The 57,671-nt window shown below is 64.0% G+C and carries 47 protein-coding genes, 4 tRNA genes and 1 pseudogene (1 of these 52 running past the window's edge); 23 read left to right on the top strand and 29 right to left on the bottom strand.

Annotation, left to right across the window (positions count from 1 at the left end; genetic code table 11):
- The 3 genes and pseudogenes from PCS43_RS16140 to PCS43_RS16150 all read left to right on the top strand — a co-directional run.
- A pseudogene (locus tag PCS43_RS16140) lies at positions 1–153 on the top strand (acetyl-CoA C-acyltransferase); the annotation flags it as partial.
- Positions 154–253: 100 nt separating this feature from the next.
- Positions 254–616: a DUF3817 domain-containing protein gene (locus PCS43_RS16145; protein ID WP_003945330.1), complete on the top strand. Its 363-nt coding sequence runs from the start codon at positions 254–256 to the stop codon at positions 614–616.
- A gap of 105 nt (positions 617–721) precedes the next feature.
- Positions 722–1,618 (top strand): tetratricopeptide repeat protein, encoded by an 897-nt coding sequence (locus PCS43_RS16150; RefSeq protein ID WP_209911636.1) that lies wholly within the window; start codon positions 722–724, stop codon positions 1,616–1,618.
- 18 nt (positions 1,619–1,636) lie between these two features.
- On the opposite strand, the gene PCS43_RS16155 is transcribed toward PCS43_RS16150, so the two are convergent.
- Genes PCS43_RS16155 through PCS43_RS16165 form a run of 3 tightly spaced genes read right to left on the bottom strand, consistent with a single transcriptional unit; the run spans position 1,637 to position 7,310 of the window.
- Complete coding sequence (locus PCS43_RS16155) at positions 1,637–3,085, bottom strand: neutral zinc metallopeptidase (protein WP_209911633.1); 1,449 nt, start codon at positions 3,083–3,085, stop codon at positions 1,637–1,639.
- Positions 3,085–5,286 (bottom strand): 1,4-alpha-glucan branching protein GlgB, encoded by a 2,202-nt coding sequence (gene glgB / locus PCS43_RS16160; protein ID WP_209909185.1) that lies wholly within the window; start codon positions 5,284–5,286, stop codon positions 3,085–3,087. The genes PCS43_RS16155 and glgB overlap by 1 nt, the downstream gene beginning before the upstream one ends.
- Entirely contained in the window at positions 5,286–7,310 is a 2,025-nt protein-coding gene (locus PCS43_RS16165) for an alpha-1,4-glucan--maltose-1-phosphate maltosyltransferase (protein ID WP_030537901.1), read from the bottom strand. Before PCS43_RS16165 ends, glgB begins: the two co-directional genes overlap by 1 nt.
- Before the next feature lie 178 nt (positions 7,311–7,488).
- On the opposite strand from PCS43_RS16165, the gene glgP reads away from it, so the two are divergent.
- Positions 7,489–10,089 carry an alpha-glucan family phosphorylase gene (gene glgP, locus PCS43_RS16170; protein WP_042446167.1) on the top strand — a complete coding sequence of 867 codons (2,601 nt, stop codon included), beginning with the start codon at positions 7,489–7,491 and terminating at the stop codon, positions 10,087–10,089.
- A gap of 68 nt (positions 10,090–10,157) precedes the next feature.
- Here the strand turns inward: glgP and PCS43_RS16175 are convergent, their stop codons facing one another.
- Genes PCS43_RS16175 through PCS43_RS16185 form a run of 3 tightly spaced genes read right to left on the bottom strand, consistent with a single transcriptional unit; the run spans position 10,158 to position 14,200 of the window.
- Positions 10,158–12,206 carry an ATP-dependent DNA helicase gene (locus tag PCS43_RS16175; RefSeq protein ID WP_209909182.1) on the bottom strand — a complete coding sequence of 683 codons (2,049 nt, stop codon included), beginning with the start codon at positions 12,204–12,206 and terminating at the stop codon, positions 10,158–10,160.
- 9 nt (positions 12,207–12,215) lie between these two features.
- Complete coding sequence (locus PCS43_RS16180; protein WP_209909179.1) at positions 12,216–12,863, bottom strand: nicotinamidase; 648 nt, start codon at positions 12,861–12,863, stop codon at positions 12,216–12,218.
- Complete coding sequence (locus tag PCS43_RS16185; protein WP_030537905.1) at positions 12,860–14,200, bottom strand: nicotinate phosphoribosyltransferase; 1,341 nt, start codon at positions 14,198–14,200, stop codon at positions 12,860–12,862. The genes PCS43_RS16180 and PCS43_RS16185 overlap by 4 nt, the downstream gene beginning before the upstream one ends.
- 121 nt (positions 14,201–14,321) lie before the next feature.
- On the opposite strand from PCS43_RS16185, the gene clpS reads away from it, so the two are divergent.
- From clpS to rdgB, 7 genes are all read left to right on the top strand, one after another.
- Positions 14,322–14,633: an ATP-dependent Clp protease adapter ClpS gene (gene clpS / locus PCS43_RS16190; protein ID WP_037132099.1), complete on the top strand. Its 312-nt coding sequence runs from the start codon at positions 14,322–14,324 to the stop codon at positions 14,631–14,633.
- A 56-nt stretch (positions 14,634–14,689) separates the two neighbouring features.
- Entirely contained in the window at positions 14,690–15,280 is a 591-nt protein-coding gene (aosR, locus tag PCS43_RS16195) for an oxidative stress transcriptional regulator AosR (protein ID WP_003945318.1), read from the top strand.
- Positions 15,277–16,344: a P1 family peptidase gene (locus PCS43_RS16200; RefSeq protein ID WP_162113781.1), complete on the top strand. Its 1,068-nt coding sequence runs from the start codon at positions 15,277–15,279 to the stop codon at positions 16,342–16,344. The genes aosR and PCS43_RS16200 overlap by 4 nt, the downstream gene beginning before the upstream one ends.
- A gap of 92 nt (positions 16,345–16,436) precedes the next feature.
- Complete coding sequence (locus tag PCS43_RS16205; protein WP_209909176.1) at positions 16,437–17,096, top strand: rhomboid family intramembrane serine protease; 660 nt, start codon at positions 16,437–16,439, stop codon at positions 17,094–17,096.
- Between the two features lie 97 nt (positions 17,097–17,193).
- Positions 17,194–17,952, top strand: coding sequence for a cyclic nucleotide-degrading phosphodiesterase (locus tag PCS43_RS16210; protein ID WP_007733274.1), 759 nt, complete (start codon positions 17,194–17,196; stop codon positions 17,950–17,952).
- A 52-nt stretch (positions 17,953–18,004) separates the two neighbouring features.
- A complete protein-coding gene (gene rph / locus PCS43_RS16215) occupies positions 18,005–18,790 on the top strand; it encodes a ribonuclease PH (protein ID WP_003945332.1) in 786 nt (261 codons plus the stop codon).
- Between the two features lie 3 nt (positions 18,791–18,793).
- Positions 18,794–19,402 (top strand): RdgB/HAM1 family non-canonical purine NTP pyrophosphatase, encoded by a 609-nt coding sequence (gene rdgB / locus PCS43_RS16220; RefSeq protein WP_063316259.1) that lies wholly within the window; start codon positions 18,794–18,796, stop codon positions 19,400–19,402.
- Positions 19,403–19,464: 62 nt separating this feature from the next.
- Here the strand turns inward: rdgB and PCS43_RS16225 are convergent, their stop codons facing one another.
- Together PCS43_RS16225 and PCS43_RS16230 are read right to left on the bottom strand one after the other, a co-directional pair.
- On the bottom strand, positions 19,465–19,845 hold the full coding sequence (locus PCS43_RS16225; protein ID WP_003945334.1) for a DUF3817 domain-containing protein: 381 nt from the start codon (positions 19,843–19,845) through the stop codon (positions 19,465–19,467).
- Positions 19,842–20,249: a hypothetical protein gene (locus tag PCS43_RS16230; protein ID WP_021333455.1), complete on the bottom strand. Its 408-nt coding sequence runs from the start codon at positions 20,247–20,249 to the stop codon at positions 19,842–19,844. Before PCS43_RS16230 ends, PCS43_RS16225 begins: the two co-directional genes overlap by 4 nt.
- A gap of 209 nt (positions 20,250–20,458) precedes the next feature.
- Between PCS43_RS16230 and PCS43_RS16235 the strand changes: the two genes are divergently transcribed.
- On the top strand, positions 20,459–21,178 hold the full coding sequence (locus PCS43_RS16235; protein ID WP_209909171.1) for an aspartate/glutamate racemase family protein: 720 nt from the start codon (positions 20,459–20,461) through the stop codon (positions 21,176–21,178).
- 59 nt (positions 21,179–21,237) lie between these two features.
- Here PCS43_RS16235 and PCS43_RS16240 read toward each other — a convergent pair.
- Positions 21,238–21,319 (bottom strand) — tRNA-Leu (locus PCS43_RS16240).
- A gap of 73 nt (positions 21,320–21,392) precedes the next feature.
- Positions 21,393–22,109 carry a hypothetical protein gene (locus PCS43_RS16245; protein ID WP_073513298.1) on the bottom strand — a complete coding sequence of 239 codons (717 nt, stop codon included), beginning with the start codon at positions 22,107–22,109 and terminating at the stop codon, positions 21,393–21,395.
- A gap of 419 nt (positions 22,110–22,528) precedes the next feature.
- Here PCS43_RS16245 and PCS43_RS16250 point away from each other — a divergent pair, with 419 nt between their 5' ends.
- Positions 22,529–31,840 (top strand): type I polyketide synthase, encoded by a 9,312-nt coding sequence (locus PCS43_RS16250; protein WP_209909168.1) that lies wholly within the window; start codon positions 22,529–22,531, stop codon positions 31,838–31,840.
- Between the two features lie 10 nt (positions 31,841–31,850).
- Positions 31,851–32,249 (top strand): holo-ACP synthase AcpS, encoded by a 399-nt coding sequence (acpS, locus tag PCS43_RS16255; RefSeq protein ID WP_003945362.1) that lies wholly within the window; start codon positions 31,851–31,853, stop codon positions 32,247–32,249.
- A gap of 58 nt (positions 32,250–32,307) precedes the next feature.
- Here acpS and PCS43_RS16260 read toward each other — a convergent pair whose 3' ends face one another.
- Complete coding sequence (locus tag PCS43_RS16260) at positions 32,308–33,009, bottom strand: TetR family transcriptional regulator (protein ID WP_003945379.1); 702 nt, start codon at positions 33,007–33,009, stop codon at positions 32,308–32,310.
- A gap of 290 nt (positions 33,010–33,299) precedes the next feature.
- Between PCS43_RS16260 and PCS43_RS16265 the strand changes: the two genes are divergently transcribed.
- The gene (locus tag PCS43_RS16265) at positions 33,300–34,649 is read left to right on the top strand and encodes a dipeptidase (protein WP_073513296.1); all 1,350 of its coding nucleotides are present in this window, start codon (positions 33,300–33,302) and stop codon (positions 34,647–34,649) included.
- Here PCS43_RS16265 and bcp read toward each other — a convergent pair.
- Positions 34,646–35,119, bottom strand: coding sequence for a thioredoxin-dependent thiol peroxidase (bcp, locus tag PCS43_RS16270; protein ID WP_007733290.1), 474 nt, complete (start codon positions 35,117–35,119; stop codon positions 34,646–34,648). The two genes, PCS43_RS16265 and bcp, sit on opposite strands and share 4 nt — an antisense overlap.
- A 145-nt stretch (positions 35,120–35,264) precedes the next feature.
- Here bcp and PCS43_RS16275 point away from each other — a divergent pair, with 145 nt between their 5' ends.
- A complete protein-coding gene (locus PCS43_RS16275; RefSeq protein WP_007733292.1) occupies positions 35,265–35,486 on the top strand; it encodes a DUF3618 domain-containing protein in 222 nt (73 codons plus the stop codon).
- Between the two features lie 66 nt (positions 35,487–35,552).
- On the opposite strand, the gene PCS43_RS16280 is transcribed toward PCS43_RS16275, so the two are convergent.
- The 3 genes from PCS43_RS16280 to PCS43_RS16290 form a co-directional block, all read right to left on the bottom strand.
- Positions 35,553–35,625 (bottom strand) — tRNA-Lys (locus tag PCS43_RS16280).
- 93 nt (positions 35,626–35,718) lie between these two features.
- Entirely contained in the window at positions 35,719–37,149 is a 1,431-nt protein-coding gene (locus PCS43_RS16285; protein WP_204855887.1) for an amidase, read from the bottom strand.
- Between the two features lie 111 nt (positions 37,150–37,260).
- Positions 37,261–37,333, bottom strand: a tRNA-Lys gene (locus PCS43_RS16290).
- A 368-nt stretch (positions 37,334–37,701) separates the two neighbouring features.
- Here PCS43_RS16290 and PCS43_RS16295 point away from each other — a divergent pair.
- Positions 37,702–38,871 (top strand): L,D-transpeptidase, encoded by a 1,170-nt coding sequence (locus PCS43_RS16295; protein WP_125052658.1) that lies wholly within the window; start codon positions 37,702–37,704, stop codon positions 38,869–38,871.
- Between the two features lie 132 nt (positions 38,872–39,003).
- Here the strand turns inward: PCS43_RS16295 and PCS43_RS16300 are convergent, their stop codons facing one another.
- Positions 39,004–39,966 (bottom strand): oxidoreductase, encoded by a 963-nt coding sequence (locus PCS43_RS16300; RefSeq protein WP_073513295.1) that lies wholly within the window; start codon positions 39,964–39,966, stop codon positions 39,004–39,006.
- 55 nt (positions 39,967–40,021) lie between these two features.
- Between PCS43_RS16300 and PCS43_RS16305 the strand changes: the two genes are divergently transcribed.
- Positions 40,022–40,432 (top strand): MerR family transcriptional regulator, encoded by a 411-nt coding sequence (locus PCS43_RS16305; RefSeq protein ID WP_064074826.1) that lies wholly within the window; start codon positions 40,022–40,024, stop codon positions 40,430–40,432.
- A 289-nt stretch (positions 40,433–40,721) separates the two neighbouring features.
- On the opposite strand, the gene PCS43_RS16310 is transcribed toward PCS43_RS16305, so the two are convergent.
- A tRNA-His gene (locus PCS43_RS16310) sits at positions 40,722–40,794 on the bottom strand.
- 84 nt (positions 40,795–40,878) lie between these two features.
- Positions 40,879–41,478, bottom strand: a complete 600-nt coding sequence (gene orn, locus PCS43_RS16315; protein ID WP_024487359.1) for an oligoribonuclease — start codon at positions 41,476–41,478, stop codon at positions 40,879–40,881.
- A 120-nt stretch (positions 41,479–41,598) separates the two neighbouring features.
- Between orn and PCS43_RS16320 the strand changes: the two genes are divergently transcribed.
- Positions 41,599–43,338, top strand: a complete 1,740-nt coding sequence (locus PCS43_RS16320) for a helicase HerA-like domain-containing protein (protein WP_209909166.1) — start codon at positions 41,599–41,601, stop codon at positions 43,336–43,338.
- A gap of 19 nt (positions 43,339–43,357) precedes the next feature.
- On the opposite strand, the gene lysA is transcribed toward PCS43_RS16320, so the two are convergent.
- The 5 genes from lysA to PCS43_RS16345 all read right to left on the bottom strand — a co-directional run bounded on the left by lysA (position 43,358) and on the right by PCS43_RS16345 (position 48,911).
- Complete coding sequence (gene lysA / locus PCS43_RS16325; RefSeq protein WP_047270266.1) at positions 43,358–44,701, bottom strand: diaminopimelate decarboxylase; 1,344 nt, start codon at positions 44,699–44,701, stop codon at positions 43,358–43,360.
- Positions 44,702–44,836: 135 nt separating this feature from the next.
- A complete protein-coding gene (locus PCS43_RS16330) occupies positions 44,837–45,274 on the bottom strand; it encodes a hypothetical protein (protein WP_063316250.1) in 438 nt (145 codons plus the stop codon).
- Between the two features lie 172 nt (positions 45,275–45,446).
- Positions 45,447–46,250, bottom strand: coding sequence for a mycolate reductase (gene cmrA / locus PCS43_RS16335; RefSeq protein ID WP_019749133.1), 804 nt, complete (start codon positions 46,248–46,250; stop codon positions 45,447–45,449).
- Positions 46,251–46,269: 19 nt separating this feature from the next.
- Positions 46,270–48,300, bottom strand: coding sequence for an NADPH-dependent 2,4-dienoyl-CoA reductase (locus PCS43_RS16340; RefSeq protein ID WP_209909163.1), 2,031 nt, complete (start codon positions 48,298–48,300; stop codon positions 46,270–46,272).
- Positions 48,297–48,911, bottom strand: coding sequence for a PadR family transcriptional regulator (locus tag PCS43_RS16345; RefSeq protein WP_042923881.1), 615 nt, complete (start codon positions 48,909–48,911; stop codon positions 48,297–48,299). Before PCS43_RS16345 ends, PCS43_RS16340 begins: the two co-directional genes overlap by 4 nt.
- Positions 48,912–49,039: 128 nt before the next feature.
- Here PCS43_RS16345 and PCS43_RS16350 point away from each other — a divergent pair, with 128 nt between their 5' ends.
- Positions 49,040–50,401 (top strand): MFS transporter, encoded by a 1,362-nt coding sequence (locus tag PCS43_RS16350; RefSeq protein ID WP_209909160.1) that lies wholly within the window; start codon positions 49,040–49,042, stop codon positions 50,399–50,401.
- On the opposite strand, the gene PCS43_RS16355 is transcribed toward PCS43_RS16350, so the two are convergent.
- From PCS43_RS16355 to PCS43_RS16365, 3 genes are all read right to left on the bottom strand, one after another.
- Positions 50,391–51,212 carry an acyl-CoA thioesterase gene (locus PCS43_RS16355; RefSeq protein WP_007733332.1) on the bottom strand — a complete coding sequence of 274 codons (822 nt, stop codon included), beginning with the start codon at positions 51,210–51,212 and terminating at the stop codon, positions 50,391–50,393. The genes PCS43_RS16350 and PCS43_RS16355 overlap by 11 nt on opposite strands.
- Before the next feature lie 75 nt (positions 51,213–51,287).
- Positions 51,288–52,127 carry an alpha/beta fold hydrolase gene (locus PCS43_RS16360; protein ID WP_003945355.1) on the bottom strand — a complete coding sequence of 280 codons (840 nt, stop codon included), beginning with the start codon at positions 52,125–52,127 and terminating at the stop codon, positions 51,288–51,290.
- Positions 52,128–52,162: 35 nt separating this feature from the next.
- Positions 52,163–52,858: a TetR family transcriptional regulator gene (locus PCS43_RS16365; RefSeq protein WP_003945327.1), complete on the bottom strand. Its 696-nt coding sequence runs from the start codon at positions 52,856–52,858 to the stop codon at positions 52,163–52,165.
- Between the two features lie 168 nt (positions 52,859–53,026).
- Between PCS43_RS16365 and PCS43_RS16370 the strand changes: the two genes are divergently transcribed.
- The 3 genes from PCS43_RS16370 to PCS43_RS16380 are packed head-to-tail and all read left to right on the top strand — an operon-like array spanning position 53,027 to position 55,627.
- Positions 53,027–54,160, top strand: a complete 1,134-nt coding sequence (locus PCS43_RS16370) for a ferredoxin reductase (protein WP_209909157.1) — start codon at positions 53,027–53,029, stop codon at positions 54,158–54,160.
- Positions 54,161–54,195: 35 nt separating this feature from the next.
- The gene (locus tag PCS43_RS16375) at positions 54,196–55,368 is read left to right on the top strand and encodes a fatty acid desaturase family protein (protein ID WP_209909154.1); all 1,173 of its coding nucleotides are present in this window, start codon (positions 54,196–54,198) and stop codon (positions 55,366–55,368) included.
- Between the two features lie 13 nt (positions 55,369–55,381).
- Positions 55,382–55,627, top strand: a complete 246-nt coding sequence (locus PCS43_RS16380; RefSeq protein ID WP_003945295.1) for a hypothetical protein — start codon at positions 55,382–55,384, stop codon at positions 55,625–55,627.
- Between the two features lie 154 nt (positions 55,628–55,781).
- On the opposite strand, the gene PCS43_RS16385 is transcribed toward PCS43_RS16380, so the two are convergent.
- The 3 genes from PCS43_RS16385 to PCS43_RS16395 all read right to left on the bottom strand — a co-directional run.
- The gene (locus tag PCS43_RS16385) at positions 55,782–55,949 is read right to left on the bottom strand and encodes a hypothetical protein (RefSeq protein WP_003945367.1); all 168 of its coding nucleotides are present in this window, start codon (positions 55,947–55,949) and stop codon (positions 55,782–55,784) included.
- Positions 55,950–56,192: 243 nt separating this feature from the next.
- Complete coding sequence (locus tag PCS43_RS16390) at positions 56,193–56,336, bottom strand: hypothetical protein (protein WP_003945326.1); 144 nt, start codon at positions 56,334–56,336, stop codon at positions 56,193–56,195.
- 363 nt (positions 56,337–56,699) lie between these two features.
- Positions 56,700–57,671, bottom strand: partial view of a PucR family transcriptional regulator gene (locus PCS43_RS16395; protein WP_003945374.1) — the 3' portion only. It continues 288 nt past the right edge of the window; only the last 972 of its 1,260 coding nucleotides appear in the window; the start codon falls outside the window, past its right edge; its stop codon occupies positions 56,700–56,702.

Raw genomic sequence — 57,671 nt, forward strand, 5'->3', positions numbered from 1 at the left:
GCCGTCGGCCACCCCCTCGGCATGTCCGGCGCCCGCATCGCCCTGCACCTCGCCCTCGAACTGCAACGCCGCGGCGGCGGCATCGGCGCAGCCGCACTCTGCGGCGGCGGCGGACAAGGCGACGCACTCATCGTCCGCGTCCCCAAGGCGTGAGTGTCTAAATACACCTGAACGAGCGCTCTCGCTCTGCGACGCCCCGTGGTTTTCCTCACACAACTACGGGGCGTCGTAGTTGTTCGGGCACAATGGCCTCATGGCGAACATCTTTGACGTATCCACTCCCGCGAAACGCTTCCGTCTGGTGGCGTGGTGGGAAGCTGTGACCTGGGCGGCCTTGCTGGTTGCCATGTTCTTCAAGTGGGTCCTCGGACACGAAGAAGCGATTCGCATCCCCGGAATGGTCCACGGAACCGCCGGCTTCCTGGTGTTCATCGTTGTTGCACTCCTGACCGCGTGGTCGCTCAAGTGGGACGTCAAGACCACGATCCTTGCGCTGATCTCGAGCGTTCCGCCCTTCGGCACCGTCATCTTCGAACGCTGGGCAGTGCGAAACGGCAAGCTCGGTGAGCTGTCCACGGAGTTCGAGGCGTCCAAGGGCAACGCGGCGCTCGTCTGAGTGCTGCATCCCTCTACGTAGCTTCTCGCAACTCGTGACAAACTGGGAGCCGTGACTCGACCAGGTTCCAGGCCCCCCGCGCGTTCGTCCGCAGTTGCTGCCGCCATGAGCGGCGCAGTCGACTTGTCCGCCTTCAAAGAGCGGGCCACGGCCCCACCACCGCCGCGTAACACCAGCGGCGGCGGGGCCGTTTCTGCTGTCTCCGGGGCAGTGATCGAGGTGACCGAGGAGAACTTCGAAAGCGAAGTCCTGCTGAAGTCGAGCCAGGTGCCGGTGATCGTCAACATCGGTGGCCGCGCATACGAGCCCTCGGTCGTATTCACCGAAGTTCTCGAATCATTTGCAGCGCGAGCCGGCGGCAAGTGGATTCTTGCCAACGTCGACGTCGACGTGAGCCCTCGTATCGCGCAGGCATTCGGTGTCCAGTCGGTTCCGACGGTTGTTGCTGTCGCGGCTGGTCAGCCGTTGGCCGATTTTCAGGGCGCTCAGCCAGAGGCGCAGCTCAGCCAGTGGTTCGACGCAGTCCTCCAAGCTGTCGAGGGCAAGTTGAGTGGGCCGGTCTCCGACGCGGACGAACCGGTGGAGGAGGTCGAGGATCCTCGCTTCGTGGCCGCTGAAACCGCGCTGGACGAGGGCGATCTCGACGCCGCCATCGCTGCGTACCAGGAAATTCTCGACGCCGAACCCAACAATGCGGAGGCCAAGAGCGCTGTCCGCCAGGTGAAGTTCATGGCTCGGGTTCAGGGTGTCGATCCCGAGTCGATTGCGGCCGCGGATGCTGATCCGTCCGATCTCGAACTGCAGTTCGCTGCGGCCGACCTGGAAATGTTCGCCCAGCAACCCGAGGCGTCGTTCGCCCGCTTGATCTCGGTGGTCTCGCGAACTGCCGGCGACGACAAGGCTGCCGCTCGGACGCGCTTGCTCGAACTGTTCGAACTGTTCGACCCGGCAGAACCGATCGTCATCGCGGCCCGTCGTAAGTTGGCTTCCGCTCTCTACTGACGTGTGGACCGGCAGTCGCTACTCCGTGTAGCGGCTGTCGCACACTTCCCGACCACCGAGAACGCCGGTCCGGAACGCGTCGACACGTGCGAACCCGCTCGGAACCGTCTCACCGTTGACGTCACTGGCAGCCAGGCCGTCGGTCAGCAGCCCCGATACGGCTTCGTCGAGGTCGCCGGGGGAGAGTGTGACCTGTGCTCCGGACGCCGCGGCGTTGGTGGGACTGAGTGCTGCGGTGATGACGCCGGACAAGCAGGCCGCGCGCAGGGCAGTCTGCGGAGTGTCGAGCGATTGGCCGTTCTCCTTCTGCATCGCGAGGGTGTACCTCGACGCGAGCAGGACATAGGCGTTGTAGTCACCGGTGATGTTGGTCTGGATCAACTCGCGTCGCCCGACGCGACCCGGCGTGCCGCGCTCGGCAAGGTCGTCGACGCTGATTCCGATGGTGTTCGTCGACGGGCAGTACGAGACGGGTTTGGTCGCAACGGCATCGCTGCACCCGGTGTCTGCGCCGGTGAACACGACCTTCGGTGGCTGCGGTAGATCGAAGATCGCTTGGAAGGTCTTCACGAACTCGTCGAGAGTTGCCTCGGTGACGGGCAGTTCTCCGGAATCGTTGCCCTCGGCGAACTGCTGCGGGAGGTCTGCACGCCGTGACTCGATTTCGTCGGCGTCCATCTTCGCGCACGCACCGGCGCCGTCGGTGAAGCCGATCTGAGTGGCGGTGACGCGCTCGAACGCCGAACCATGGTGGCTCTCAGGATCATTAGGGTCTTCGTCGCGGATGGCGACCGCCGACGCCAACACCTTGTTGAGTCCGTCGGAGGTGTTCATCGTGAAGTGCGCGGCCTTGTCCTCGGCGACGTGCCGCAAGAAGGCGCCACCGAAACAGTCGGCTTGCTGTTCGCGCACCAGGGCTGCGTCTCGTTTACCGCCGACGATCCCGGCCTTGCGTTGAACGGCATGGCCGTACTCGTGCGCAAAGATGAACGCGACGGCCACTTCACCGAACTTCTCCCGCACCTCGGGCAGCAGCAATTCACGATCCCAACCGATGGTGTGATCGATGCTGCAGTACCCGGCGTTGATGAGTTCTTCGGTGGTCTCCTCACAGAAGTCCGGGCCGTTCGATTCGGTGGGGTCCCACGAGATCAGCTCGTCGACCGGTTCGAAGGGCTTGTCGAACAGAGCCGGGTACTCGGCGGCCCAGTAGGTTTCGATGTCTGTGATGGCGTTGGCTGCCAGCGCGTCGATGTCCCCGCCGTCGGTGCCGGTGATTGCTCGGTCGGCGTTGGGGGCTCCCGGACGCAACCCGCTTGGTCCTGCCGTTGCGTCGAGTCCGGCGACGCGGAAGGGATCGTGATAAATCGAGACGGCGTGGCCACTCGTTCCCTGGGCACAACCGGCGAGCAGTGCTGCCACTGCCAACAGTGACGACGTGACAATGACTACTCGCCGGCCGACCATCAACGCTCCAGACTTATCCAAATCGCTCCAGCAGCTGGCAGCGCCACCTGTGCGGAGGCTGGCCGACCGTGCCACGAATGCGACGTTGCTGTGACCGCTCCGAGGTTCCCGACTCCGGAGCCGCCGTACACCTCGGCATCGGTGTTGAGAATTTCCACCCATCGGCCGGGCTCTGGTAGCCCGACGCGGTAGCTCGAGTGCTCACTGCCCGAGAAGTTGAACAGGCAGGCGACAATCGAACCGTCAGTACCGTAACGCAGAAAACTGAGGACGTTGTTCTCGGTGTCGTTGGCGTCGATCCAGGAGTATCCACCGGGCGAGGTGTCGAGGGTCCACATGGCCGGATGACGTCGGTACGCGGAGTTGAGATCGCCGACCAGTCGCTGGACGCCGCGATGGAGAGTGCCGGTGTACTGATCGTCGAGCTGCCACCAGTCGAGGCCGCGTTCTTCGGACCATTCCGCACTCTGACCGAATTCCTGTCCCATGAACAGCAGTTGCTTGCCTGGATGCGCCCACATGTATGCAAGCAGTGAGCGCAGGCCGGACGCCTTGGCGAAGTCGTTGCCGGGCATCCGGGTCCACAGAGTTCCTTTGCCGTGCACCACTTCGTCATGGCTGATCGGTAGCAGGTAGTTCTCACTCCACGCGTACATCAGTGAGAACGTGATCTCGTGATGGTGGTAGGTCCGGTGTACCGGGTCGTGACCGAGGAACCCGAGGGTGTCGTGCATCCACCCCATGTTCCACTTCATGTTGAATCCGAGGCCGCCGACATTGGTCGCCCGAGTGACTCCGGGCCACGCCGTCGACTCCTCGGCGACGGTGACGACTCCTCGATGGTTCTTGTGGACGGTGGCGTTCATCTCCTGCAGGAACGCAACGGCTTCGAGATTCTCGCGGCCGCCGTGAATGTTGGGAGTCCATCCACCTTCCGGGCGTGAGTAATCCAGGTACAGCATCGATGCGACAGCGTCGACGCGAAGTCCGTCGATGTGGAACTCCTCGAGCCAGAAGAGTGCATTGGCGACGAGGAAGTTCCGCACCTCGCGGCGACCGAAGTCGAATACGTATGTGCCCCAGTCCAACTGCTCGCCGCGACGCGGATCGGCGTGCTCGTACAGGGGAGTTCCGTCGAAACGAGCCAGGGCCCACTCGTCTTTGGGGAAGTGTGCAGGCACCCAGTCGACGATGACACCTATCCCTGCGGCGTGCAGGTGGTCGACGAACCAGCGGAAGTCGTCCGGGGTGCCGAAGCGGGAGGTCGGTGCGTAGTACGAGGTGACCTGGTATCCCCACGATCCACCGAACGGATGCTCGGAGACGGGCAGCAGTTCGACGTGGGTGAATCCGGTTTCGGTGACGTAGACGGCGAGTTGCTCGGCCATCTGCCGGTAGTCGAGTCCCGGACGCCACGATCCGAGGTGCACCTCGTACACGCTCATCGGGGACTGCGAAGGATCGACACCGGCGCGGGTTTCGAGCCAGGCCGCATCGTTCCACTCATGCGAACTGGTGGTCACTCGCGACGCCGTCGCCGGCGGGACCTCGGTACCGAATGCCATGGGATCGGCCTTGTCGCGAACGGAGCCGTCGTGGCCGTGGATCCGGAACTTGTACAGCGAACCGACTGCGATGTCGGGCAGGAAGAGTTCCCAGACCCCAGTGGATCCGAGGACTCGCATGGGGGCGAATTGCCCACTCCACCCGTCGAAGTCGCCGACGACGGTCACGCCGCGGGCGGCCGGAGCCCAGACGGCGAACGAGGTGCCGTCGACGGGGCCGTCCGGTGTCTCGTAAGAACGCGGATGTGCACCGAGGATGTCCCACAGTCGTTCGTGCCGACCTTCGCCGAACAGGTGTAGGTCGAGTTCACCGAGAGTAGGCAGGAACCGGTAAGGGTCGGCTGCGAGAACCGTGTGTCCACCCGGGTACGTCACGGAATAGCGATAGTCGATCAGGTCGGGGTAGGGGACCAGAGCCGCGAAGATTCCGTTCGAAACATGTTCGAGAGGAAAGTTTTTGCCGCCGATGACGGCGCTGACGGACTCGGCGTTGGGACGCAACGCTCGCAGAACGGTGCCGTCGGCGTGGGGATGGGCGCCGAGGACACTGTGCGGATCGTGATGTTCACCGCGCGCCAACAGCTCCAGATCGTGATTGTCCGGTGCGATACCCGAAGGGAACTTCTCGGTTGACATCACTTGCCTCCACCTGCGCGGTGCGCATTGCGTGCTTGGTAGGCCAGAGAGATCCGGGCCGGATACGGAACGGGTGGGAGCGCGAGGATGTGCGCCACCGAACGCCAGGGCTCGAGGCGGACGAAATTGGCTTGGCCCCAATTGAACTGCTCACCGGTTACCTCGTCGAGCACGGTCATGTGGTCGTGCCATTCGCGTCCGAGCGCCGGCATGTCCAACCAGACGGTGCCCTCTTCTGCAGCGAACGGGTTGAGGTTGATCACCGTCAGGACGGCGTCACCGGTCGAGGCGTCGAACTTCGAGTAGGCGATCAACGCGTCGTTGTCGATGTGGTGAAAGTGCAGGTTCCGCAACTGCTGCAGGGCCGGGTGTGCACGCCGGATGCGATTGAGTGCGGTGATCCACGGCTCGAGAGATTCGCCTCGCGCTGCTGCTTCGGCGAAACGGCGCGGCCGAAGTTCGTACTTCTCGGAGTCGAGGTATTCCTCGCTGCCGGGGCGAACGGCTTGGTGTTCGTAGAGTTCGTAACCGGAGTAGACGCCCCACGTCGGCGCCAGGGTGGCGGCGAGAGCTGCTCGTAGAGCGAACATTCCGGGCCCACCGTGCTGGAGGGACTCGTGCAGGATGTCCGGCGTGTTCACGAAGAGGTTCGGTCGGGCTTCGTCGGCCTTCGCCGCCAGCTCGTTACCGAATTCGGTGAGTTCCCACTTCGCAACTCGCCAGGTGAAGTACGTGTACGACTGCGTGAACCCGCGCCGGGCAAGGCCGTACATGCGCGCCGGACGAGTGAATGCCTCGGCGAGGAACAGGACGTCGGGGTCGGTCTTCTTGACCTCAGAGATGAGCGTCTCCCAGAAGTTCGGCGGCTTGGTGTGTGGGTTGTCGACCCGGAAGATCTTGACTCCGGCACTGATCCAGTGTCGGACGACTCGCAGGATTTCCTTGTCCAGACCGCGAGGATCGGTGTCGAAGTTGATCGGGTAGATGTCCTGATACTTCTTGGGCGGGTTCTCGGCGTAGGCGATGGTGCCGTCGGGAAGGACGTTGAACCACTCCGGATGCTTCTTGGCCCATGGATGATCCGGGGCGCACTGCAGCGCGAGATCCAGTGCCACTTCGAGATCGAGCTTGCGGGCCGCCGCGACGAAGGCCTTGAAGTCCTTGAGCGTGCCGAGTTGCGGGTGAACAGCGTCGTGCCCGCCGTCGACCGAGCCGATGGCCCACGGCGAGCCGACGTCACCGGGTTCGGGAGTGAGAGTGTTGTTGCGTCCCTTGCGGTTGATCTCGCCGATGGGATGGATCGGCGGAAGGTAGACGACGTCGAAACCCATTGCGGCGATGCGGGGTAGGTCTTCGGCCGAGGTTCGGAAAGTACCGTGTTGCGGCACCCCGTTCTCGTCCCAACCGCCCGTCGAGCGGGGGAAGAACTCGTACCACGATCCGAACAGTGCACGGTTGCGATCGACGACGACGGGGTGGGACTCGCCCTTGGTGACCAGTTCACGGAGCGGAGTGGCGCGGAGCAGTTCGGCGACGTCGGAGGCGAAGGCCGGCGCGACGCGAGCAGTCAGCGCCTGATCGCTGCGCAGCGACGCCGTGACGGCCTCGAGCCTGGACCTGTTGCCCCGCGGTACCTCGTGCGCGGCCTGTTCGAACAGGCGCGCACCGATTTCCAGGTCGTTGGCCAACTCGGCCGCCCCCTGCCCGACGGCGAGCTTTGCTTCCACGGCGTGCTTCCAGGTGGCGATGGGATCGCTCCACGCCTCGATCCGAAATGACCACATGCCTTCGGCGGACGGTGTGAACACCGCGTCGACGGTGTCCGGTTCGGTGCCGGGGTCCATCGGAATGCGCAGCGGCTTGGTACCGCGCGGACCACGCACGACCAAAGTGGCGGAAATGGCGTCGTGGCCTTCTCGCCACACGGTTGCGTGCACTGGGAAGACTTCACCGACCACGGCCTTTGCCGGATAGTTACCCGAGATCTCGGGTACCACGTCGTCGATACCGAGGCGTCCTGACACGGGAAGCTCCATTTCTGGTGATGGATCGCGGTAAAACTTTCTTTCGCCGGGTTCAACCGTAGTGGGTGCGGCGCTGGAGTGCTGATAACGACGAATTCGGGTCTGTCGGTGGTCAGGTCGGCTCGGGCGTTCGGGTTCCACCGGACAGAGTGTGAGGAACTCGACTAGGGTTCGCGGGGTGAAAGCCTTGCGTCGGTTCACTGTCCGAGCCCACCTTCCGGAGCGCCTCGCCGCGCTCGGCCCCCTGTCCACCAACCTTCGGTGGTCGTGGCATCCCGAGACACAGGATCTGTTCTCGCGACTCGACCCCGAACTCTGGCAAGCAGTCCAGTTCGATCCGGTCCGCATGCTCGGGGAAGTCGACCCCACCCGTCTCGACGAACTCAGCAGTGACGAGGCATTTCTCGGTGACCTCGACACTGCAGCAGCCGATCTCGATGCTTATCTGAGCACCCCGCGCTGGTACCAATCCCAGCAGGCCAAGGGCACATCGTTAGCCGGCGGAATTGCGTACTTCTCCATGGAGTTCGGAGTCAGCGAAGTTCTGCCCAACTACTCCGGTGGATTGGGCATCCTGGCGGGCGATCACCTCAAGGCCGCGTCCGACCTCGGGCTGCCGCTCATCGGCGTCGGACTGCTCTACCGATCCGGCTACTTTCGCCAGTCGCTGACCGCCGACGGTTGGCAGGCCGAGCACTACCCGCCGCACGACCCTCAAGGGTTGCCTCTTCGTTTGCTGACGGACGCAGGCCCGGCTTCCGAAGACGGATCGCCGGTCGTCATTCACGTCGCAATGCCCGGTGGCCGGGTGCTGCGTGCGCGAGTGTGGATCGCTCAGGTCGGACGAGTGCCGTTGCTGCTGCTCGATTCCGACATCGCCGAGAACGACGCGGATCTGCGCGGCGTCACGGACCGTCTCTACGGCGGGGACCAGGATCACCGCATCAAGCAGGAGATCCTCGCGGGTATCGGCGGCGTCCGCGCGGTGCGCGCCTACACCGCGGCGTACGGATTGCCCGATCCCGAGGTGTTCCACATGAACGAGGGGCATGCCGGATTCCTCGGCATCGAACGGATTCGGGAACTTGTCACCACCAGCGGTCTGGACTTCGATTCGGCTCTGGCCGCGGTCCGCGCCGGAACGGTCTTCACGACGCACACTCCGGTTCCCGCCGGAATCGACCGCTTCCCGGCGGATCTGGTCCGTCACTACTTCGGCGGAGCGAACGGCGAGAACGAATCGAGTTTGCTTCCCGGCCTGACCGTAGACCGCATCGTCGGGATGGGGCGCGAAGCCGATCCGTCGATCTTCAACATGGCGCACATGGGTCTTCGCTTGGGCCAGCGAGCCAACGGCGTCTCGAAGTTGCACGGCATCGTCAGTCGCGACATGTTCAACGGTCTCTGGCCGGGCTTCGACGCCGACGAGGTGCCGATCGGTTCGGTCACCAACGGTGTTCACGCGCCGACGTGGGCGGCGCCGGAGTGGATGGACGTGGCCAGGCGGATCGTCGGTCAGGAGCAACTCGAAGAAGCACGCGGGTGGGAGCGCCTGCACGAGTTGTCGGCAACCGAACTGTGGGAAACACGTAATGCGTTGCGCGGCAAGTTGGTCGACGAAGTTCGTCGTCGTGTCCGAGCGTCCTGGCTCGAACGCGGCGCGACCGAGGCCGAACTCGGCTGGACCACTGGAGTATTCGATCCCAACGTCTTGACAGTCGGATTCGCGAGGCGCGTTCCGACGTACAAGCGGTTGACGCTGATGCTGCGTGATCCCGAGCGTCTGCGTGCGATGTTGCTCGACGAGAAACGTCCGGTGCAGTTGGTGGTGGCCGGCAAGTCGCACCCCGCCGACGACGGCGGTAAGGCACTCATCCAGCAGGTCGTGCGGTTCGCAGACGAAGCGGATGTGCGTCACCGCATCGTCTTCCTGCCTGATTACGACATGTCGATGGCCCGCTACTTGTACTGGGGCTGCGACGTGTGGCTCAACAACCCGCTTCGCCCCCTCGAGGCGTGCGGTACTTCCGGCATGAAATCCGCGCTCAACGGCGGCCTCAACCTCTCCATTCGCGACGGATGGTGGGACGAGATGTACGACGGCGAGAACGGGTGGGCCATTCCGACGGCCGACGGTGTTCTCGACGACGTGCGGCGTGACGATCTGGAAGCCAGCGCCCTCTACGAACTTCTCGAGCACGCGGTACTGCCGACGTTCTACGACCGTGATGCAGCCGATCTGCCGACGCGCTGGGTCGAGAGGGTTCGCCACACCCTCGAGAATCTGGGTCCGAAGGTGTTGGCATCACGCATGGTTCGTGACTACGCCGTCGACTACTACGCCCCTTCGGCGGAATCAGCTCGAGCGGTAGTGGCGGACGATTTTGCCGGCGCGCGTGAGGTGGCCGAGTTCCGTCGTCGCATCGAATCGCAGTGGCCGTCCGTCGCCGTCGAGCAGGTGGACGGTTCCGGACTGCCGGACACTCCGGAGATCGGTGCGACCATCTCGTTGAAGGCCAAGGTCCGTCTCGGCGGCTTGTCGGTCTCGGATGTGGAGGTTCAGGCAGTCCTGGGACGCGTCAGCCCGGGCGAGGAGCTCACCGACGTGGTGACGTTCCCGATGACACACTTCGGCGCCGAGGACGGAACCGAGATCTTCGAAGCCGAGGTTGCGCTTCCGGTCTCCGGCTCCGTGGGATACACCGTGCGGGTGCTGCCGCATCACCGGTTGTTGGTCGATGCGTCCGAACTCGGGTTGGTGACCACTCCGAGCGTCTGACGTATTGCATTCTGCCCCGGTCCGTTCGGTCGGTACCGGGGCAGAATTGTGCCCGCGTGAGAACTGGGTCAGCGACGTGAGTCGCGGATGCGGGTGAGCGCCTTGCGGACGACTTCGGGGTTGGTCGTCTCCCAGAACGGAGGCAGCGATGCGCGAAGGTAACCCGCGTATCTCGCCGTGGCCAGACGCGGATCGAGCACGGCCACCACGCCCTTGTCGTCGGTGCTACGAAGCAGACGGCCGACGCCCTGTGCCAGGAGCAGCGCCGCGTGATTGGCCGAGACGCTGAGAAAGCCGTTACCGCCATGGGATTCGATAGCCTGCTGGCGAGCCATCAACAGCGGGTCGTCCGGGCGCGGGAACGGAATCCGGTCCAAGATGACGAGGCTCAGTGACGGACCCGGAACATCGACGCCCTGCCACAGGGACAACGTGCCGAACAGTGACGTGGGTTCGTCCTTGGCGAAGGCCTTGACGAGGGTGCCGGTGGCGTCGTCGCCCTGGCACAGGATGGGGGTGTCGAGGCGTTCGCGCATCGCCTCCGACGCGGCTTTGGCGGCGCGCATCGACGAGAACAGGCCGAGGGTGCGTCCGCCCGCAGCCTCGACGAGTTCGGCGATCTCGTCGAGATAGACAGGGGAGAGGCCGTCGCGGCCGGGCGTGGGCAGGTGGCGGGCAATGTAGATGATGCCGGACTTTGCATGGTCGAAGGGCGACCCGACGTCGAGTGAGTTCCAGCGGAAAGCCGAAGCGTCAGAAGGTGCTTCGGTGCCGATGGCGGTACCCGAGTCGGGGCGCGCGGACGATTCCGCAGGAAGTCCCCAGTTGACGGCGAGACCGTCGAACGATCCGCCGACGGTCAGTGTCGCGGAAGTGAGAACGACGGTGGATTCGGCGAACAGTCGCGAGCGCAGCAATCCGCCGACCGAGAGCGGAGCCATCCGGACGGAGCGCCGCACCGATCCGCGGAACTCGTCCGAGGACAGCCAGACGACGTCCTTGCGCTTGGCCGGGTCGGGTTCGTCGAAAGCGGTGAGAATACGCACGGCACTGTCGTGGACGTCGTCGACGGACGAGAGTGCGGCGTTGCGGGCCGCAGCGGCTTCGGGATCTGCAGCAGCCATACCCGGTTTGGCCGGACCGATAGCGGTGCGCAGCGACCAGGCCGCGTCGCGGATCGCAGCCAGTGCGGGTGCCGCCCCGTCCGGGAGGCCTTCCCAGCGACCTGGGCGCAATTCCTCGAGGAGTCCAGCCCACCCCTCGCCGGCAGCTTCGAGGCGATCGGCATCCTGCTCTTCGGCGATCTTGCCGCAACGCCGGGCCGCGGCACTGATCGAGGCGGCAGTGAGATCGGCCGTGGCGACGCCGGTGACGCGGTCGACCAACTCGTGGGCCTCGTCGATCACCACGACGTCGTGGTCAGGCAGGATCTGGATGCCGGTGATGGCGTCGATCGCGAGCAGTGCGTGGTTGGTGACCACTACGTCGGCCTTCGACGCCTCGACTCGGGCGCGCTCGGCGAAGCAGTCCTCACCGACCGGGCACTGGTTCTTACCGATGCATTCGCGGGAGGTGACACTGACCTGCCGCCACGCCTGATCGGATACGCCCGGCACCAATTCGTCCCGATCACCGGTTTCGGTGTCGGAGGACCATTCGGTGAGGCGGACGACCTCCCGGCCGAGACGCGAGACCGTGAACGGATCGAACAACTCGTCCTCGGGTGGCTGCTCGGACGCGCCGGTATGGATCTTGTTCATGCACAGGTAGTTGTTGCGGCCCTTGAGGATTGCGAACTCTGCGCGTCGGCCGAGTGGCTTCTTCAGGGCATCGGCGAGCCGAGGCAGATCTCGGTCGACGAGCTGACGCTGCAGCGCGATGGTGGCGGTGGACACGACCACGGTGCGTCCCGATTCGACCGCGTGGCGCAGGCTCGGAACGAGGTAGGCGAGCGACTTACCGGTACCGGTGCCGGCCTGGACGGCCAGATGCTCGCCGGTGTCGATCGAGTGCGCCACGGCGGACGCCATCGTCAGCTGACTGGTTCGTTCGGCACCGCCGAGCGACCGCACCGCTGTCTGGAGCAGTTCGGGAACGTTCGGGAGTTGATCGGCCACCCACGAAGGTTAATGGATCCCTACGTCAGAAACGTCCACGGATGATTTCCGGGGTAGATCACCGGCATTCGAGTCTTCTTCCGGCGACGCCTCGTCTCGCCCGATCAGCTGCACTCCCGCCTCCCGCATCTGCACCAATGCCGACTCGATCGTGGCGGTCGACACACCAGCGGTGAAGGGGAGAAGGACAGTCGTGGCGAACCCCGCGCGCGCGGCATCGACGGCCGTGGCCTTGACACAGTGATCCGTGGCAATTCCGATCACGTCGACGTCGGTGATCTCGTGGGCGCGGAGCCAGTCCTCGAGCGTCGTGCCGTCCTCGGCTGCTCCTTCGAAACCGGAGTAGGCCGCGCTGTAGGCGCCCTTGGAGAAGATCGCCGACCCGGCGACGGAAGCGTCGAACGCCGGATGGAACTCGGCGCCGGCTGTCCCGACGACGCAGTGAACCGGCCAGCTGTCGATGAAGTCGGGATTCTCGGAGAAGTGCGCCCCAGGGTCGATGTGGAAATCGCGAGTCGCGACTACGGCGTCGTACTCGTGGGAGTTGACGAAATCGTTGACGGCTCCCGCAACCGCAGCACCGCCGTCGACTGCAAGAGCGCCACCTTCGCAGAAATCGTTCTGAACGTCGACAATTATCAGTGCTTTTGCGCTCACTGGTGCTCACCTCCGGTGAATCGAACGGGCACAGCCGAGTCTCCGCGCGAGAGTTTGAGGCCTTCCCACGGCAGGCTCACGAGCCCTGCCTTCAGAACCGCTCTGCTCTCTTCGAGCGTCGGCGCGCTGTCGACGACCTTGCCTTCGCGAACCAGCGGGATCAGCAGTTCGGTCGCTCCGTCCGCCTCGGAGACAGGTGACGGTGATCCGGCGGGGTAGATGACTTCTTCGACGATCGTTCCGGTCGGACGCACTACGCGCAGTGCCTTCTTTGCGCCGCCGCGAGATGCCTTGTTGGTGCTTCTCTTCTCGACCGCGATTCCGTCGACCTCGACAAGTTTGTAGACCATGCCGGCGGTGGGGGCGCCTGATCCGGTGACCAGGGAAGTGCCGACGCCGTACGAGTCGACGGGTTCGGCGCGCAGAGCCGCGATCGCGTACTCGTCCAGGTCGCCGGAGACGACGATGCGTGTTTTGGTAGCACCGAGATCGTCGAGTTGTTGGCGTACCTGACGAGCAAGAACGCCGAGATCGCCGGAGTCGATGCGAACCCCGCCCAGCTCGGGACCGGCAACGGCAACAGCCGTTTTCACACCCTCGGTGATGTCGTAGGTATCGACGAGCAACGTGGTGGATACGCCGAGTGCCGCGACCTGACCGCGGAATGCCGCTGCCTCGTCCGGACCGTCTTCGGTGGTGTGCAGGAGAGTGAAGGCGTGCGCGCTGGTACCTGCACTGGGTACGTCGTGACGCCGCGCGGCTTCGAGGTTGGAGGTGGCGTCGAAGCCGGCGAGATACGCGGCACGTGAAGCGGCGACGGCGGCCTGTTCGTGTGTACGACGCGAGCCCATCTCGATCATCCGTCGACCGCCCGCTGCGCTCACCATGCGGGCAGCGGCCGAAGCGATCGCGCTGTCGTGGTTGAGGATCGAGAGAATCAAGGTTTCGAGGATGACGCACTCGGCGAAAGTTCCGCGGACCGAAAGGATCGGTGATCCGGGGAAGTAGAAATCGCCCTCGCGGTAGCCGTCGATGTCACCGGAGAATCGATAGTTGCGCAGCCACTCGACGGTCGTGTCGTCGAGAAATTTTGCAACGATCGCCAGTTCCGGTTCACCGAACCGGAACTGCTCGAGTGCGTCGAGAAGGCGTTCGGTACCGGCGACGACGCCGTAGCGACGACCGTCTGGCAGCCGCCGTGCAAATACCTCGAAACTGCAGTTGCGGAAGGCAGATCCGTCGGCGAGAGCCGCCGAGAGCATGGTCAGTTCGTACTGATCGGTGAGCAGTGCGGTGCTGGCACCGGCGTCGCGGATGTCGGAAATTTGCGTAGGCACGCACACAACTCTATGCGCGAGACGACGTGGGTGGGTGTTGTCGCCTCTCGTCGCGCCGTACCCTGGATACATGGTTTTCGGCGGCGCGACCGTGTCCGGCACTTACTCGGCGAACGTAACGATGAGAGGCGCTACGGCTTCCTCTCCTCAAGCCACGCCCGAGCAGTCGGAGGCTGTTTCGACCATCGAAGCCGCAGATCGGCCCTGGGTGACCATCGTCTGGGACGACCCGGTCAATCTCATGCATTACGTGACTTACGTGTTCCAGAAGTTGTTCGGCTACAGCAAAGCCAAGGCCACCGACTTGATGATGCAGGTCCATTCGGAGGGCAAGGCCGTGGTCTCGAGCGGTTCGCGCGACAAGATGGAGGCCGATGTTCGTCGCCTCCACGCTGCCGGTCTCTGGGCCACGATGCAACGCGACGACACCTGAGAAAAGCACTTTTTCGACCGATTTGTTCGCCTAACTCGTAGACGGGAGTCCGACGCGTGCGGACGTGGAGTAGGAAGAGTTCACTCGGCGGAGTGAAGTTCAAGTCCGAGATGGACGGCCACGAGGCGGCGGTTCTGCGCTCGCTCGTGGAGTCGGTGACCGGGCTTCTCGACGAGCGTGCGTCTTCGGCGCCGCAAGACGAGCTCGCCGCCCTGACGGGCCTTCGTACCGGAAATTCGGAGACACCCGACAATCCGGTATTGGCGCGTTTGCTGCCCGACTTCCAGCGCACCGATCCGGACAAGGTCGCTCCGGACAGTGACGATCTCGACGACGCCGGCGCCAATGTCAACGGCGCGCTGCGAAGTTTGCACGAACCCGAGATCATCGACGCCAAGCGTGAGTCCGCTCGCATGTTGTTGGCTTCGCTTCCGGAGGCCGGCGGCAAGGTCGTTCTCACGCAGGAACAGGCCGACGCCTGGCTGTCCTCGCTCAACGACGTCCGTCTCGCGCTCGGAACCAATCTCGGCATCGACGCCGACACACCGGAGAGCCTCGAACCCGACGACCCGCGAGCCCCGCATCTCGACGTCTATCACTGGTTGACGTGGATGCAGGACTCCCTCGTCCAGGCGCTCATGCCATGACCACGACGCGGACCGGGCCCACTGATTCACTGACAGATGTCGCCGGCCTCGCCGTCGGTCATCACCACAAGCTCGACGAGGGAGCCACTCTCGGAAGCGGCGCAGCCACCGGCTGCACGGTCGTGCTCGCGTCGGCCGGTGTGGTCGCCGGAGTCGACGTCCGGGGCGGCGGTCCGGGTACCCGCGAGACCGATCTGCTCGACCCGAGCCATTCGGTCCAGCAGGTCAATGCCGTGCTGTTGACCGGCGGTAGTGCCTACGGACTTGCCGCGGCCGACGGAGTGATGCGCTGGCTCGAGGAACACGATCACGGGATCGCGATGGGCGCTCCCGGCCAGGTGGTACCGATCGTGCCCGGCGCCGTGATCTTCGATCTGCCGGTGGGGGACTGGACCGTTCGTCCGACCGGCGATTTCGGATTCCTCGCTGCCGACACTGCTTCGCGCGAATTCGCCACGGGCACGGTCGGCGCGGGGGTAGGTGCCAGAGCCGGAGCGCTCAAGGGTGGGGTGGGAACGGCCAGCGTCGTGATCGCCGACGGCCCCGCCGAGGGGACGACGGTCTCCGCCTTGATCGTGGCGAATCCGGTGGGTTCGGTCTTCGACCCCAGAACAGGCCTGCCGTGGGGCGTCGGCTCGGACGGCGCGGAGTCGTTCGGCCTCAGGCTCCCCGACGCGTCCGAACTCGCGTCGGCCAACGCCGTTGCAGCCAAGGGAACCGTCCTCAACACCACGATCGGTGTGGTCGCCACTGACGCCGCCTTGACGAAAGCCGGGTGCCGACGCGTCGCCGTCGCAGGTCATGACGGCCTGGCCCGAGCGATTCGGCCCGCACATTCGCCGCTCGACGGCGACACGATCTTTGCGCTCGCCACCGGTGATCACACTCCGAACTCGGAGATCACGGTTCCGGACGCTTTCCCGAACGAACTGCCGATACTCGACGCGGTGTGCGCGGCTTCGGCCCAGGTGGTCGAACGTGCGATCGTCACAGCGATTCTCGACGCCACGTCGGTAGCCGGAATCCCGAGCTACCGCGAACTCTTCCCGTCCGCATTTCTCTAAGCAGCACTCCTGGAATCGGCGGTAATCTCGAATTGAGCCTGGTCGCAAGTGACCGGATCAGAAGACCGGATCGACGGTGGAGGACGCACACGATGACGATGGATTTCAACAGTCCGGACTTCGGCACCCGGACGCCGGCACGGAAATCCGGTCCACCCTCGGTGTGGAAGCAGTCGGCCGTGTTGGTGGGCGGCTTCGCGATCCTGCTCTACGTGATCGAGATCGTGGATGTCATCTCCGGTCAGAACGTCCAGAACGCCGGCGTCACCCCGCGCACGCTCGACGGCCTGTGGGGAATCCTGTTCGCCCCGGTGTTGCACGACGACTGGGGTCATCTGATCGCCAACACCATTCCGGTGCTGATCCTCGGATACCTCGTGCTGGTGTCGGGAATTGCGCGGGGACTCGCGGCGACCGGCATCATCTGGGTGATCGGCGGCGTCGGGACCTGGTTGTTCGCCGGCTCGAACTCGAATCACGTCGGTGCGTCCGTGCTGATCTTCGGCTGGGTCACCTACCTGCTGGTGCGCGGGTTCTTCACGCGGAGTTTCACACAGATCCTGATCGGCGTTGCCGTCTTCGTCGTGTACGGCGGAGTGCTGTGGGGCGTTCTGCCGAGCGATCCACGGGTTTCCTGGCAAGGGCATCTGTTCGGAGCGATCGGCGGCGTGGTGGCCGCCTGGGCGCTCACGTCGGGGGAGAGGGCCAAGCGCGCCGGGTCGGCGCAGGCCGTTCGACCACCGAGTTTCTGAACGGACGTGGGTCACACCCTCACTGCGGTGTGACTTCGACGCGCCAAAACCACCAAGAGCTTTTTCCCAGACGGGTAGACGTGGCAGCATGACCGGTATGCGCATGACCGTCCTGGGGTGTTCCGGCAGCGTCACGGGTCCGGATTCACCGGCTTCGGGATACCTGCTCACGGCACCGGGAACTCCGCCGCTCGTGATCGACTTCGGCCCGGGAGTTCTTGGGGCGTTGCAGCGATACGCCGATCCGGGCGAGGTGACGATCCTGCTTTCGCACCTTCATGCGGACCACTGTCTCGACATGCCCGGCCTGCTCGTCTGGCGTCGCTATCACCCCAACCCGCCGGTCGGTAGGGCTCTGGTTTACGGCCCCACCGACACCGCGTGCCGCATCGGAGTGTCCTCCGCCGAGTGCGCCGGCGAGATGGACGACATCTCCGACACCATCGACGTCCGGCTCTGGGCCGAGAACGAGCCGGTGACGTTCGGTGAACTGAGCGTCGTCGCCCGCCGGATGAATCATCCACCCGAGGCTTACGGTTTCCGGATCACCGGCGCCGACGGCCGCGTCCTCGTCTATACAGGCGACACCGGTATGTGCGACAACGTCGTCGAACTCGCGCGTGGTGCAGACGTGTTGCTCTCTGAAGCGTCGTGGACCGACAGTCCGGATCGCCCCGAGGGAGTTCACCTCTCCGGTAAGGAAGCCGGCCGTGTGGCTGCCCTCGCCGGCGTCAAGGAACTTCTCCTCACGCACATCCCGCCGTGGACATCGCGTGAAGACGTGATCGCCGAAGCGAAATCCGAATTCTCCGGACCGGTCCATGCCGTCTCCGCCGGAAGTGTCTACGACATCTGATTCCCCTCACATTCGGTGCAGCGCTCACCGGGCGACCGCTAGGCTCACGAAGGTGACTACACGAGAAGACGGTAGGGCGGACGACGAGCTCCGCACGGTCAAGATCACCCGCGGGTTCACCAGTCACCCGGCCGGATCCGTTCTGGTCGAGTTCGGGAACACTCGCGTCATGTGCACCGCCAGCGTCGAAGAGGGTGTACCCCGCTGGCGCAAGGGCTCCGGCTTGGGTTGGCTGACAGCCGAATACGCGATGCTTCCCGCCGCCACGCACACACGCAGTGGCCGCGAATCGGTCAAGGGCAAGGTCGGCGGCCGCACGCAGGAGATCAGTCGACTCATCGGCCGATCACTTCGAGCGTGCATCGATCTCGCGGCAATCGGTGAGAACACCATCGCCCTCGACTGTGATGTCCTCCAAGCCGACGGCGGTACCCGCACTGCGGCTGTGACGGGGGCATACGTGGCCCTGGTCGACGCCGTGACGTACCTGCGCGCCGCCGACCTGCTCTCCGACCCGCAGCCCATCTCGTGTGGCATAGCGGCCGTCAGCGTCGGCGTCGTGGACGGACGAGTGCGTCTCGACCTTCCGTACGAAGAGGATTCGCGTGCCGAGGTAGACATGAATGTCGTGGCCACCGATACCGGCACGCTGGTGGAAATTCAGGGAACCGGTGAGGGCGCCACCTTCCCACGCTCGACGCTGGACAAGCTGCTCGACTCCGCTCTGGCTGGTTGTGAGCAACTTTTCGAGATCCAGCGTCAAGCGTTGGCCGAGCCGTATCCCGGGGTGCTACCCGAACCGAAGAATCCGGAACCCAAGAAGAAATTCGGTGCCTGAGCTGTGAGCGTACGAGTATTGGTTGCCAGCCGAAATGCCAAGAAACTGAAGGAACTTCACCGGGTGCTCGACGCCGCCGGAGTGAGCGGAATCGAACTGGTCGGGCTCGACGAGGTCCCGCCGTTCCCCGAAGCCCCCGAGACCGGAGCGACGTTCGAGGAGAATGCGCTCGCCAAAGCGCGTGACGGAGCAGCTGCAACCGGAATGCCCTGCATCGCAGACGATTCCGGTGTCGAGATCGACGCACTCAACGGTATGCCGGGTGTGCTGTCCGCGCGGTGGTCGGGTACTCACGGAAACGACGGCGCCAACACGGCTCTGGTCCTGGCTCAGCTGGGAGACGTCCCGGACGAGCGTCGAGGCGCGGCGTTCGTCTCCGCCTGTGCACTGGTGATCCCTGGCGGCGACGAGACCGTCGTGCGCGGCGAATGGCGCGGGGTGATCGCCCGCGAACCAGCCGGCGACGGCGGCTTCGGATACGACCCCATCTTCCGTCCGGACGGCGACACCCGCTCGGCCGCAGAACTCACCCCGGCCGAGAAGGATGCGGCGTCACATCGAGGGCGCGCGCTCGTACAGCTCGTTCCCGCGCTGGCGGCACTGGCCGGCTGAACCGAATCCGAAAAGTAGAGCCCTGAACGCGTCTGCGTTCAGGGCTCTACTTTTTGAAACTCTCAGAGCTGATAAGCCTGCTTCACCTGGGCGGTTCGCTTGTGCTCGAACACGAACGACAGGAACGGGATCGTGCCGGCGAGCGCGGTGGCAACCGTCGTACCGGGCTTCCACCGGGCCTTGATCGCCAAGTCGATCGTGAATACGAGATAGAGCATGTAGAACAGGCCGTGGATCTGGCCGATGTAGAACAACCACGACGGTGCGTCCGCCGAATTGTCGAGAATCAGGTACTTGTAGACCATCTCACCGGTCAGGAACAGCAGCCAGAGGCCGGTGATCCAGGCGAGAACGCGGTATCGGACCAGCGCCGACGCAACCTTCTTCTGCTTTTCTGCGTTGACTGCGGGGGTAGCGATGCTCGCTTCCGAACCGGTACTCACGTCGTGCTCCTATCGGACTCGCGAGCGGCGAGCTGCGCAAGGTAGTCGTTGTATTCCAGCATTTGGCGGGCTTCAGGGTCGTCGACGTCGAGGTTCACATCGTCGAACTCGGCCTGCGGGCGTTGCGGCAAGAGGTCGGCGGGAATCTCACGCGGCTCCGCGGCGGCTTCCTCGGCTTCGGCCTCTTCGGGGTCCACGTCTTCGAGCTGAACGAACTTGCGGTACGCGTACACGACAAACGCCGCGAACAGCGGCCACTGGAACGCGTACCCGAGATTCTGTCCCGAGCCTCCGACGGCTTCGAAGCGCTCCCACTGCCACCAGCCGAGCGCGAGGCAGCCGGCAGCTGACACGATGACCAGCAGAATCAGCGCAGGTCGGCGTTTAGTAGCGTTCTTGGACACACTAAGACGGTACCTGAGAGCTATAGTCCCTCGCCCTGCGATCTCCGACACGGTGTCGTAGAAGCCGTGCCACGGCGTGTCGTAGAAGCCGTTCCACAGCACCTGTGCGCTATGCCCATCCTCACCCGCAATGCCAGGCACTGAACACATTCTCCCGGCTGTACTGCATCGATAACCTCGGCGCGTATCCGAAAGCAGGGGAGTGTTTCATGCACATCAGAGTGATTCGCCCGGTCATCGACCCCACACTGACTCCGGCGGTGACAGCCGAGGTGGAGCACTGGGCGGCGCCCGGCACGACGGTCGACGTCGTTTCGCTGCCTACCGGTACGGCGAGCATCGAGTCCGAGTACGACGAGGCACTTGCCGGCCCCGGGATCGTGCAGAGGGTCGAGGAAGCGGCAGCCGACGGCGTGGACGGCGTGTTCATCACGTGTTTCGCCGATCCCGGAGTGCATGCCGCCCGAGAGGTCATCGACGCTCCGGTGGTCGGCGGCTTCGAGCCGTCATTTCTGACAGCGATGAGTCTGGGCGATCGCGTCGGGGTCGTGACCATCCTGCCGAATGTCGTGCCGATGCTCCGATCGCTCACTCGGCGGTATGGACTCGATAGTCGGCTGGGCAGTATTCGAGTCGTGGACATGCCGGTGCTGGGCCTCACCGATCGGGAGGAACTGGTCGATCGACTGGCCGCACAGGCGTCTACGGCAGTGGAGAACGGTGAGGCCGACTCCGTCGTTCTCGGTTGCACCGGCATGCTCGGTGTGACCGGCGCAGTCCGAGACAGGCTGCATGGCAAAGGGATTCATGTTCCGGTTGTGGATCCGACGGCGTCGGCGATCACGTGGTTGGAGAGCTCGGTCCGTCTGGGGCTGACGCCGAGCCGGACGACGTACATGACTCCACCGGTCAAGGATCGAAAGCGCTGACCTTGCTCACGAGAACCGAAAAAGCCCCGCCGGATCAGATCCGGCGGGGCTCTTCGTTGTGCGCGAGGGGGGACTTGAACCCCCACGTCCTGAGACACTGGAACCTAAATCCAGCGCGTCTGCCAATTCCGCCACTCGCGCGCGGAATTCAAAGGATACGCGAGTGGAGTCGCTCGCGGGCACACCACCCTGGTCGGGATGCGCCCGCCCGCTCTCAGGCCGTTTCGGCGAGTGGATCCGCTGCGGGCGGCGTAGCGGATTTCTTCGATCGGTGCGGTTGCTCGGCCGTGCGTTGATACCGCCACGCAGCGTGGGTGAGCGTTTGAACATCGACATCGAGATATTCGGCAACCGCAACGAGCAACTCGGCTGCGTCGGTGCTCGACAACAATTCCTCACCACTGCTTGCTTCGGTGGCGAACCGTGCAAGTAGATCGATCGAAGTTACCGTCAACTTCCCGGACAGGAACACCAGCGTCTCAAAGGTCCTGGGGCCGAGCCCCGGAACGGAGACGACTGCCGAACGGAGGCCTTCGGTGTCCTCGACGTCGGCACTGGACCGGCAACCGGCATCGACGAGCGCCTTGGCTGCGCGAGCCGCACCCTCGGCTTTGGTGAAGTAGTTGCCCGGCACGCGCTGGCGATTGCCGAGAATCGTTGCGAGCTCGTCGCCACGGTCGGTGAAGGCGGCGAGAGCGGGCAAGCTGTCGAGGCGATGGTCGGCGGCTACCGAGCGGTGTGTGCGCCAACGGTCGACGACGGCGCGGACTCCGGTCTTCGGTGTTCCATAGGCGGCGCGCGACGAGAAGATCGCATCGAGAAGGGCGGCTTCGGACTCGCGCGGCCATCCCTGATTCCAATGCGGCCACGCCTCGCGCGGAAGCTCGGCGCCGATGAATTCGGTCGCTCTGACTACGTCTGTGTCTTCCATGATTTCTCCCCCCGAGAAGTCGTCCGGTGTGGACGCGCTGAACGTAGCGAGGGGGTCCGACAGATTGTGGCCCGGAACGCACGGGATCGACCGTCCGTCAAGGAGGTCACGAATTGGTAACAATAAATATGAGGGGTTCCTCAGGTTTCTGAAAATCCCGGTAACAGTCCCAGGCAGGGCGTTCGCGACCTACTCGCGAGTCACTTTCTCGAAGTCTCGTGAGGAAGATCACGGCCCCGAAAGTCCAGATTTCCAGGGTGCCGACAAACGTGAGGAAATCCTCATGATTCTGTGTAAACCTTGTCTTGCACGAACGCCCTGACTCCGTCGATTCTCTCGACGAATTCGCGAGCACTTCAGCCGGGCAGCACACCGCAAATCCCACCTCGCCGCAGAGGTGACCAGGAGAGGACGTACGCGTGACGATCGATGACACGACACCTACAGGAAACGGACGCGACTCGAAGGGTGGACGCCGTTTCGGCGTCGATGGGGGACAGTCCCGCACGACCAGCAAAGGTGCCCTCGTCGATTCGCTGAACAACGGCGTTTCCTACGCAATCGCTTTCGGTGGACAGGGCGCTCCCTGGCTCACCTCGCTCGAGGAGCTCAGCCGTGACAACGGACTGGAGCCCGTTCTGACCGATCTGGTCAACGACGCAGCAGCACGCCTCGCGCCCGTCGCACAGGATCTCCTCGTGGTTCGCCCGGTCGGATTCGATCCGATCGCGTGGATGCTCGAAGCCGAGATCGTCGACGAAGAAGAAGGTGAGAAGTCGGCCGGGCCTTCCGCTGCCGCGCTTACCGCAGCTCCGGTGTCACTCCCCGGCGTCTTCCTCACGCAGCTTGCGGCGTTGCGTGCACTCTCCGCTCAGGGCCTGGATGTAGCCGGTAACCCGCCGGCTGCCGTCATCGGCCACTCGCAGGGCCTTCTGGCCACGGCTGCCGTAGCCGCGCAGGGCAACGACGACGGTGAACTCCTCGCCGTCGCACAGCTCGTCGGTGCTGCTGCCAGCTTGGTCGGCCGTCGCCGCGGCGTCATCGCCGGCGCCTCCGCGAAGCCGATGGTTGCGGTCTCGGGCGTCGATCCCGAGCGTCTCGCCGCCATCGTCGCCGAGCTTGCCGAGGGTGTGGCGCCTGAGCGCGCGGCTGTCCTCGCCATCCGCAACGGCCGTCGCCGCGTCGTTCTCGCCGGGCCGCCCGCTCAGCTGGCACGCGTGCAAGAGCGTTGTGAACAGATCGAAGCCGAGGAAGCCCGCGAGCGTGAGGGTAAGAAGCGTGGCGGTTCCGTCTTCGCGCCGTCCTTCGATCCGCTCGACACCGAAATCGGCTTCCATCACCCCGCATTGACCGAGGCCGTCGAACTCGTCGGCAGCTGGGCGACCCGTTGCGGTCTCGACGCGGACCGTGCGCGTGAACTTGCACAGGGTGTCCTCGTCGATCCGGTCGACTGGGTCGAGGCTGTCGACGGCGCAATCTCCGCCGGCGCCAAGTGGATTCTCGATCTCGGACCCAGCGATCAGCTGACCCGTATGACGTCCTCTTCGCTGCGTGGACAGGGCATCGGCATCATTGCCGCAGCCACCCGTGGCGGACACCGCAATCTGCTCACCCCCGGTGCAGCACCTGAGGTCTCACGTTCGTGGTCCGAGTTCGCGCCGAAGCCCGTTGCGCTTCCCGGCGGCCGTATCGGCGTCGAGACCGCGTTCACGAAGCTGACCGGTCGTTCACCCATCCTGCTCGCAGGTATGACGCCGACGACGGTCGACGCCAAGATCGTTGCCGCGGCAGCCAATGCCGGTCACTGGGCCGAGCTTGCCGGTGGCGGGCAGGTCACCGAAGAAATCTTCGAAGACCGTGTCGCAGAGCTGAAGATGCTGCTCGAGCCGGGCCGCGCGGTCCAGTTCAACTCCCTGTTCCTCGACCCGTACCTGTGGAAGCTGCAGCTCGGTGGCAAGCGCCTCGTGCAGCGTGCCCGTACCGCCGGTGCTCCCATCGACGGCGTCATCGTCACCGCCGGTATCCCGGAACTCGAAGAGGCTGTTGCCCTCATCGACGAGTTGTCCGAGATCGGCATCACCAACATTGCATTCAAGCCCGGCACCGTGGCGCAGATCCGCTCCGTGATCCGCATCGCCAACGAGGTTCCGAATTTCCCGGTCATCGTCCACATCGAAGGCGGCCGCGCCGGCGGACACCACTCGTGGGAAGACCTCGACGACCTGCTCCTCGACACGTACGCCGAGCTGCGTACACGTCCGAACCTGGTCATCTGCGTCGGTGGCGGCATCGGAACACCCGAGCGCGCAGCTGATTACCTGACCGGTCGCTGGTCCGCCGCAGCCGGTTTCCCGGCCATGCCCGTCGACGGCATCCTGGTCGGCACCGCAGCCATGGCGACTCTCGAGGCCACCACCTCTCCCGAGGTCAAGCAGCTCCTCGTCGACACACCCGGTACGCCGGACTGGGTCGGTGCAGGTACCGCTGAAGGCGGAATGGCCTCCGGCCGTAGCCAGCTCGGTGCCGACATCCACGAGATCGACAACGCGGCTTCGCGTACCGGGCGCCTCCTCGACGAGGTTGCCGGCGATTCCGAGGCAGTGGCCGAGCGCCGCGACGAGATCATCGCCGCCCTCGACGTCACCGCAAAGCCGTACTTCGGCGACGTCGAGACCATGACGTACGCACAGTGGCTGCGCCGCTACCTCGAGCTGACCGTCGGCATCGACGCGGCGAAGGAATTCGACTGCGGCGCCGATCTTCAGGACGCCATCGTCGAGGCGACGTCGAGCCCGTGGCTCGACATCACCTGGCGTGCTCGCTTCGGCGAGATGCTCCAGCGCACCGAGGCGCGTCTGCACCCGGTCGACCGCGGCCCGATCCCCACACTGTTCGCTGACGCCGAGACCCTCGAGCGCCCCGAGGCTGCGATCTGCGCACTGCAGGCGTCGTACCCGGACTACTCGACCACCGTTCTGCATCCCGCAGACGTCTCGTTCTTCATCTCGTTGTGCAAGACGCCGGGCAAGCCGGTCAACTTCGTTCCCGTCGTCGACGGTGACGTGCGTCGTTGGTGGCGCAGCGACTCCCTGTGGCAGGCACACGACCCCCGCTACACCGCCGATCAGGTTTGCGTCATCCCCGGCACCGTTGCCGTCGCCGGCATCACCCGTGTCGACGAGCCGGTCGGTGACCTGCTCGATCGCTTCGAGAAGGCGACCTACGACGAATTGGTTGCTGCCGGAACCACTCCGGTTGCACTCGCGAGCCGTCGCCACCAGGATTCCGCACCCGGACTTCTCGACGCCGTTCTCTCGGCTCCTGACCTCCAGTGGGCCGGCCGCCTGACCCAGAACCCCGTCCGTCGTCTCGGCGACCTCGACGAGTGGAGTGCAGAGTCTGCCGACAAGGCAGTTCACGGCACCACCGGTTCCAGTCTGACCGTCGTCGATTCCTCGCACGTGCTGCTTTCGGTTCCGTTGGTGGCAGGCAAGTCCGTCGACATCACGATCACGATCCCCGAGTCCGTCGTCGACGGCGGCGCTCCGGTTGTCACCGAGGCAGACGCCGAAGATGCGATGTCCGCGCTGCTGGCAGTTGCTGCCGGACAGGAACTTCCGACAGTCAAGAACGGCAAGGCCCGCCTCAACGTCGCGTGGGTTCCCGATCGAATCGCCGATCACGCCGGTGTCACCGGTTCTGGTCTGCCCGCCACGCTCAGTGTCAGCGGCAAGGCTGTTCCGGACGTCGTCGTCGGAGCATGCTGGCCCGCCGTCTTCGCCGTCCTCGGCGCAGCCAAGCTGGACAGTCTTTCCGTTATCGAAGGCATGCTCGACCTGGTCCACCTCGACCACACCGTCCACTTCGTCGGTGAACTTCCCTCCGAGACAAGCATTCTCGTGGTCAATGCCGAGGTCGCCTCGGTTCTCGACACCGACCTCGGTCGTGTCGTCGAGGTCAAGGTCGAGGTCGGTGCCATGCTCGGCGAGGGCCTCGACGCCCCCGCAGTCGTCACCATGACCGAGCGTTTCGCGATCCGCGGACGCACCGGTGCAGGCGAACTCGCCGACCCGGCTCGCGCCGGTGGATCGATCAGCGATGCGGCTGTCGACACCTCGCGTCGTCGTCGCCGTGACGCGAAGATCCTCGCTCCGGTCAGCATGGGCGCCTTCGCTCAGGTTTCCGGTGACCACAACCCGATTCACACCTCCGACAACGCCGCTCTGCTGGCCGGCCTCGGAACCCCGATCGTGCACGGCATGTGGCTCTCCGCCGCAGCGCAGCAGGTAGTCACCGCAGTCGACCCGGCCGAGACCCGCGTCCCGCCGCGCCGCCTGACCGCCTGGACCGCTCGCTTCCTCGGGATGGTTCGACCCGGCGCCGAGATCGACGTCCGTGTCGATCGTGTCGGTATCGACCAGGGCGCGGAAATCGTCGAGGTCGGCTGCCGCATCGACGGTGAACTGGTCATGGTCGCCACCGGCCGCACCGCCGCGCCGAAGACCGTCTACGCCTTCCCCGGCCAGGGCATTCAGCGCCCGGGCATGGGCCTCGACGCTCGCGCACGCTCCAAGGCCGCCCGCGACGTCTGGGAGCGCGCGGACAAGCACACTCGTAAGGCACTCGGATTCTCGATTCTCGCTGTCGTGCGCGACAACCCGGTGACCGTCAAGGCCCGTGGTGTCGAGCACAGGCATCCCGACGGTGTCCTGCACCTGACCCAGTTCACCCAGGTCGCCATGGCCGTTCTCGGTGTTGCCCAGGTTGCCGAGCTGCGCGAGTCCGGAACCTTCATCGAGGATTCGCTTCTGGCCGGTCACTCGGTCGGTGAGTACAACGCACTCGCCGCTGTCGCCGAGGTCTTCCCGCTCGAAGCGCTTCTCGAGGTCGTCTTCCAGCGTGGCTCGGCCATGCACCAGCTCGTTCCCCGCGACGAAGCCGGACGCTCCGACTACCGCATGGCCGCTATCCGCCCGTCGCAGATCGGTGTTTCCGACGACGACGTGCAGGGCTTCGTCGCCGGTGTCGCCGAGTCTTCCGGTGAGTTCCTCGAAATCGTCAACCTGAACCTGCGCGGCAGCCAGTACGCCATTGCCGGCTCGGTAGCCGGTCTCGACGCACTCGAGGTCGAAATCGACCGTCGCCGAGCAGAATTCGGTGGCAAGCGGGCATACATCCAGGTTCCCGGCATCGACGTGCCGTTCCACTCCACCGTCCTTCGCGGTGGCGTGGCGGACTTCCGCGTGTGCCTGCAGGACTTGCTCCCGCACGACATCGATCCGGACATCCTGATCGGCCGCTACATCCCGAACCTGGTTCCGAAGCCGTTCTCGCTGCGTCGTGACTTCGTTCAGGAAATCGCCGACCTGGTGCCGTCCGAGCCGCTGCAGGAAGTCCTCGCAGACTTCGACAGCTACGCAACGCGCACTCACGAGTTGTCCCGCATCATCCTGATCGAGCTGCTGGCTTGGCAGTTCGCCAGCCCGGTCCGTTGGATCGAGACGCAGGACCTGCTCTTCGGTGACGAGTCCGAAGGAGGGCTCGGGGTCGAACGCTTCGTCGAGATCGGTCTCGGCGCTGCCCCGACCGTCGCGAACCTCGCGTCGCAGACCCTCAAGCTGCCGGGCCGCTTCGGCTACCCGGTCGAGGTTCTCAACGTCGAGCGCGAAGCTGCGATCGTCTACGGCACCGACGTCGACCCCGCTGTCGATGACGACGACGAGATCGAAGCGCCTGCCGCGCAGGCTGCTCCGGCCGCCGCGGCCGCTGCTCCGGTTGCCGCTGCCGCGCCGGCTGCACCTTCGGGTGGACCGCGTCCGGACGACCTCACCTTCAAGGCGCCCGACGCCACGAAGGTCCTGATCAGCCTGTGGACCAAGCTCCGTCCCGATCAGGTCGGCCCCGCGGACACGATCGAGGCACTGTGCGACGGCGTTTCCTCGCGTCGCAACCAGCTTCTGGTCGACCTCGGCTCCGAGCTCTCCCTCGGTGCCATCGACGGGGCCGCAGACGCCGACATGGGCTCCCTGGGGGCAACCGTCGACAAGCTCGCCCGTACGTACAAGCCGTTCGGACCGGTGCTCTCCGATTCGATCAACGATCACCTGCGCAAGGTCTTCGGCCCCTCGGGCAAGCGTCCCGGCTACATCGCCGACCGCGTCAAGAAGGTCTGGGAACTGGGCGACGGCTGGGCACACCACGTCACCGCAGCAGTGGCTCTCGGTACTCGTGACGGCGCCAGCATCCGCGGCGGCGACCTCGGTGGCCTGAGCTCCGGCGCACTGGCCGACGCGGCAGCAGTGGACGCAGTCATCGACAGCGCAGTTGCCTCGGTCGGGTCTGCTCGTGGAGTCAGCGTCTCGTTGCCGGCTACCGGCGGCGGAAGCGGCGGAACTGTCGACGCAGCCGCTCTGGGTGAGTTCACCGAGAACATCACCGGTCGCAACGGCGTTCTGGCCTCGGCCGCACGCCTGGTGCTCGAGCAGCTCGGACTGAACGAAGAAACAGCAGTCGCGACGGTCGAGGACACCGAACTGGTCGACCTGGTCTCGGCTGAACTCGGCTCCGACTGGCCGCGTCTGGTTGCTCCGGCATTCGACGCGCAGAAGGCAGTGCTGCTCGACGACCGCTGGGCAAGTGCGCGTGAGGATCTCGCTCGCATTTGGCTCGGTGACACCGCGTTGTCGGTCGAGAACTTCATCGGTGCCGGCTCCACCGTCGCCGCACAGGCGAAGTGGTGGGCCACCCGTGCAACCGACGAAGGCCGCACCCCACTCGCCGAGGTCTACACCCGCATCGCTGATGCGGCTGCTGCGGCAGAATCCGACGCACCCGAGTGGGCAGGCGAGGTCGCAGTAGTGACGGGCGCCAGCAAGGGTTCCATCGCGGCAGCAGTCACGGGCAAGCTCCTTGCCGGTGGCGCAACGGTATTCGTGACCACCTCGCGGCTCGACGGTCAGCGTCTCGGCTTCTACCGCGACCTGTACCGCGAGAACGCTCGCGCCGGTGCAGCCCTCTGGGTGGTTCCCGCGAACATGGCGTCGTACACCGACGTCGACGCACTGATCGACTGGATCGGCAACGAAGCCACCGAGAACGCAGGCGGCGCAAAGAAGCTCATCAAGCCGGCCATGACGCCGACGATGCTCTTCCCGTTCGCAGCTCCCCGTGTCGGCGGCGAACTCTCCGACGCCGGCGCTCGCGCCGAAATGGAAATGCGCGTGCTGCTCTGGTCGGTGGAGCGCCTCATCGGCGGTTTGTCGAAGATCGGTTACGACAGCGACGTCGACACGCACCTGCACGTGGTGCTGCCCGGTTCGCCGAACCGCGGAACGTTCGGCGGCGACGGTGCTTACGGCGAGGCCAAGGCTTCGCTGATCGCCGTGGTCAATCGCTGGAAGGCCGAGCGCAACTGGGCCGAGCGGGTCACGTTGGCACATGCGGTCATCGGTTGGGTTCGCGGAACCGGACTCATGGGTCACAACGATCCGATCGTCGACGCAGTCGAAGCTGCGGGCGTCCGCACCTGGTCCACCCAGGAGATGGCGACCGAACTGCTGAAGACGGCAACCCGCGAGTCGCGGCGCGCTGCTGCCGAGGCTCCGCTCGAGGTCGACCTGACCGGTGGGCTCGCCGAGGCGAACCTCGACCTCGCCGCACTGGCCAAGGAAGCTGCCGAGGTGGCCGAGATCGCCGAGGCTGTCGACGAAGCAGTGGACGAGTCCAGCATCCTGGCGCTGCCCGCGCCGGCTCGCATCGACGACTCGGTCAAGGCTCCGAGCTGGCCCGAACTGGACGTCACCCCCGCGGACCTCGTGGTCATCGTGGGTGCCGGAGAGCTCGGACCCTACGGTTCCTCGCGTACCCGCTTCGAGATGGAGGTCGACGAGCAGCTCTCTGCCGCAGGCGTTCTCGAATTGGCGTGGAACACCGGACTCATCGTCTGGGAGAACGATCCCAAGCCGGGCTGGTACGACGTCGAATCCGGTGACCTGGTACCCGAGGCGGAAATCGCCGACAAGTACCACGACGCAGTCGTCGAGCGTTGCGGCATCCGTCGCTACGTCGACGAGGGCGCGATGATCGACAACACCGCTCCGCTGCTCACCTCCGTGTTCCTGGACAAGGATCTGAGCTTCGTGGTCGGCAGTGAGGCAGAGGCTCAGGCCTTCGTCGAATCCGATCCGGAGAACACGACGTCGACGGTTTCCGCCGAGTCCGGCGACTGGACGGTCACCCGCCGCGCAGGCACCGAGATCCGCGTCCCGCGCAAGATGAAGCTGACTCGTAGTGTGGGCGGTCAGATTCCGACCAACTTCGACGTCACCAAGTGGGGCATCCCCGCCGACATGGCAGATTCGGTCGACCGCGTCGGCCTCTGGAACATCGTCGCAACGGTGGACGCCTTCCTCACCGGCGGCTTCACTCCGAGCGAACTGCTCCGCTGGGTACACCCGAGCCTGGTCGCCAACACGCAGGGCACCGGCATGGGCGGCATGACCTCCATGAGGAGCCTGTACATCGACACGCTGCTCGGCGAGAACCGTCCGAACGACATCCTGCAGGAAGCGCTGCCGAACGTCATTGCAGCGCACGTCGTTCAGTCGTACGTCGGCGGTTACGGCGCGATGGTTCACCCCGTCGCCGCCTGCGCCACGGCAGCGGTATCCGTCGAAGAAGGCGTCGACAAGATCCGACTCGGCAAGGCGCAGTTGGTTGTTGCCGGCGGGTTCGACGATCTGAGCACGGAAGGCATCATCGGCTTCGGCGACATGTCGGCCACTGCCAAGACCGAGGACATGCATGCCAAGGGCATCGAGGATCGCCGCTTCTCGCGGGCCAACGATCGTCGCCGCGGCGGATTCGTCGAGTCGGCCGGTGGCGGAACGATTCTCCTCGCTCGCGGTGACCTGGCACTCGAGATGGGTCTTCCCGTCCTCGGTGTGGTCGCCTGGGCCGGATCGTTCGCCGACGGTGTCCACACCTCGATCCCGGCACCGGGACTCGGAGCGCTGGGCGCCGGACGTGGGGGAGCGGATTCGCAGCTCGCACTCTCGCTCAACGCACTCGGCGTGAGCGCCGACGACATCGCCGTGATCTCCAAGCACGACACCTCCACTGCCGCCAACGATCCCAACGAGGCAGAGCTGCACGAGCGCCTCGCCGGGGCATTGGGACGCAGTGAAGGTGCGCCCATGTTCGTGGTCTCGCAGAAGAGCCTGACCGGTCACGCCAAGGGTGGTGCCGCAGCCTTCCAGCTGATCGGGCTCTGCCAGGTACTGAGCCAGGGCATCGTCCCGCCGAACCGCAGCCTCGACTGCGTCGACGACAAGATGGCCGAGTTCGAGCACCTCGTGTGGGCACGTCAGCCGCTCAAGTTCGGTGAGCATCTTCCGCTGCGCGCGGGCCTGCTGACCAGCCTCGGCTTCGGTCACGTCTCCGGACTGATCGCAGTCGTGCACCCGCAGGCATTCGTCGAGTCGGTTCCGGCCGACAAGCGTGACGCCTATGTTGCTGCGGCCCAGCAGCGGACGATCGACGGTCAGCGTCGCCTCGCGAAGGCGATGTGCGGTGGCGACAGCCTCTACGAGCGCCCGGCGGATCGTCGCCTCGGTGCCGACGGAACGCCGGCCAAGGCGTCGCGTCAGCTCGAAGCGGACATGCTGCTGAGCGAGGACGCACGACTCGGCGCAGACCAGGTGTACCGCTCGAATCTGCCCGGCTGCAAGTAGTAGTCACGATATGGGAGTTCTGGGTATCGGTTTCGACCTCGTGACGGTGTCGGAGTTCGCCGAGCAATTGAACAGGCCGGGAACGGCAATGCTCGACAACTTCACACCGGGCGAGCGTCGAGACGCCGCTACCCGGAGCTCCGAACCGGCACGACATTTCGCCGCCCGGTGGGCTGCGAAGGAAGCAGTGATCAAGGCATGGTCAACTGCTCTCTTCGCCGGCCCACCGGTGCTGGGGGAAATGATCCACAATCAGATCGAGGTCGTCTCGGACGCCTGGGGGCGCCCCGGCATCCGGCTTCGCGGTGACGTGGCCAAACACCTGACCGGAGTGAAGATTCATATCTCGCTCACGCACGACGGGGACATGGCGGGCGCTTTCGCGGTCATCGAATCCGACCCGGAGTAGCGCTGCCGGACACGAAAGAGCCGGTCTCCCAAGGGGAGACCGGCTCTTTGTCGTTCGACTAGTCCTTCGTGCGGGATTCCTTCTCGGCGACGAGGAGATACGCGATCATCAACCTTTTCAGTTCGGCGACGGCGTCGGCATGCGACTGGCCGTCCTGAACCGAGAAATTGAGCATCGAATACACCACGTGGACAAGAACTTCCGCCATCATCAGGCGACGATCTCGCCGCGTACGAGGCGTCAACGGGCCGAGCATTTTCGCTACGGTCTCGGCGAACTGCTTTTCGTGAATGACTCCGGTTGCCCGCGTGGACGGCGTCGACTGCATCGCCAGCCAGACCTCGCGGCGCGACGGATCAGACGTCCACAGCCCGGCCATGTGATCGACGAAACTGTTCAGGAACCGCAACCAGTCGAGCGAGGGTACTTCGCCGCCGAACTGAGCAAGCTCGTGCTGGACCCCGACGAGGTCCTGGCGGTTCAATTCGCACACGATGACGTACTTGTTCGCGAAGAACTGGTAAAGCGTCCCAATCGGGACGTCAGCACGTGCCGCGACTTCTTCACAGGTGAACGATTCGAAACCGACATCGGTGAGGAGTTCCCGTGACGCAGCCAGGAGTGCGTCGAATTTACGCTGGCTGCGCTCTTGCGTCGGACGCTTGCGCGGCAGCAGTTCCTGCGGTTCTTCGAGGCTCTGGGGATTCTCCAGTGCTGGGTCGACTCGTCGCCGCGCGCGGTGACGAGTCGTGGGCTGCACGTCTTCCAGGCTATCGGTGTTTTCTGTCGAATTTGGGACTTGTGCATTATCCGGTGTCATCGGCCACCTACTTCGGCGGTCGTGATCGGTCGAAACGCACCGCGCAGGTGCGCGCACACGAGTCCCGATGCTGTTGCCACACCTCGATACTAGGTGACCAACTGTCCAGTAGCCGAAGAGGTTGCTGCGCGGTGTGGCGCAACGGCGATCCTGGCGCCTGCCTACGTCCGATTCGGGCAGACTGAGATTCTTCGGGCACACCGAGATTCGATGCCGAGGAGAGGGAGACGATGACGGAAGAACTGCGAACCGCGGTAAGTGAACTCATGCCGCGTGCCCGTGAGGATCTGAGTGCACTTGTGGCGATGAAGTCCGTTGCCGATGCACGGCAGTACCCGCCGGAAGAATGCGCGGCCGCTGCGCATTGGGTCCTGGAGGCATTCCGGGCTCAGGGTTTCGCCGATATCGAGGCGATCGAGACCTCCGACGGTTCGGCCGCGGTTGTCGGGCGTCGACCAGGCCCGGGCGGTGCTCCGACCGTTCTGCTGTACTGCCACTACGACGTTCAGCCGCCCGGAAACGAAGAGCTCTGGGGCTCCCCGCCTTTCACGCTCACCGAGCGCGACGGACGGTGGTACGGACGGGGCGCTTCCGACTGCAAGGGCAACGTCGTCATGCATCTGACAGCTCTGCGAGCGCTCGCCGCAGCCGGTGTGGATCCGAGCGTCCACCTGACGCTCGTCGCCGAAGGATCCGAGGAGATGGGCACTGGCGGTCTCGAGGATCTGGTGCGAGAGCGGCCCGAACTTTTTGCAGCCGACATGATCCTGATCGCCGATACCGGCAACACCGAAGTCGGGGAGCCGACGATCACGACGTCATTGCGCGGGATCGCGAACGTTGTGGTCCACGTGTCGACGCTCGAGGGTGAGATTCACTCCGGTGTCTTCGGTGGACCGGCGCCCGATGCGATCACCGCGCTGGTGCACATACTCTCGACGCTGCACGACAGCGCCGGAAACACCACTGTCGAAGGCTTGACCAACGACCAGGAATGGGCGGGTGTCAGTTATGACGGCGATCAGTTCCGCTCCGACGCCGGGGTGCTCGAAGGGGTGCAGCTGACTGGTTCCGGTTCCGTCGCCGAGCAGGTGTGGGCTCGTCCGGCGCTGACCATCCTGGGTATCGACTGCCCGCCGGTCGTGGGCTCGGCGGCGGCGATCACGCCCCGCGCGTCGGCGCGCCTGAATCTTCGTGTCCCGCCTGGCACGGATCCGGCGCAGGCACAGAAGTTGTTGACGGACCACCTCCGCGCGGCGGCGCCGTGGGGCGTCCACATCGAGGTCGTTCCGGAATCGACGGGATCGCCGTTCTCGTCCTCGACGGAGGGTGCAGGTTTCGCGCAGCTGAAGTCCGCGCTCACCGATGCCTACGGCCGCGAAGTCGGATTTGCCGGCCAAGGGGGATCGATACCGCTGTGCAGTGCACTGGCCGAGCAGTTCCCCGACGCGGAGATCGCGTTGATCGGCGTCGAGGAACCGCAATGCCGCATTCATGCGCCCGACGAAAGCGTCGACCCGTCGGAGATCGAGAATCTCGCTTTCGCGGAGGCTCTGTTCTTGAGCCGGTACGGGAGTTAGACCGACAGATCGCGTCGTAGCTTGGCGACGTGGCCGGTGGCCCGGACGTTGTACTGGGCCACCTCGATCTTGCCTTCCTCGTCGACGAGGAACGTCGAGCGGATGACGCCCTGGACGGTCTTGCCGTACATCTTCTTCTCACCGAACGCGCCCCAGGCTTCGAGCGTCGCCTTCTCGGGATCGGAGAGCAGCGGGAAGGTCAACTCTTCGGTATCGCGGAACTTCGCGAGTTTTGCGGGCTTGTCCGGCGAGATTCCGATGACTTCGAGGCCGGCGCCGTTCAGCTCGGCGAGGCTGTCACGGAAGTCGCAGGCCTGCTTGGTGCACCCCGGGGTGCTGGCCGCCGGGTAGAAGTACACGATGACCTTGCGGCCGCGGTAATCGTGAAGGGAAACCTCGTTGCCATCGGCGTCTGGGAGCGTGAAATCCGGCGCGACGTCGCCGGCGGACAATCTACTGTTCTCGGTCACGGGAATCGAGGTTAGTCGAGAAATTGCGCGGCAGGTGGGCGCGAGGGCATTCTGCTCCTCTACGGTAGAGCGAAGTGTCGGCGCGCTGCGTCCGCACAGCAGACCCGCACACAGAGCAGCAGAACACAGACAAGTTGGAGGACACGTGCCCAGGGACACCGAGAGCATCGAACGCGAGATCGAGAAGGCGCGTAACCAGCTCGCGAGCACACTCGACGAACTGACGGTCCGCACCAACCCGAAGCGGCTGGTCGAGAACACCAAGAAGACGGTGCTCGCCAAGCTCAACGAGCCGGCAGTGAAGTACGCGCTGATCGCAGTCGGTTCAGTGGTGGGAATACTCGTGGTCCGGAAGATCATTCGCTGACCCGAGTTGTCGAAGACAGAACATGAAGAAGGCCCCCACCTGGTGAGGTGGGGGCCTTCTTGCAAGTGCGCCCACAGGGACTCGAACCCCGGACCCAGTGATTAAGAGTCACTTGCTCTACCAACTGAGCTATAGGCGCTCGCTCTTGCGAGACAGAACATTAGCCGACAGGCTCAGGAGTTTGCAAAACGCGTGTTCATCGTGGTGACGATGGTTACATCGCTTCCGGAAGTCACGAGTGTGGAGGGTGCGAATCCGGCCAGCGGACGGTGCTTTCCAACTGCTGTGCGACGGCGAGAATGGTCGGTTCACCACCGCTGCGCCCGACCAGTTGGACGCTCAGGGGGAGTCCGCGTTCGGAGAACCCGGCGGGCACAGCGGCCGCCGGGTTGCCGCAGACATTCCAGATCGAACAGTAGGCGGCGATCGGCAACGCCTTGCGGACTGCTGACAGAAGGCCGGTTCCTTCGAGTTGTCCGATCGGGCGTGGCAGCGCGGGCGTGGTCGGCATCAGGACCAGGTCGAAGGTGTCGAAGACCTGGTTGACCGTCGCTGCGATTCGCTCACCTTTGCGGTAAGCGAATTTCCCGACGCGCGCGGGAGCGGCTATCCGGCCGATCGACGCGAGTGCTCGTGTGCGCTTCTCGAGTAACGCTGGATGATCGACGCGCAGTGCTTCGTCGCGGACGCCGCCGAGCACCTGGGGGAGAAATGCTGCAGTTGCGTCCGGGTACTCGGGATCGTGCTCTTCGACGTGATGTCCCAACGCGCTCAACATCTCTGCGATCGAATGCACCGCGGCAACGACCTCCGGGGACGGGCGGACGCCCCGGACCGGACTCCGGGTGGACACTGCAATGCGAAGCGGCCCGGGCGCCGACGCGGCTGACTCGGCAAAGCTGGTGCGGAGCGTTTCGGCTGTGTAGTCGTCGATCCCGGTGGTACCGGTTATCACGTCGTACACGAGCGCGCTGTCCTCGACGGAACGAGTGAGAGGGCCTAGCGTGCCGAGTCCGCGCCAGAGGTTTCGGTTCGGCGCGGTGCTCACCCGACCGCGCTGCGGTTTGAGTCCGAACAACCCGCAGAACGCCGAAGGCAGTCGGATGGAACCGCCGCCGTCGCCGCCGATTGCCGCTGCGACCATGCCCGACGCGACGGCCGACGCAGATCCTCCGCTCGATCCGCCCGTGGATACGCCGGTGTCCCAAGGGTTTCTGGTGTAGCCGTTTGCAGCAGTCTCCGTGAAGGGCCAGATGCCGAACTCGGGCATCGTCGTCTTGCCGACGATCACCGCGCCGGCCTCGCGCAACCGCCGGACGACCTCTGAATCGGCCGATGCGATGCGCGTTGCTGCCGCACCGCCGTACGTCGTGGGCGTTCCGGCGACGTCGTTCTCGTCTTTGATCGCGATCGGGACTCCGTGCAGTGGGCCCAGGCTGTGGCCGTCGGCCTGGCGCTGATCGAGACGTGTCGCTTCGTCGAGCGCTTCGTCTGCGAGAACTCGCACAAAAGCATTGAGCGTCGAATCGAGGCGTTCGATACGGCGAAGTGTGTTCTCGGTGAGCTCGCGGGCCGATATTTCTCCGGACCGGATCAGAGCGGCCTGACCCGCCACACCGGCAAATGCCAGCTCGCTGCCCGGTGTGGTTTCGCGCTCGGTCATCAATCCTCCAGGCCGTGGTTCCGATAACTGTGAAGTCTATTCACCACAACCTGTTCACCACGACACAAAGAAAAATCCCCACCTTCCGAAGAAGGTGGGGACCTTTGCAAGTGCGCCCACAGGGACTCGAACCCCGGACCCAGTGATTAAGAGTCACTTGCTCTACCAACTGAGCTATAGGCGCTCGCTCTTGCGAGACAGAACATTAGCCGAATCGCCGGTTCGGGAGCAAATCGCCAGGTGGAGGCGTCACCGCTGTAGTCCGATCGGAGGAAATCCGCTGAAAGCGGTAACAAAACGGACGGTTCGGAGCGATTGATACTTGAACGTTACTGACGGCGTGGCCTTTCATGACCGTTGGTAACGAGCGCGCCTGGCATCATTGGTGCAGCGCAGTCATACCGCAAGTCCCACTTGCCTTCCGGTAAGTGGGATTCGCATGTGACGCGGAAGTTAGTCGGAGAAATTGTGAAGCGGAGTCGAACGATGAGTCGTCAAAGGTGGGGTCTGTCCGTGCGCGGGGGGAACGGTCGAGCGTCGAAGGGCGCGGCGATGATCGCGGCGTCTCTCGGTGCTCTCGTTCTGATGACCGCGTGCACGTCGGGCGGCAAGGACGTCAGTACCGAAGGGTCGGCGCCGATCGATTCCAATCCGCTCACCGAACTCATCAAGCCGAAGCTCACCTCGACCGCTGCCGACGGCGCTGTCGGCTTCTCGCCGGGCGACCCGGTCAAGATCAACGTCGCTGACGGCGCTCTGTCCGACGTGACGATGGTCAATCAGGACGGCAAGGCAGTTGCCGGCGCGATTGCTGCCGACGGTGCGTCGTGGACCACCACCGAGCCACTCGGCTACAACCGCAAGTACAAAATCGAGGCCCGCGCATTCGGATTGGGTGGCGCAAGTACGACGGTCACGTCCTTCACCACCAGCGCACCCGGCAACGTCACCAAGCCGTATGTCTTGCCCAACGAGGGTGACGTGGTCGGCATCGGTCAGCCCATCGCGGTGCAGTTCGACGAGAACATCCCCGATCGCAAGGCTGCCGAAGCTGCGATCACCGTCACCACGACTCCGGCCGTCGAAGGTGCGTTCTACTGGGTCAACAATCGTGAGGTCCGTTGGCGTCCGGAGAACTACTGGGCACCGGGCACCAAGGTCGACGTGAGCGTCAACGTGTACGGGCGCAATCTCGGCAAGGGAGTCTTCGGGCAGGAAGACGCGAAGAGTTCCTTCACCATCGGTGATGCCGTCATCGCCACGGCGGACGACAACACCAAGCAGGTCACTTTCCAGGTCAACGGTGAGACCGTCATGACCATGCCCACCTCCATGGGCAAGGACAGCACTCCCACCGACAACGGCGTCTACATCATCGGTGACCGCTTCGCGAACATGATCATGGACTCGTCCACGTACGGCGTCCCGGTCACCTCGGCGCAGGGTTACAAGACCCCCGTCGACTGGGCGACCCGAATGTCCTACAGCGGCATCTTCTTCCACTCGGCGCCGTGGTCGGTCGGGCAGCAGGGCTACTCCAACACCAGTCACGGCTGCCTCAACCTGAGCCCGTCCAACGCCAAGTGGGTCTACGACAACACCAAGCGTGGGGACATCGTCGTCGTCAAGAACACCGTCGGCGGCACTCTCTCCGGCACCGACGGCCTCGGTGACTGGAACATCCCCTGGAGCGTCTGGAAGACCGGCAACGCGGACGTCTGAGTTCGTCCCTGAAGCCTTGAACGGCAGAATGCCCCCGACCGTCCGGTTGGGGGCATTCTGCATCTGTCACCTTTTACGAGCGAAAGTGCCTCTCGGTCTATCTGAGGCGACGGGAGGTACGTTCGCTCGGTGTCAGCGTCGACCGAACGCGTCCACTCCGGTCATCTCAGCGGACAGTGCCCACAATCTGCGTGCGTCGGCGGGATCGGTAGCCCAAGGTTTCACTCCGCCGACGCTCATGTCATCGGTCTGCGCGACGTCCGCGATGTTGCAGTCCTGGAGATACGCGCCGGAGTGATCGGCGAGTATCGGTGCCGTCGCTGCCCACACCGTTGTAGCGGCGCCCTGGGAGGGAGTCTTGAACCCCGGCACGGCGTCGCCATTCGACGTCGTCCATCCGAGATCGTGTTTCTCCGATGCAGAGAAGTGACGTTGAAGGGGAGTGAGGATGCTCCCGGGATGGACGGAGAACGCACTGATACCGCGTGAAGCACCGGAGCTCGCCAGCTGTACAGCGAATAGAGCATTTGCAGTCTTGGCTTGACCGTACGCAAGCCAGCGGTCGTAACCGTTGCGGAAATGTATGTCATCCCAACGCACTCCCGACAGAAAATGTCCCGCCGACGAGACCGCTACTACGCGAGAGCCGTTTGCGGGCATGGCTGGCACAAGCAGGTTCACCAGTACAAAGTGCCCGAGGTGATTGATCGCGAATTGTGATTCCCAGCCGGAGCCGACACGGAGTTCCGGGCAGGCCATGACCCCCGCATTGCAGATGATGATGTCCGGAGTGATCCGGGATTCGAGAATTTCTCGCGCACACGATCTGACACTGCTCGGGTCCGACAGGTCGCACGCTCGCACTTCGATACCCGGAAGGTCGGCCACCGCGCTCCGTGCCTGTTCTGGTCGGCGGGCAAGAACTACAACTCGCGCGCCGACCGAAGAAAGTGACTGCGAAACCTCATATCCGAGTCCGGAGTACCCGCCGGTGACCAAAACCGTAGTGCCTGTTAAACCTTGTCCGGCAAGTACGTCGTCGGCAGTGGAGACTCGGGAGTATCCGGTGTTGATTTTGCGCTGGATGGAATTCATGGCTGCGACCGTAAAATCTGGAGTGCACTCCAGGTCAAGGAAAGGTCGCCAGGCAATGCGCGAACTGTCAATCGGTGACGTCGCTGTCCAGACCGGAATCAGTATCGATTCCCTTCGATACTTCGAACGTGAGGAATTGCTCGTTCACGAGGTGGCGCGCTCGGCAGGTGGGCGTCGGGTGTACTCCGAAAGCGATGTCTCTTGGTTGAAGCTGTGCAATCGCTTCCGAGACTCGGGTATGCCGATCGCCACGATCCGCGAATTCGCCGCTCTCGTCAGGTCAGGTCCAGGAAACGAGAAGGAGCGGCTTTCACTTTTGCAGTCGCATGAGGAGTTGATTCGATCCAGGATCGCTGCGATGCAGGAAAACCTGAACGTCATCCACGACAAGGTTTCGGCGTACGAGCGACATGTTCGCGAGGGGACCGTCGCAGGTGTCTGGGAGCCGCAACCGTCGCCCGAGTGATTTCGGGTGGGTGATTTGCGGCGTTCCGGCCACCCCGATGTGAGCGAAAGTGGCTTTCGGTCTATCTGAGGCGACGAGAGGTACGTTCGCTCGGCCCGGGCACGGGTTGCTCGGGAGCGCGCGATTTGTCGCGGTCGCCACCCCACCCACTTCGGGTGAACGTATCGCTGCCCCCGTCAGAGAAGGGGAGCGATACGTTCACCCGGCTGTGGAAGGGGAGATTGGGGCTGGCGCACAAACCAAAAGAACCCCCGAAAATGTCTTTCGACATCTTCGGGGGTTCCGCTTGGGTGAGCGACGGGACTCGAACCCGCGACAGCCAGGATCACAACCTGGTGCTCTACCAACTGAACTACGCCCACCATTGCCTCGGCCACCGGTTTGACCCGGCTGCTTTGACGAAAGAGATACTAGCGCGAAAGTCGGTCAGGAAGCCAATCGGCAGGTCAGGCGGGACCCAAGCCCTCTACGACGGCTGCAATCTCCGCGCTCGACGGTCCGGGCGCCGCGACGAATGCAGTGCCGCGGTAGTACTTGAGTTCGCGGATGGATTCCTTGATGTCGGCGAGTGCCCGGTGGGCGAGACCTTTTTCGGGCTGGCCGAAGTAGATTCGCGGGTACCAGCGGCGGGAGAGTTCTTTGATGGAGCTGACGTCGATCATCCGGTAGTGCAGGTATGTGTCCAGCGCCGTCATGTCCCGCGAGATGAATCCGCGGTCGGTGGCGATGGAATTACCCGCCAAGGGAGCCGTACCGGCGACGGGAACGTGCTTGCGGATGTACGCGAGCACCTCTTTCTCCGCCTCGGCGAGGGTGACCGTCGACTTACGAACCTCTTCGGTCAGTCCCGACTTTGCGTGCATCTTCTTCACGACGTCGGGCATTGCAGCCAACGCGTCGTCGTCGGCGTGGATGACGATGTCCACACCTTCGCCCAAGATGTTCAAGTCGCTGTCGGTCACCAGAGCCGCAATCTCGATGAGTTTGTCCGACTCGAGTCGCAGCCCGGTCATTTCACAATCGATCCATACCAATTTGTCCTGCACCAGGAACACAGTAGTGCGCGCGGGAGCGGGATAAGGTCTGCGGTGGAAACTCGACGTGTGTGAGACGGCGTTCGGGTGATGACAAGAACTTCGCCGCATTGCAACGAGGAGGGCTTTTCGATGACCGTGGATCCGAAGGACGGAGCCGCGCCGCCGACGCCGGCGGAGAAGGCGAAAGCTGCCAAGGCTGCCGCTGCCGAAGCCGCTCGGATTGCAGCTGAAGCCGCTGCAGCAGCTGAGGAAGCCGAGAAGGAAGCGGCTGCCGCCGAGGCCGAAGCATCGGCCGGAGCCACCCCCGCTGCTCAAGTGCCCTCGGGTGCTGCCGCTGAAATCGCGGCGGGCTATTCATCCGAGGGGCGGGCACTCGAGCTCGGCTCGGTGGTGATCGACGGGGTGGCAGATCCCACCGCACGGGTGCGGATTCCGTTGGCGACGATCAACCGTCACGGTCTGATCGCCGGTGCGACGGGTACCGGCAAGACCAAGACGTTGCAGGGCATCGCCGAGCAGCTGTCCGCCGCGGGTGTGCCGGTTGTGATGGCCGACGTCAAGGGCGATCTCTCGGGTCTGTCGAAGGCGGGGGATCCGAGCGAGAAGATGAAGTCTCGCGCAGTCGAGACGGGCGACGATTCGTGGACTCCCGCTGGGATGCCAGTCGAGTTCTTGTCGTTGGGTACCGACGGAATCGGTATCCCGGTGCGCGCGACGATCACCAGTTTCGGGCCGATCCTGCTCAGTAAAGTGTTGGGCCTCAACGAGACCCAGGAGTCGACTCTAGGGCTGATCTTCCACTGGGCCGACACTCAGGGCCTGGCCCTGCTGGACCTCAAGGATCTGCGTTCGGTCATCGCCCACCTGACGAGCGCTGAGGGCAAAGCGGATCTGAAGGGTATCGGCGGAGTTTCCTCCGCGACGGCGGGAGTGATTCTGCGCGCGTTGGTCAACCTCGAAGCCGACGGCGGCGACACCTTCTTCGGTGAACCGGAACTCGAAACCGAGGATCTGCTGCGTGTCGTCGGCGGTGCCGGTGTGATCACGCTGTTCGAACTCGGTGCCCAGGCGGCGCGCCCGGCAATGTTCTCCACCTTCCTGATGTGGGTGCTCGCGGACCTGTTCCAGACGCTGCCCGAAGAGGGAGATCTGGACAAGCCGAAGCTCGTGTTCATCTTCGACGAGGCGCACCTTCTGTTCGCGGACGCGTCGAAGGCCTTCCTGCAGCAGGTGGAACAGACGGTCAAGCTCATTCGTTCCAAGGGCGTCGGGGTGTTCTTCTGCACGCAACTTCCGACCGACATTCCGAATTCGGTGCTGTCACAGTTGGGTGCGCGGGTTCAGCACGCCCTGCGTGCCTTCACGCCCGACGATCAGAAAGCCCTCAACAAGACCGTCCGCACGTACCCGAAGACCGAGCACTACGACCTGGAAAAGGCACTGACTTCACTCGGCATCGGTGAAGCCATCGTGACCGTACTCTCGGAGAAGGGTGCGCCGACGCCGGTGGCCTGGACCAAGATTCGTCCTCCGAGGTCGCTGATGGACACCGTCGGCAACGACGCGATCAAGGCGGCCGCGTTGTCGAGTCCCCTGAATCAGAAGTACGGCCAGACCATCGACCGCGAGTCGGCGTACGAGAAGCTGACGGCCAAGGTGGCCGGTGCTCCGACAGCGGATCAGTCCCTGGATCTTCCGTCGCTGCCCGATCTGCCGCCACCGTCGCCGGCCGAGCCGGAGGGCCCCAACATCGCCGAGCAGATCTTGGGCAACTCGGCTGTCAAGAGTTTCCTGCGCTCGGCGGCTTCGGCTGCGGGACGCGAGATTTCGCGAAACATCTTCGGCACCGGTAGTCGCCGCAGGCGCTGAGGCTCAGGCGCCCGCGAGGTCAGATGCCGACCTCGCGGGCCAGCAGGTCGTTGATCGATTCGCGCCTGATCAACGGCCGCGCAATCCCGCCCAGCACGGCGACGACCGGCGGCCGGCCGACGCTGTTGTAGGTGGAGGCCATGCTGTGGTGGTATGCACCCGTACACGGCACTGCCAACAGGTCACCTTCATGTAGGTCGGCGGGAAGCCTTGCTCCGACGGCAATTTCGTCGCCTGATTCGCAGTGTCGCCCGGCGACGGTGACTTCCTGGAGCGGTGCGCGCGAATGTCGGTTCACCAGTTCGACGTCGTAGTGGCTGTCGTACAACGACACCCGAGGGTTGTCGCTCATCCCGCCGTCGACGGAGACGAAGGTTCGTCCCCCGCTGATCGACTTGATGTTCTGTACGCGATAGAGCGTGACTCCGGCCCGCGCAGCGATCGCTCGGCCAGGCTCGAGCACGATTTCGGGGCGAGGGAAGCGGTTTCGGGTGCACGCGTCGTCGAGAGTTTCGTCGATGACGTGAGCGAGGCGGGTCAGATCCAATTGGGCATCTCCCGGCACGTAGGCGATCCCATGGCCACCGCCGAGATCGAGTTCGGTGAGGATGATTCGATGCGTGCGTCGTATGTCGTCCATCTGTGCGATCATCGTCTCGATCGCGGGGCGGAAGAGTTCGGGATCGGTGATCTGGGAGCCGAGATGGCAATGCAGGCCGATGAGCTGCAGGTGCGTCGCGTTGGCGACGACGGATACCGTATGTTCCAGTTCTTCGGAAAACGCTGGTAGGCCGAACTTTTGGTCCACGATGCCCGTGGACACTGCCTTGTGTCCGTGTATGTCGATGCCGGGTGTGACTCTGACCAACACCTTCTGTCGGTGGGTGCACACCGACGCGAGCCGTACCGCTTCGCTGGGGGAGTCGAGGACGATCCGGCCGACACCCGCGTTGACCGCCGCCCTCAGTTCGGAAACCGATTTGGCATTGCCGTGCAGGATGATTCGGTTGGGGTCCACGCCCGCGGCAAGCGCGACGGCGAGTTCACCGGCGGAACAGACATCCACCCCGAGTCCCTCGTCGGAGACCCAGGTAGCCATCGCTCGAATCATCAGTGCCTTGCCGGCGTACACGATCTCCGAGTCGGGGAAGATCTCTCGATACGTGCGGCAGCGGTGCCGCACGTCCGCCTCGTCGACGACGTACGTCGGTGTGCCGTACTGGTCCGCGATCTCTTCGAGGGAGACGTCGCCGATGCAGACACGCCCGCTGTGGTCGTGGCGAGTACTGATGGGCCACAACGCAGGATCCATACGCGGTGTCATTGCGCCGCGTAGGGAGGGGAAGATTTCGAGTAGCGTCACGTCGATCTCCTGAAGGTGACCCGCCGTGTTGCGGGCTACCTTCAGATCTACTCCCGAAGATCACCGGTGGGGCGGATCTTGACGCTTACTTGACGCGCCGCCGAACGAGGTTGACGCGGCCCTGACGTCCTCGACTTACTGTGCTCGCCGGCGCCTCCATCCGAACCAACCGAGCACCGCGAGCAATGCCACCGCGGCGCCTCCGCCGATGACCGTCGATCGGTCGGCGGACACACCAACGGACGGAGTTCCGCCGGCACTCGGGGCGTAACCGGCGCCGTACACGGACTCGACCGCCGCTTGGATGTCGAACCCGGTTTCGGTAGCCGGCCCGCAGCTGTGCCCCTCGTGCTCGGCGTCGACGTCGTACGGCGCAGAAACGAACATCAGCTGCTCGGTGCCGAGCACGTAGCTTGTGCCACAACCGTTCCCGTTCGCGAGTGTCCCCACCGACGTCACCGATGCCAGATCGCCTTTGTAGACCCGGCTGACGTCGAACAGGTAGGTGTCCTCGAATCCGTCCGAAGTTTTCTCCGTTGGAGTCCCGAGGAAAACGGTGCTGGAGACGCTCACGGCTTCTTCCGGGGTAGCCGATGATGCGCACGAACATGCATTCGCTGCCGTGGGCAGCAGTAAGGGCAACCCTCCGGTCAAAAGAAGGATTGCCCCGACTGCCAGTGGTCTTCGCATCGCCATTAACCGACTATATGGTCTGCTATGGCCTGCTCTGAGAAGTTTGAGTGAATCAGCCGCCGAGCTTCTTGTAGAACGTGCCCACGATCGGCGCAACGACGGCACGCGGGCTGTAACCGCCCGCGACGGACATCGCCTTGCTCAAGATGCCCGGTACGACGCGCATCTTGTTCTCGGCCAGGCCGTCGAGCGAGACCTTGGCGGTGTACTCGCTCGAGATCCAGAAGAAGTCCGGGACGAGCTTGTCGACGATCGACGCTTCGGCCGGGTCCGGGGTTTCGGTGCGTACGGGGCCTGGGGCGAGCAGGGTGACGTTCACTCCGGTGCCCTTGAGTTCACCTCGCAACGATTCCGCGAAGGTGTTCACGAACGCCTTGGTGGCGGCGTACGTCGCGTTGTTGGGGATCGGCATGTTTCCGGCCGCGGACCCGACCATCAGGATGGCTCCGGACTTGCGCGCGAGCATGCCCGGCAGCACGGCCAGCGTGAGATCGTGCACTGCAACGGCGTTGAGCTCGACCTGGTCGCGCTCGTATGCCGGGTCCAGCTCGGCGATCGGCCCGAAGGTGGCGATACCGGCGTTGTTGCACAGGATGCTGATGTCGCGGCCACCGAGTTCCTCGACCAGAACGGCACGCGCCGCGCTGTCGGAGAGGTCCGATGCACGGACCTCCACCTCGACGCCGTGCGCGGCACGAAGCTTCTCGGCGAGGACCTCCATGACCTCGCCGCGACGGGCAACGAGGATCAGGGAGTGTCCGCGTGATGCCAGATCAGCGGCCAGTGCCTCTCCGATGCCGGAGGAGGCGCCGGTCACTACGGCGCGGGCTGTGGTTGTGGGTGTCGGCAGGCTCACGATCAGTCAGCGTAGCCGGTCAGATCTTCGCGGCCAGTCGTGTGCCCTGTTCGATGGCACGCTTGGCGTCGAGTTCGCCAGCGACATCCGCGCCGCCGATGATGTGGGTCACCACACCCGCGACGGTCAGTTCGTCCACGAGATCGCGAACCGACTCCTGCCCGGCGCAGATGACGATGGTGTCGACCTCGAGAAGTCGGGGCTTCTCGTGCTTCTCACCGAAGGTGATATGCAGGCCGGCGTCGTCGATGCGCTCGTAGTTGACGCCCGAGAGCTCGTGGACGCCCTTGTTCTTGAGGGCCGCCCGGTGGACCCAGCCGGTGGTCTTCGCGAGGCCGGCGCCGATGCGTCCTGGCTTGCGTTGGAGGAGGTAGACCTCCCGCTCGGAGAGCTCTGGTACCGGAGTGGTGAGAGCGCCCGGGGCCATTTCGGGTTCGGTGACGCCCCATTCCTGCTTCCACTCCTTGAGATGAAGAGTGGGGGAAGTGGGGTGCGTGAGGAATTCGCTCACGTCGACGCCGATGCCGCCGGCACCGATGACGGCGACGGACTTGCCGACGGGCTTGCCCTCTCGGACGACCTCGGCGTAGGTCAGCACCTTCGGGTTCTCGATGCCGGGGATCTTGGGAACCCGCGGCGTCACGCCGGTGGCAACCACGACTTCGTCGAAGGAGCCGATGAGATCTGCCGGTGCGACGCGGGTTTCGAGCTTGACCGTCACTCCAGCCACGTCCAGCATGCGGGTGTAGTAGCGAATGGTTTCGGCGAACTCTTCCTTACCCGGAATGAGCTGTGCGATCCCGAACTGTCCGCCGATCTTGTCCGAGGCCTCGAACAACGTGACCGAATGACCACGCTGAGCAAGATTGAGTGCTGCGGAAAGTCCGGCAGGACCGGCGCCGACGACGGCGAGATTCTTGGTCCGCCGAGTGGGGGAGAGGGTTAGCGTGGTCTCACGGCCCGCGCGCGGATTGAGCAGGCAGGAGACCTGCTTGTGAACGAAGGCGTGGTCGAGGCAGGCTTGGTTGCAGGCGATGCACGTGTTGATCTCGTCGGACGCTCCGCGCTCGGCCTTGTTCACCCAGTCGGGATCGGCAAGCATCGGCCTGGCCATCGAAATCAATTGTGCGTCACCGCGGTTGAGGATCTCTTCGGCAGTCTCGGGCATGTTGATCCGATTCGAGGCGGCTACCGGAATGTCGACGTGCTTCTCGAGTTTGCCGGTGATGTCGACGAAGGCTGCTCGGGGAACCGAGGTGACGATGGTGGGCACCCGTGACTCGTGCCACCCGATGTCGGTGTTGATGATCGTGGCGCCGGCAGCTTCGACTTCCTTTGCCAACGAGACGATTTCATCCCAGGTCTGACCGCCCTCGACCAGGTCTGCCATCGACAACCGGAACACGATGATGAAGTTCGGGCCGACGGCCTTGCGTGTGCGTCGCACGATTTCGACTGCCATGCGTCGACGGTTCTCGGAACTGCCGCCCCACTGGTCGGTGCGCTTGTTCGTGCGCTCGCAGAGGAACTGGTTGATGAAGTAGCCCTCACCGCCCATGATTTCGACGCCGTCGTAACCCGCGGACTTGGCCAGACGCGCGCAGCGAACGTAGTTCCGGATCTGCCAACGCACCCCACGGCCGGTCAGCTTGCGCGGACGGAACGGATTGATGGGCGCCTTGATCGACGACGCGGAGACACTGAACGGCTGGTAGCTGTAGCGGCCGGCGTGCAGGATCTGCATGGCGATCTTTCCACCCGCGTCGTGAACCGCCTTGGTGATCCGGCGGTGACGGCGCGCTTCGATGCGGTTGGTCAGCTTGGCGCCGAAGGGCAAGAGCCAACCGGTGCGGTTGGGCGCGTAGCCGCCGGTGATGATCAAGCCGACTCCGCCACGGGCACGTTCGGCGAAGTACTCGGCCAAGCGGTCGGTGTCCTTCGCGCGATCTTCGAGGCCGGTGTGGATCGATCCCATGACGACGCGGTTCTTCAGCGTCGTGAATCCGAGGTCGAGCGGTTCGAGCAGACGGGGAAACTGTGTATCCGTCATGACTGAAGATGTCCTTCCGTGGCGTACTCGCCAGTGTCTTCGGTGGCGTACTCGCCGGTGTCTTCGGTGGCGTACTCGCCAGTGGGCAATGCGTCCAGAACTTCCTGGCACCAGTCGGTGAATCCTTCCTCGACGCGGATGCCGCCGCGAAGTACGAGGTACTGGTGCAGTGAAGAGCCGGAAAGCGCTGCTGGATTGGGGAAGTCACGCTTTTCGATGAGTCGGTAGACGTCGAGGCGGGCGGCGTGGCCGTCGCGGTGGCGAGCGACTTCGCGTCGTAGAGCGGGGAGATCGGCGTGCGCAGCGGCCCTGATCTTGATGGCCAATTCGTTGCGCAGGTGGTTCGGTTCGGACGGCTCTGCGATCCATCGGGTCAGTTCGGCGCGGCCGGCATCGCTGACGCGGTACATCTTCTTGTCCGGTCGGCCGTCCTGCGCGATGGCCTCCACCTCCACCCAGCCTGCCTCGTCCATTCGCTTGAGGACTCGGTAGATCTGCTGGTGCGTCGCGCTGTGGAAGAAGCCGATCGACTTGTCGAACCGGCGTGTGAGGTCGTATCCCGACGCATCCTGTTCGGACAGGGAGACGAGCAACGCATGTTCGAGTGCCATGGAAAAAGTATCTATGCACTCAGGTGCGTATGCAACTAAGTGCGTACTAACTCGGGTGCATAGAGCGTCTTGTATGTCGACTTCGGAGAGAGGCGCCGAGTCGCCCGCGCGCAGTTAGGCTTCGCCGTATGAGCGCCGAGTCCACGAGCACGCAGGCAGAGCCACCCGCAGGCATCGGCGGTGCGGCCACGAAGAGTCAAGTGTTCGCATGGGGGCTGTGGGATTGGGGATCGGCCGCATTCAACGCAGTGATCCTCACGTTCGTCTTCTCGGTTTATCTCACCGACGCGGTCGGTGACGACCTTCCCGGCACGATTTCGGCAACTACGTGGCTCAGCTGGGCACTCGGAATCGCCGGCTTCTTCATCGCGATTCTCGCTCCGATCACCGGACAACGTTTCGATGCGTCGGGTAAACGTAAACTCTCGCTCGCGATACTGACCGGCATCACCGTGCTCTCGATGGCGGGCCTCTACTTCGTCGAAGACAACTACCGCTATCTGTGGCTCGGATTGGTTCTGCTCGCAATCGGTTCGGTGATCTTCGAACTGGCCGGCGTTCCCTACAACGCCATGATGCGGCAGGTGTCGACACCGGAGAATCTGGGTAGAGTCTCCGGCTTCGGCTGGGCCATGGGATATTTCGGCGGAATCGTGCTGCTGTTGCTGTGCTACTTCGGGTTCATCGTCGGCGACGGTGACACTCGGGGATTCCTCGGATTGACCACCGACGGCGGCATGAACATCCGGATGGTGGCACTGCTGGCTGCAGTGTGGTTCGCGGTCTTCGCGATTCCGGTGTTCTTCAAGGTTCCAGAGTTGCCCAGCCCCGCGGTCGATCCGGGAGCGTCCAAGGCCGGGTTCCTCGACTCCTATCGGGTGTTGTGGCGCGATCTGCGCGAACTCTGGAACGTCGACAGGCGCACGATCTGGTACCTGATCGCGAGCGCGCTCTTTCGTGACGGTCTCGCGGGCGTGTTCACCTTCGGAGCCGTGCTGGCTGTCAACGTCTACGGGATCAGTGCGGCCGACGTGCTGTTGTTCGGTGTTGCGGCCAACGTGATTTCCGCAATCGGTGCATTGGTGGCCGGACGTTTCGACGATCGGATCGGACCGAAACAGGTCATCACCGTCTCGCTGGCGTCGATGATCGTGGTCGGCGCAATATTGATCGCGGTGTCAGGGCCGGTGATGTTCTGGATCTTCGGTCTCGCGCTCTGCCTCTTCGTCGGGCCCGCTCAGTCTTCGGCACGAACCTTCTTGGCGCGCATCACCTCGCCTGGGCGTGAAGGTCAGATGTTCGGCCTGTATGCGACCACAGGCCGAGCAGTGTCGTTTTTGGCGCCGACACTGTTCGGCCTGTTTGCTTGGCTCTTCGGTGCAGACCGTGCCGGCATCATCGGACTGCTGGTGGTTCTCGGCGTCGGTCTTGCCGCATTGTCGATGGTGAAAGCGCCGGAAGGGGACAGTGCGCTTCCCGTCAATCCTTGAAGTAGACCAACTGGTGTGTCGTAGCGAGCAATGCGCCGTCACTGCCCCAAATTTCGGCCGACTGATCGAAGTATCCGTTTCCGAACCGTTGGGTCCGCGCCGTTCCCAGGACGGAATTGTCTGCCTGTTCGGTCAGCGTCTGAGCGTCGGCGTGGAAGTAGATGGTCATCGAGACCGTTCCAGCCGGAGCCATCTTGCCTCGGCGCAAGAAGACTCGTGGAAAGAAGACATCGCACAGTGCGGTCAGCGACGTGAAGTCGAGAGCGCGTGCCGGTTGATCGCGCACCCAGAGTGTCGTGGTCGAGTCGGGATGCTCGCCCGACTCCAGGTCGGGGATCGCACCCTCGACAAAGCGCATCTCGTAGTTCTGTGCCCAGGCGATGAACTCGGGGAACGGCAGCAGCGTAACGTCTTCGGCCGACGGAACTTCCGGCATCGTGATCTCGGTAGACGACCAGGTTTCACGCCTGGTACCGAACACTGCCGTCGCGGTAGTGGCGACGGTTCCGTCCTGAGACAGTTCGATGGACCAGTGCTGCGTCGAGCGGTTGGTGCGCACCGGCCGGGCGGAGATCTCGAAGGCGCCCTCGGTGATCGGACCGGCAAAGTTGACGGTCAACGACAGCGGATCGCCGAGGCGTTCGGGGTGCTTCAGTACGGATTCGAGCAACGTGGCAGCGGTGACGCCGCCGAATGGCCCGACCATGTTGTTGTACGCCGGATTGGTCTCGCCGGTCGACAAGCCGGCGGTGAGTGGCGTCAATCCGACAGCAGCGTCGAAAGGATGGGGTGGTGCAACGGTCTCGGTCATCGCAGAACTCCTGGTGATGGAATCAATTCGGCTCTATGTATGACAACATACATAGAGCCGAATTCGTCGCGGCGATCAGGATCCTGCACGTGCGAGGATCGCCTCGGCCAACTCTTCGGCTCGCTCTTCCGGAATCCAGTGACTTCCGCCGTCGAGCACGACGAACTCGTAGGGGGCGTCCACGAATTCACCACAGCGTTCTGCGCCTGCGCGGCCGAGCGCTGTGTCGCCGGTGCTCCAGACATACGTGGTCGGCACGGTGGTGCGATCGATGTCGCCGAAGTCGCGGGTCATCGCGCGGTACCAGTTCAAGGCGCCGGTCAGCGCGCCCTCCCCGCTCAGGACACGAATGTGCTCGTCGGCGAATTCAGGATCGATCTGGCCGTCGAACATGGCGCGCAGCCGGCGAAAGTTGTCCTCCGACAACACTTCCTCGGCTTTGCCCTCCTGTCGGAGAAGTCCGATGTACGACGAGCGTTGTTTTTGGTCCTCGTCCTCGCGGAGTGCCCAGCCGAAGGCGGTGGGGTGGGGGACCGAGATCGCGGTCAGACTGCGGATCCGGTTCGGATGGCGACCGGCGACCTGCCAGGCGACCGCCGAACCCCAGTCGTGGCCGACCAGATGCGCGTCGGACAGGCCGAGTGCGTCGAGCAATCCGACGACGTCGGCTACCAGGTGCTCGATCTTGTAGGCATCCACCCCTTCGGGGCGTGCGCCGGCGGAGTAACCGCGCTGATTCGGTGCGATCACGCGGTAGCCCGCTGCGGTGAGCAGTGGTGTGACCTTGCCCCAGGATGCGGCGCTCTCCGGGAAGCCGTGCAGCGCTACCAGCGGAATGCCGTCGTCCGGGCCCGAGATCAGTACGTCGAAGGTGAGGTCGCCAACGGGGATTTCGTATGTACTCGTGGAAGACATGACTCTCACCGTACGTCGAAAAGGTGAACCCGAGGTCAGTTTCGAGGTGGATTCCAGGTGGCCATTCCGAGCATGATGACTCGCAGTTGCTTCTCGGCTCGTGTGATGACGGCGGCTTCGTCGCGATACCCGGCCGTCCCGGCGTCCAGCAGTTCGACGACAGCGCTGAACATCGTCGAGACGATCAGGTCGGCAGCCATTTCCAGATCGTCCGACGACCAGCTTTCCAGTCCGGCAATTCTGGAGAGGTCGATGGTCAGTTCGCTGACGAACAACCGCATTTCAGTGGCTATCGCACGTCGTACCTCACTGACGCCGCTGTAGCGTTCGCGGCAGAGGAACCGAAACTGTCGCTCGTGTGTATGCACTTGTCGCACAAGGATGCCCAGTGACGTAGCGGCGTCCTTGGTGCTGGGATTACGCCTTGCGTCGCGCAGCATCTGGCGCAACATGCGCATGCTCTCTTCGACGAGGACGACACCGACGTCCTCCAGTGAAGCGAAGTGGCGGTAGAACGCCGTCGGAACGATCCCGGCTTCCCTGGCTACCTCTCGCAAGCTGATTCCGGCGAAGCCGCGATCGGCCGAGAGGTCCATGGCAGTGTCCAGGAGTGCTTGGCGTGTGCGTTCCTTCTTTGCGGCACGACTTTCCGGCTCCCTGTTGTCGGGTTCCCTGCGCTCTGGGTTCACCGGTCCGGCCTTCGTCACGACGTCGAGTGTAGGTACAGGCATTCCGGCTCCTTTCGGCAACTCGTGTAACTCGGATCACATTCTTGTTGACATGTACTTGTGTGCACCTGTCACACTATCTTCGGTGAACATTTGTACACTGAATTCACGCAGTCGGGGGAAGCTAGCCCAGCAATCGAGATACCCGGCAATCGAAGTACGAGGAGGGTCATGACAATCGCATCTGCTCCTGAGAACACGACACCGAAGTCCACACCTCGGCGCGGACTGTCCTTGGTGGGACTGATCGAAGCCATGGCTGCTCCACATCAGATCGACCGATACCTCGAGTTGGTCAACCCGATGGCGACCGTTCGTGACATTCGCGCGCAGGTTGTCGCTGTCGACCATCCGACGGCTGACTCCGTCACTCTCACGCTGCGCCCGACGCGCCAGTGGCGCGGTTTTCAGGCGGGCCAGTTCGTGCAGTTGGGCGTGGTGATCGACGGTGTTCGTCACACTCGCTGCTACTCGCCGGCCGGGGGCGCGTCTACGCGCAGCGGGCTGATCGAGCTCACCGTCAAAGCGCATCCGGGTGGCTTGGTGTCGCAGTATCTGTACGCCAACGCAGCGCCCGGGCTCGTTGTCAGCCTCTCGCAGGCAGACGGGGTGTTCTCCCTTCCCGTCGACCGCCCGCGTCGGGTGTTGTTGATCAGTGGCGGCAGTGGAATCACCCCGGTCATGTCGATGCTTCGGACGCTGGTGGAGGAGCAGCACTCGGGCGAGATCGTGTTCGTGCATTACGCGAACACCGATGCCGACGTGGCGTACACGCGCGCGCTGAAGACCATCGCCGAGCAGAACCCGAACGTGAAACTGGTACTCGTGTACACCGAAAGCGGTGGAGGTGACCTCGAAGGTTTCTTCGATCGCGGGCACCTCGACGCCGTGGCTCCGTGGATCGCCGATCCGGACACGATCGACGCCCAGGCTTATCTTTGCGGACCTCCCGGTCTGATGCGGGGAGTGCGTGAGGTGTTCCGTGAGGTCGACGTCGAGCACTTGCTCAACACCGAGGAGTTCGCGCCGGCGGTGGCCGAGCCGGGGGAGGCCGGTGGCGAGGTGTCGTTCACCAAAAGTGGGGTGGCGGCCGAGAACTCCGGCGAAACACTTCTCGAACAAGCAGAAGCTGCGGGCCTCAAACCCGAGTACGGATGCCGGATGGGAATCTGCTTCTCCTGCACCTCCGTCAAGAAGGCGGGCCGTACCCGAAACGTGCGCACCGGTGAGACAGACGACGAGCCGGACAAGAAGATCCAGCTGTGCGTCAGTGCTCCCGTCGGCGACGTCACCGTCGACATCTGAAGTCCCATTTTCCACACGACTGTCTGGAGACCGACATGTTTGGACTTTCACTTCCCACCCTCCCGTTCCTCGGCAACGGTTCCGATGCGAAGGACGACGCTCCCGTCGTCCTGACGTACGAGCAGGTCGAGGAGATCGCCCGCGAGTTGGACGCATTGCGCGATCGCACCGTCGCCTCGCTCGGGGCGGAGGATCGGGAGTACATCTACAAGATCATCAAGGCTCAGCGCGGGTTCGAGGTCGCAGGTCGCGGCTTGATGTACCTCGGCTTCCTGCCTCCGGTGTGGCTCGCGGCAGTCGGTGCATTGAGCGTGTCCAAGATCCTCGACAACATGGAGATCGGCCACAACGTCATGCACGGTCAGTACGACTGGATGCGTGAACCAGGGCTCAATTCCGAAGTCTTCGAATGGGATACGGTGTGCCCGGCCGACCAGTGGCGTCACTCGCACAACTACATGCATCACACGTACACCAATATTCTCGGCAAAGACCGCGACATCGGATACGGCATCCTGCGTATCGACGACGCGCAGAAGTGGAACCCCTATTACCTCGGTAATCCGGTCTGGGCCTTTGCCTTGATGATGCTCTTCGAGTGGGGTGTGATGATGCACGATCTCGAGATCGAGAACGTCATCCAGGGCAAACGCAAGTGGCACGACGTCAAGCCGCTTCTGAAGGGCTGGTGGAACAAGGCGGGCAAGCAGGTCCTCAAGGACTACGTCATCTTCCCGGTTCTGACGGGGCCGCTGTTCGTGACCACTCTCGCGGGGAACGTCACCGCCAACCTGGTCCGAAACGTGTGGACGTACTCGATCATCTTCTGTGGCCATTTCCCCACCGGTGTCCAGAGCTTCACCGAGGACGAGACGGCCGACGAGACTCGTGGTCAGTGGTACGTGCGTCAGATGCTCGGCAGCGCCAACATCGAGGGAAGCCCGCTCTTCCACATCATGTCCGGCAACCTCTCGCACCAGATCGAGCACCATCTGTTCCCGGACCTGCCTGCGCATCGTTATCCGGAACTCGCTCCCCAGGTGAAAGAATTGTGTGGGAAGTACGGTTTGCCGTACAACACCGGTGGGTTCTTCAAGCAGATCGGTTCGGTATGGGGCAAGATCTTCAAGCTCGCTCTTCCGCCCGGTTTGGTCAAGTCGACGACCCCTCCCGGTGTTATCGTCGAGCGCCAGCGAACTGCAGCCTGAGAGGCACACACTGATGGTCGGGAAATTCGAACGCCGCAAGGACACGGTCCAGGAACTGACCGAAAGTGCAGCCAACCACGTGGGCTCCATCGCGATGATCATTGCCGGGGCTGTTCGAGACGTGACGCGCGAGATCGGCGACTGGGTGTCCGACGGAATCGAGATGCGTGAAGCAGCGAAAAAGGCTGCGGCTGACGATCGTTCGGAGTCCGTGACCATCGAGCACGACGACAGCGATCCACCTGAAGACTGGCGTTGATCCACCGCGGCGGACGGCCTGATCGCGCAACCGCGAGCCGTCTCGCCTGAACGACCGCGTTGCCCTCCGTCACAGATGACGGAGGGCAACGCGGGTTTCGTGGACTGCCTCGGCGGCCGAAGACGCGGATCGAACGCCGATCACAAGTGAGGTCCTAAGCAGCGCTGCCGAGGCTCGCCGAGTCGAAGCTGCCGAGCCCGGTGCTACCGAGACCGCTGCTACCGACTCCGCCCAGTGCGAGTGCATTGCTGCTGCCCGCGCTCAGTAGCTGGACGATGATGTTGATGACGATGGGGTCGCCGGTGAGCGGAATTGTAGGCACAGGGGGACCTGCTTTCTGTTTCGAGATGTGGTGAGAAGGTGAGCGGCGACGGGATCGTCGACGTGGTCAGGCGGGCTGTTTCAGCCACTTCCGGTGCTGCCGAGCGACACGATGGAGCCGTTGCCGAAGCCGAGTGCTCGGGAGAGTGAGCCGAAGTCGATGACCAGGCTGCCCAGGGTGTGCTGGTTTATCACGGTAGTTCCTGTCTGTGCCGCGACTGTGTGATGCGAGCGGGTAAGTCGATCAGGGAGCAGGCGTCGTGGGAGTTTCGCCGCCGCCGCCAATCGGAGAGTTGTCGGTGTAGAGGAAACTGCTGCCGGCGTTGAACATCTGTAGGACGGTGTTCAAAACGACGGCCAAAGCGCCTGTGGTTGGTGCGGCGATCATGTGCTTGCTCCTGGTTTCAGCGGTGGCGACGTGGTGGTCACCGTGGTCACCGCCATCACAGTGTCAGGCGGCTTGGAGCGGGCCCTGTGCGAGAGATTCTCTCGCACAGGGCCCGAGATTCGTCCTAGGAGACGCCGCCGCCATCCGTCGAGCCCGTGCCGGTGCTGCCCGCGTTGAAGAGCTGCAGGATGGTGTCGAAGAAGGCACCGAGGAGAGCGTTATCCTGGCCGTTGATCATGTGTTTCCCCTTAATTGTTACTGGTTTGCGCGGTGATTCGCACCACACTTTTATAGCCCGGTTCGGAGCGGAAAAGTGGGGTCCAGGCGCCACACGTGGACAGCTAATAGCGAGGATGTGAGTGTTCACATTTTCGCTGGACGATTGTCCACATCAGTGCTTGCGAAGGTCAGAGAGATCATGGCAGCGCGCAGTTTGAGCAGTTCAGAGGGCAGGGCCGGATCCAATCCGGTCAGGGTTGCGATGCGCTTGATTCGATTGTCGACGGTGTTGGTGTGCAGGCCGAGCGCCGACGCGGTGCGCTGACGATGCTGGCCGTTGGCGAGGTGTATGGACAATGTCTGCAGCAGTTCCGGATTGCCGTCGAGTGGCTTGAGAAGATTGATCAAGCTGTCGCGGCCTGCGCCACCCCGAGTGAGTTGATACTCGAGCGCTAGGTCTTCCATTCGGTACGACCGCGCCGGCAGTCGCAGGCGCCGCACGAGTTGTGCCAATTCGTGAGTGGTTGCTTGGGCGGCGGCGATATCTCGTACCGCGGCGTTCTCGGCGATTGCTGTGATCTCCACCCCGACCGTTGCGCGTGCACGTTGGATGACCTCGCACACTGTTCCCCAGTCGGGTGTGCCCTCGATCAGGACCAGACCACGTTGCGGTGCAGGAGCTTCGAGCAGCGCCGACCCGAAGTGGGCCGCGATTTTCGATTGAGCGACGGAGAGGTCACGGTAGGCCTGTATGCGCTGGTGGTTGCCGTTGCGTGCTCCCGGGCGGATGGGCGGCAGGTTCACCAGGAGCCGCAGGACGAGATAGCGGGGTGCGAGTTCAACGCCCATCTGCAACGCAAGCTGGGTGGGATCGTCGCCGTCCAGCATGGCCTTCACGAGGGCGCCGGCGGAGTATTCCCCGAGTTGGGAACCGGCTGGAAGAGCCGAGAGATAGCTGATCGAGATGAACGAGTGAAGCCGCTGCGCAAGTGCGAACAAGAACTCGTTGAGATCCCCGAGATTGGCGGAGTCCTCGGCGTCGGCCCGGCTGAGGATGAGGGTGCGAAAAGTGCTGATGCCCTCGTTGGTCAAGTTGAGGATCGCGCTGAGTGGCAC

Origin of the sequence: Rhodococcus sp. C-2 (assembly GCF_027854095.1) — a bacterium.
Lineage (GTDB): Bacteria > Actinomycetota > Actinomycetes > Mycobacteriales > Mycobacteriaceae > Rhodococcus_F > Rhodococcus_F qingshengii.

Coding starts and splice junctions, on each gene's coding strand:
- PCS43_RS16370 (WP_209909157.1), top strand. CDS start 53,027: ATGACAATCGCATCTGCTCCTGAGAACACGACACCGAAGTCCACACCT.
- clpS (WP_037132099.1), top strand. CDS start 14,322: ATGAGAGGCGCTACGGCTTCCTCTCCTCAAGCCACGCCCGAGCAGTCG.
- PCS43_RS16320 (WP_209909166.1), top strand. CDS start 41,599: ATGACCGTGGATCCGAAGGACGGAGCCGCGCCGCCGACGCCGGCGGAG.
- PCS43_RS16305 (WP_064074826.1), top strand. CDS start 40,022: ATGCGCGAACTGTCAATCGGTGACGTCGCTGTCCAGACCGGAATCAGT.
- PCS43_RS16360 (WP_003945355.1), bottom strand. CDS start 52,127: ATGTCTTCCACGAGTACATACGAAATCCCCGTTGGCGACCTCACCTTC.
- PCS43_RS16375 (WP_209909154.1), top strand. CDS start 54,196: ATGTTTGGACTTTCACTTCCCACCCTCCCGTTCCTCGGCAACGGTTCC.
- PCS43_RS16235 (WP_209909171.1), top strand. CDS start 20,459: ATGCACATCAGAGTGATTCGCCCGGTCATCGACCCCACACTGACTCCG.
- PCS43_RS16380 (WP_003945295.1), top strand. CDS start 55,382: ATGGTCGGGAAATTCGAACGCCGCAAGGACACGGTCCAGGAACTGACC.
- PCS43_RS16355 (WP_007733332.1), bottom strand. CDS start 51,212: ATGACCGAGACCGTTGCACCACCCCATCCTTTCGACGCTGCTGTCGGA.
- PCS43_RS16345 (WP_042923881.1), bottom strand. CDS start 48,911: ATGGCACTCGAACATGCGTTGCTCGTCTCCCTGTCCGAACAGGATGCG.
- PCS43_RS16150 (WP_209911636.1), top strand. CDS start 722: ATGAGCGGCGCAGTCGACTTGTCCGCCTTCAAAGAGCGGGCCACGGCC.
- PCS43_RS16245 (WP_073513298.1), bottom strand. CDS start 22,109: ATGGAAGACACAGACGTAGTCAGAGCGACCGAATTCATCGGCGCCGAG.
- PCS43_RS16265 (WP_073513296.1), top strand. CDS start 33,300: ATGACGGAAGAACTGCGAACCGCGGTAAGTGAACTCATGCCGCGTGCC.
- PCS43_RS16340 (WP_209909163.1), bottom strand. CDS start 48,300: ATGACGGATACACAGTTTCCCCGTCTGCTCGAACCGCTCGACCTCGGA.
- PCS43_RS16145 (WP_003945330.1), top strand. CDS start 254: ATGGCGAACATCTTTGACGTATCCACTCCCGCGAAACGCTTCCGTCTG.
- PCS43_RS16205 (WP_209909176.1), top strand. CDS start 16,437: ATGACGATGGATTTCAACAGTCCGGACTTCGGCACCCGGACGCCGGCA.
- PCS43_RS16155 (WP_209911633.1), bottom strand. CDS start 3,085: ATGGTCGGCCGGCGAGTAGTCATTGTCACGTCGTCACTGTTGGCAGTG.
- PCS43_RS16350 (WP_209909160.1), top strand. CDS start 49,040: ATGAGCGCCGAGTCCACGAGCACGCAGGCAGAGCCACCCGCAGGCATC.
- PCS43_RS16365 (WP_003945327.1), bottom strand. CDS start 52,858: ATGCCTGTACCTACACTCGACGTCGTGACGAAGGCCGGACCGGTGAAC.
- PCS43_RS16300 (WP_073513295.1), bottom strand. CDS start 39,966: ATGAATTCCATCCAGCGCAAAATCAACACCGGATACTCCCGAGTCTCC.
- glgB (WP_209909185.1), bottom strand. CDS start 5,286: ATGTCAACCGAGAAGTTCCCTTCGGGTATCGCACCGGACAATCACGAT.
- PCS43_RS16200 (WP_162113781.1), top strand. CDS start 15,277: ATGACCACGACGCGGACCGGGCCCACTGATTCACTGACAGATGTCGCC.
- PCS43_RS16285 (WP_204855887.1), bottom strand. CDS start 37,149: ATGACCGAGCGCGAAACCACACCGGGCAGCGAGCTGGCATTTGCCGGT.
- PCS43_RS16295 (WP_125052658.1), top strand. CDS start 37,702: ATGATCGCGGCGTCTCTCGGTGCTCTCGTTCTGATGACCGCGTGCACG.
- PCS43_RS16210 (WP_007733274.1), top strand. CDS start 17,194: ATGCGCATGACCGTCCTGGGGTGTTCCGGCAGCGTCACGGGTCCGGAT.
- acpS (WP_003945362.1), top strand. CDS start 31,851: ATGGGAGTTCTGGGTATCGGTTTCGACCTCGTGACGGTGTCGGAGTTC.
- PCS43_RS16390 (WP_003945326.1), bottom strand. CDS start 56,336: ATGATCGCCGCACCAACCACAGGCGCTTTGGCCGTCGTTTTGAACACC.